Source organism: Actinoplanes utahensis (assembly GCF_016862455.1).
GTDB lineage: Bacteria > Actinomycetota > Actinomycetes > Mycobacteriales > Micromonosporaceae > Actinoplanes > Actinoplanes utahensis.
In genome coordinates, this window is record NZ_BOMZ01000089.1 from 57672 (window position 1) to 114823 (window position 57152).

Here is a 57152-nt window from a genome sequence, read left to right on the forward strand (position 1 = left end):
CGCCACCGCTTCGACGAGGACGCCCGAGGTGACCTGTTCGGTGGAGTCGTACGGCAGCACGACGACGTCGGCGGAGCGGATCAGGTCGCCGAGCGCCGCGTCGTCGAGGTAGGCCGACTCGTAGTGCACGTCATGCGCGACGCCGAGAGCCGCCCCGAGCCGGTGCAGGCCGGCCCGGTACGCCTCGCCGTGCTGTTCGACGACCTTGGGGTGGGTGCGGCCGGCCACGGTGTAGACCGGCGCCGCCTTGAGGTTCTGCAGGCGGGCCAGAGCCCGCAGCGCCCACTCGATGCCTTTTCCCGGGCCCAGCAGACCCCAGGTGAGCAGATGCGGCCGGCCGTCGTGGCGGCGGGCCGGCTCCCCGGTCCAGTCGGAGGCGCCGTGCGGGATGACGCTGACCTTCGCGGCGTCCACGGCATAGCCGGCCAGCCGGTCGCGCGCCGCCTCGGTGAGGGTCACGACCGCGCCGGCGGCGGCGGCGATCTGCTCGAGCAGCGACTTCTGCCTCGGGGTGGGGTGGGTCAGCACGGTGTGCAGGACGACGATGCTCGGTACGGTGAGCCGGCGCAGCACGGACAGCACTTCTCCGCCGTCACGGCCGGGGTAGATGCCGTACTCGTGCTGGACGACGGCGACGTCGAAGGTGTTCAGCACCTCGGCGCTGTCCCGCCAGCCGGACGGCGCGGTGTCCACCCAGGTGTGCGCCACACCCGGCGCGGGCCTGATGTCGTCGCCGTGGCCGGCGACCCGCACGATGCCGCTCGGCCCGGCGATTTCGCCGAGGTGGGTGGCGAGCGCGGCGTTGAAGGTCGCCAGGCCGCATCGGGTGGGCGGATGGGTGCTGAGGAATCCGTACCTCACGGTCATGGTGGGTGCCTTCCTGTAGCCGGCCCGGCAGCGGTCGACGCGCGACGCGTGCGGGGCCGTGGTGCCGGCGAACCGGGGACGGCGGGAACGGGCCGGTCAGCCCGGGCCGTCGCCGATGAGCTGCTCGTAGACGGCCAGATAGTCGTTGACCATGCGGTGCGCGTCGAAGCGTTTGCGGGCCTGTTCCCGGCAGCCGGCCCGGTCGATGGTGCGGACCGCGCCCACGGCGGCGACGGCCTGGTCGGCGCCGCGCACGAGGAAGCCGGTGACGCCCTCGTCGACGATCTCGGGCATGGCGCCCCGCCGGTAGGCGATGACCGGTGTGCCGCACACCATGGACTCCACGACGGCCAGGCCGAACGGCTCGTCGAAGTCGATCGGGTGCAGAAGGGCCTCGGCCCGGCCGAGGACCTCGCCGCGGCGTCGTGGCCCCACCGCGCCGAGGAAGACGACACGGTCGCCGTCGATGTGGGGCGCCACCCGTTCGTTGAAATACCGTTGATCCTGGACGATGCCGCAGATGGTGAGCGTACGTCCGGCCCGGCGGGCGATCTCGATCGCCGTGTGGGTGCCCTTGTCCGGGTGGATCCGGCCGAAGCTCACCAGCCCCGGCGCCCCGGCCGGGGAGAACGGGAGCGCGCCCGCGTCCACACCGTGATGGACCGTCGCGACGTAGTCGAGGTCCGGGTGCCGGTCGGCGTCGGAGATGGACACGAACGAGGAGCGGCTGGCCCGGTAAGCGGGCAGGATCGCCGGGCCGGAGAAGCCGTGCACGGTCGTGACCAGCGGGGCACGGCAGTGATCGGTGAAGGCGAGCGGGAGCCAGTCGAGGTGGTTGTGGATGATGTCGAAATCGGCCGAGCGGGCCAGGGCGTACGACACATGCATCGCCTCGGCCACGCGGCCGTCCGTCGAGGACGCGTCCGCGTACCCGTGCGGGCACACCCCGTCGAGCCGTGCCGCCGTGCTCGAATCCAGCGTCGCGAAGAGCGTCACGTCCACCCCGGCGGCCACCAGACCGTCCGCCAGCAACCCGGTGACCTGCTCCCAGGGCCCGTAGGCGTACGGCGGGGTGCGCCAGGCCACCGGCCCCAGGATGCCGACTCTCACGGGGACGTCTCGTCGGACAGCGTCGCCGGGTCGAGGTGCAGCATGGCCAGCAGCCCGCCGTGTTCGGTGGAGTCGATGCGCTCCGGGAGCTCCCGGTCGACGAAGTCGGCTCGGGCCTGCTGGCCGCGCTCACGAAGGGCAGCGATGACGACCGCTTTGCGAATGATCATTGTCGGCTCTCTCGAGTCACTCGTCGGCGGGGGAGGTGGGCCGCCGGAGTCTGGAGCGACATGCTCACCCTACGCCTGTCATGGCTGCCCCTCGATGGCCGGCGAGCCGGAGCCGTCGTCCGGCGCGGGGCCGGGGCTCCCTCGCCGGCGGCGGCGACACCGGCATGATCCGGCCTCACCGTGCAGGTGGCGTGGGGTCTCGCGTGCGAGAATCGGTGGGTGGAGCAATCAATACGCCCGGCCACCGATTGCGCCGTCGCCTAGTGTGGCGTCTGCGTCGCCGGTCCCGTCGTGAGCGCCGGGCCGCGGACCGGCCGGAGCCGGCGCGGGTGCCCTCCCCGGCCTTGCCGGGGGATGACCTCGACGGCTTCTACGACGAGGCGCCGTGCGGGTTCGTGTCGACTCTGCTGGACGGCACCATCGTCAAGGTCAACGCCACCCTGCTCAGCTGGCTGGGGTGCGGCGGCGCGGAGCTGGTCGGCCGCCGGCGCTTCGCCGATCTGCTCACGCCCGGCAGCCGTCTCTTCCACGAGACGCGCTGTGCGCCGCTGCTGCGGCTGCAGAACGAGGTCAAGGGCATCGCGGCGGATATGCGTGCCGCTGACGGCGCCGTGGTCCCGGTCCTGGTCACCTTCGTCGTCAAGAACGGCCGCGACGGCGTGCCGCCGCTGATCCGCATCACCGTCTTCGACGCCCGCGAGCGCCGTGCGTACGAGAAGGAGTTGCTCGAGGCGCGGCGGACCGCCGACCGGGAACGTGACCGGCTCCGCCTGCTCGTCGGTGGTCTGCAGCGCAGTCTGCTGCCCGCGTCCCTGGCGGTTCCGCCGGGCATGACCACGGCTTCCCTCTACCACATGGCGTCCCCGGACGAGGTCGGCGGAGATTTCTACGACCTCTTCCCGCTCTCCGGAGACCGGTGGGGGTTCTTCCTCGGCGACGTCCGCGGGAAGGGGGTGGCAGCCGCCGCGGTGACCGCCGCCGCCCGGTACACGCTGCGGGCGGCCGCCGTCTACGACAGCGGGCCGATCGCCGTCCTGCGCAACCTCAACGCCGTCGTCCACCAGGATTACGGCTCGCCCGGGCACCGGCACTGCACGGTCATCTTCGGCGTCCTCGAGCGGCGGGGCAGCGGCTGGACCGCCACCGTCGCGTCGGGAGGTCATCCGCCGGTGCTGGTGGTCCGCGCCGACGGCTCCGCGGCGTACCACACCACGGACGGTGGCACGCTCATCGGCATCCTGGCCGCTCCGCGCCTGGTGGCCCGGACGATCTCGCTGGAAGCCGGCGACACCATGATCCTTTACAGCGACGGATTGACCGAGGCCCGGACCTCGGCCGGTGAGCGGTACGGGGATCAGGCGCTGCTGCAGTTCGTCCGCGAGCGGGGCCCGACCGGCGCCGCGGCGGCCGTCGACGCCCTCGCCGGCCTGCTCGCCACGTTCGCCGAGGTCGACGACGACGTCGCGGTGATCGCTCTGACCGTCGGGGAGGAGACGCCGGCGGTGGGTCGGCGGTGACCCCGGGCGCCGCTGTCAGCTCGCGCTGGGCTGTGGCCTCAGCTCCTGCCAGTCCTCGTTCGAGCCGCGCCAGGCATCGGCGACGATCTGCGCGGATCCGCGTCCCGGGCACTGCTGCACGCGATAGCGTCCCGCCTCGCCGCCGATCTGGACGAGGACGTCCCATTGGGAGCCGTCACTGCGGATGTAGACATCGCGCCGGAAACGGGTCGTGCTGCTGCCGTTCCACCAGTGCCGCTGAACCATCATGGGGCGACCCTACCGGTGGCGGCGGCCGAGTACGTCTTCCGTCGTACGGAACACATCGACGTACGGCTGCGTCAAGACCATGCCGATCGGAGTAGCCGTCCGCGGCGAGGGTATCGGTATCGCTGTACCCGCCGGTTGATCGCACTTCGCCGGAGCGCGACGAGAAGCGGGTGGCGGGGCGTGCCTCATCACCTCGTTGCCGAGCACGGGAGAGTGCCGACCATGACGAATCCCGCCTCCCCAGCCGTGCCCCCGGCCCGGGGATGACCACCGCCCGGTTCGTGCACGCGGCCCTCATCGTCGAGACCGATCGCGACCGGGACCTGCTGGCGGCGCATGTGAGCCGGCAGGCGCGGTTCTACGACGAGGTCCTGGTGGTGGCCGGTGAACGCACCCGGGCTGGGATGACCGACCTGGCCGGGGTTCGCTGGGGCACACCGGAGGAGTTCTACCAGCGGCTCGGTTCCGCCTACGAGCGGTTCCGCCGCTATCTGGCCGAGGGGCACCGGGCGGGACGCCGCCTGCACGTGATCGCCGAACCCGAGCTGATCCGCGGTGTGGACCCCTCGCTGCGGGCCGACCGGGTCGCCGCCCATCTCGCGTACGAGGCGATCTGCAACCGCACCTACGCGCTGGGCGCCCCGGCGGTCACCTGTGTCTGGGACAGCCGGCGCCACCCGGGCGCGGTCATCGACCGGGTCCGGGCCACGCATCCCGATCTGGTCACGGCGGCCGGCCTCACCCCGTCACCGGACTATCTCCCCCCGGAGCGTTACCTGGCCGAACGTCACACCGTGCCGGCGCTGGCGCCACCGGCACACGTCGATCAGGACGTCACCGCCGGCGCGGTGGCCGAGCTCAGCGGATTGCGGTCGGCCCTGGGCGGCTGGGCGGCGGACCACGGGTTCGGCGGGACGGCGCGGGAGGACCTCGTGATGGCGGTGGTCGAGGTCGCGAGCAACGGGCTACGGCACGGCGGCCCGCCGGTCCGCATCCGTGCCTGGCATCACGGTGGCACGCTCGTCGTGCAGTGCGACGACGCCGGCGCCCGTCCGATCCCCGCGGTCGCGGGTTACCTCCGGCCCGATCCGGTGGCCGCGGTGGCGGGCGGACGGGGGTTGTGGCTGGCCCGGCAGTTGGCCGACGTGGTCACGATGTCGTCGGCACCGGGCCGGACGTCGGTCCGGTTGCACTTTCCGCGCGAGGTCATGCCGGCCGTGCGGTCATGACGGGCGCGGCCGTGCGCCGTCGGCGGCGCCCAGCTGCTGCCGTAACCGGGAGAGGGCCCGGGTGAGCAACCGGGACACGTGCATCTGCGAGACGCCGATCTGCTCGGCGATCTGCTGCTGGGTGTGGTTGCCGTAGAAACGCAGGATGATGATCTTCTGCTCGCGCTCGTCGAGGCCGGCCAACGCGAGGCCGAGCGTGCTGCGCAGGTCGGCGAGCTCGTATCCGGCGTCCTCGTCACCGAGGGTGTCGCCGAGGTCGCCGCCGCCCTCGCCGACCGGGGTGGACAGGCTCGTCGAGTGGTAGGCGCGGGCGCCCTCCAGGCCCTCGATGACCTCGTCCTCGCTGATGCCCAGATGGCCGGCGATGTCGGCGACCCGGGGGGAGCGGCCCAGGGTGTGCGTCAGCGTGCTGTTGGCACCGGTGATGGCCAGCCGTAGCTCCTGCAGTCGGCGCGGTACGCGTACCGACCAGGTCCGGTCCCGGAAATGCCGTTTGAGCTCGCCGGCGATCGTCGGGATCGCGAACCCGGCGAAGTCGACGCCGCGCCCGGCGTCGAACCGGTCGACCGCCTTGATCAATCCCAGGACGGCGACCTGGTAGAGGTCGTCGCGCGGCTCGCCCCGGTTGGCGTAACGGCTGGACAGGTGCCGGGCCAGCGGCAGCCACGCCTCGATCACCCGATCCCGCAGGCGGAGCCGGGCAGGATCACCGGCGGGCAGGGCCGCCAGCCTGGTGATCAGTTCGCCGGCTCGGGCGGTGCTGGTCGCGGTGTCGGCGATGACGGTCATCCGGAACTCCCTGCAGTCGGCCAGTGGATCGGCAGAACAGCGAACGAGCACTCCGATGACCGTTGCCTCACCTGTCGTGCCTTCAACTTCCCCCTGAAAGCATGAGATCAAAACCAGCTTTTCGTACGGCGATTCTCAAGTGCAAAGGGGTTGTGCGGATCGGGTCGATGTGATTTTTTCTGGTCCCGGATCGTGTCCGCTGTGGGTGTTCCCTGTCGGGTGTTCCTTCATTCGGCGCCTCCGGACCGCCCGGCCCGGCTCCTGCCGGATGCCGACATGCCACGGCGCCCGGCGAACCGCTATCGTTGCCGTGATGCAAGCGTTCACATTCGTGCGGAACCGGCTGAAGGTGAGCGGTTGTGACCATGGCTAGAGCTCTCGACGTTCTGATCGTCGACGACGACGACGCCGATGCCCTGATGATCGAGGAAGCGCTCGAGGGGGCCGGGGTGCCGCCCGTCGTGCACCGGGTGGTGGACGGCAGCCAGGCGCTGGAATATCTGCGCCGCGAAGGCGAGTACACCGACGCCGTACGGCCGGACCTGATCCTGCTCGACCTGAACATGCCCCGGATGGGCGGCCGTGAGGTCCTCGCGGAGATCCGCCGCGACGACACCCTGACGGCGATCCCGGTCGTGGTGCTGACCACCTCCGACGCGGTGCCGGACATCGTCGCCAGCTATGCCGGTCACGCCAGCGCCTTCGTCACCAAGCCGATGGAACTCGACGCCTTCGAAACGGCCGTCCGGAACATCAGCCGTTTCTACGGCGACGTCGCGACTCTGCCGGTCGTCCCGGGCTGAGACCGGACCGGCCCCGGTCGGCTCCGGTCGGCCCCGGTCGGCTCCGGAAACCATGAATTGGTTTCCGGAAGTGCGGTGAACCCCTTTCTCCAGCCCGCGTCGCCGATGCGAAGTGGGTGGCGCGCGAAAATGGATGGCGCCCGCACGTCCCTCAGGTGCCGGATATGGCACACCGGATACCGCGAATTCTGCTCGGACGCGATTCTGTTCGCGCGGGTATGGTGAGGGATGAGCAAGCCGCCAGGCGGGACTGCCCGGTCGGTGTTGCGCCACCTGTTCCAGGTGGCGCCCCGGCGAACCCGGCGGGTCAGCGCAGGCACGAGGCGTGAGGTCTCGGTGCCGCGCGTTCCCTGGGCGACCTGGCGGCTCATCGCCGCTCACCGGCCCGGCGGCAGGCGAGATCCGGACTCCCGTGCCCGTCTCCGTCGGTGGCGAATTCTTCACCGGCGGCATCGCGGCCGGGGATCCGAATACGGAATGGTTCACCGTGGGTGTGGAGAAAAGCGGGACGACATCGTGCCGCGCGGTCCGACGTTTGGCCGGCACCGTCGCGGGAACGTGTTTCGCCCCCGAGGAGAGGCGGACGGCGATGATGCGCCGCGACGTGGTCGTGATCGGCGGGTCCGCTGGCTCCCACAAGGCGCTGACCCAGGTGCTGGCCCGGTTGCCGGCCGACCTGCCGGCCGCGGTGCTGGTGGCGCTGCACATGGCGCCGGGCGCACGGGCGGCGCTGGCCCGCTCGCTGGCCTCCTCGTGCGCCTTACCGGTGCGGGCCGCCGTCGACGGCGGCCGGTTGGAGCCGGGGTGTGTCCAGGTGGCGGTGCCGGACCGGCATCTGATCGTCGACGAGGACGATGTGCTGCGGCTCAGTGACGGCCCGCGGCAGAACCGGGTGCGCCCGGCGGCGGACGCGCTGTTCCGGTCGGCCGCCCGATGGTGCGGCCCGCGGGTCGTCGGGATGGTCCTGTCGGGCAGTCTGGACGACGGGGCGGCCGGGCTGGCGGCGATCGTCTCCGACGGGGGGATCGGCCTGGTGCAGGATCCCGCGGAGGCCCGGTTCCCCGGCATGCCGACGGCGGCGCTGCGCGTGGTGCCGGACGCGATGACGGCGACGGCGTTCGACCTCGGGGACGCTGTCGCCAAGATGGCCGGCAATCCGGTCATCGCGGCGAGCCGTCCGCCGACACCCCTGATCTGGGAGACCGACATGATCGCGTACGGCGCGTCGAACACCGCTGACCGTGGGCAGGCCGTCGGGCTCGGCTGCCCGGACTGCGGAGGCGGCATGTATCTGGTGCGTACCGGCCTGGCCGCCCACTACGTCTGTCACGTCGGCCATTCGTACTCGCCGCAGTCCCTGCTGGCGGTCCGTGACGACGGCATCGAAGGCGCGATCTGGACCGCGGTCAGCGCTCTCCAGGAGAAGGTCATGGTCATCGAGGAGCTGGTGAGCCAGTCGGAGAAGACCGGCGACGCCGTGGCGGCCGCGGCGTTCCGGGCGGAGGCCGAACGCGCCGGCCGCGCGGCGACGGTGCTGCAGGAACACGTCAACCGATCGGCCCCCGCCGGGCGGTGAGTGCCGGGCGCTCGGGGTCAGCCGGGCGGTGAGTGCCGGTGGGCGCTCGGAGCAAGCCGGGCGGTGAGCGCCGGGCGGGCGGTCGGGTCAGCCGGGCGGTGGGCGCTCGGGTCAGCCGGGCCACCCCGGGGCCGTCTCGATGTCGATCTCCCGCTGGTCGGCCTCCCTGTCCCGGCTGTCGGCCAGCCGGTCGCGGGTGTCCGCGGCGGCGTCCCGCGCCTCCGCGGCGGCCGCACGTTCCGCCGCGACGAGGTCGCGGCCCTCGGATCGCCGGTCCCGGCGGTCGGCCGCCTCTTCCCGCGACTTCTGCAGGAACTCACGCCGATCCGCGTACTGCTCGCGGGCCTCCACCCGGGCCAGCCGGCCCTGCAGTTCGATCTCCTGCTGGTCGGCGTGGGCGTCCCGGCTGTCGGCCTCCGTCTCCCGGCCGCGGACCCGGTCCTCGCGCACGTCCAGGGATCGGCGGGGCTGTCGTGCCTCGCTGCCGCTCACCGGATCCTCGCCCATGGCGTCACCGTATACCCGATATCCGGGCACGCACCGTTCAGTAGAGCACGGGTGCTGTCGCTGTTCGTCCGTACTCCTCACCTTTTCCGCCGGATCACGGCATATGCTGGTCGGCTACCAGAAGCGCCGCCGCCGGTATGCCGACATCCCCCCGCCGCGTCGACCGTCGGTGACACCCGGCGTTGCCGGCAGAGGGCGCGCGTCATGACCGAGGCGGAGGAGCCCGATTACCGGCGATTGTTCGGGCGACTGTTCGAGAGCGCGCCGGTCGAACCCGATGAGAGCCCCACGACCTTCACCATCCGCCTGCCTCGCCACCTCGGCACGGAGCGGTGACGCCCTTCATCGGCGGGCCGGCCGGTCCGGCAGCAGCCGCTCCTCGAGATCCAGTTCGCGTTCCAGGACGCGGAGCCCCTCGTCGGACAACCGTCCGGCATCGCGCCAGCGCAGGCACTCCTCCCGCTGGGCGTCGATGGCCACCCGGCGTACGTGCAGGGCGGCCTCGTACTGCGGTGAGATCGGCGGGCCCGCCGCGTCGTTGTCGCGCAACAGGGAGAGCCGGTCCCGGTAGCGGCTCAGCCGGGCCCGCAGTTGCTCGCGCATCGTCTCGATCACCTGGCCGCTGATGTCGTCGTGTTCCTGCTCCTCCAGCTCGTCCAGCGCGGTGAGGGCGGCCTCGACGGACGCCGCCCGCGCCTCGTTGCGCAGAAGCGCCTGATCGTTGTCGTCCGCGCGCAGCCCCAGCACCCGGACCATCGGCGCGAACGTCAGGCCCTGCCCGACCAGGGTGACCAGCACCACCACGACGGTGCAGAACAGGAGCAGGTCACGAGCGGGGAACGGGGTTCCCGCCTCGGTGACCAGCGGCAGAGTGAAGATCGCCGCGAGACTGATCACGCCCCGCGTGCCGGCCCAGCTGAGGACCACGACCTCGCGGCCGGTCCATCGCACCGGCGCCCTCCCGCCCGTCGAGCCCCGGCGCCCACGGCGGTGCAGCGCTCCGGGCGCCAGGAGGGTGAGCACCAGCCACAGCGGCCGCAGCAGCAGGGTGACGCCCACGGTGATCGCGACCGCGACGACGACGGTGGTGGTGTCGTATCCCGCCAGCCCTCGGATCACCTCGGGCAGTTGCTGACCGATCAGCAGGAAGACGAAGCCCTCGAGCATGAAGTCGACCAGCCGCCAGACCGCGTTGGTCTGCAGCCGGCCCGCCCCCGAAGCGGACCGTGGCGTGTGGTGCCCCACGATCAGCCCGGCCACGACCACGGCCAGTACACCGGAGACGTGGATCGCCTCACCGAGGAGGTAGGCGCCGAACGGTGTGGCCAGCGACACGGCGTTCGCCAGCATCGGGTCGCCGCTGAGCGGCCGGGAGAGCACGCGGACCGCGAAGGCGACCAGCGCGCCCACCGCGACGCCACCGACGGCGGCGCCCAGGAACTGGCCGAGCGCGGACGGCGCCGAGAAACCGTCACCGGTGGCCGCGGCGACCGCGACGCTCAGGATGGTGAGCGCGGTGGCGTCGTTGAGCAGGCCCTCACCCTGGATCAGGGTGATGATCCGGGGTGGGAGCCCCACCTTGCGGCCGACGGCGAGCGCGGCGACCGGGTCGGGTGGCGCGACCGCCGCACCGACCGCGATGCCGGCGGCCAGGGTCGCACCGGTGACGAACCACGCGAAACCCAGACCGATCAGCAGAGCGGTGAGCAGGACCAGGACCACCGACAGGCTGACCACGGTGGCCAGATTGCGGCGGATCGCGAGCATCGACGAGTCGAGGGCGGCGCTGTACAGCAACGGTGGCAGCACGAACGCCAGGACGATGTCCGGATCGAGGGGGATGTTGGGTCCCGGCAGGAAGGCGTACCCGATGCCGATTATCGGCAACAGCGCGGCGGCGGGCAGCCCGGTCCGGCCGGCGACCCACCGCACCACCGCGACCACCGCGACGGCGGCGAGAACAAAAAGGAGAACCGGCTCGACATGCACGGTCTCATCCTTACGGATCGCCCGCACCGAGCCGCCGGGTACGGCGCCCGGCGGAGTGGAATATGGCCGAACCGGAGAGCCGGCTGCGAGAATCCGCGCCGCCGGCCGATTTCTGTGCTACGTTTGCCATGTTGCAGTTTTGATTTCCGTAGACGTTTCCAGCGCCTGATGGGTTATCTGAAGCCCGTGCAGGCGCTTTTTCGTTTTCCGTGTCGATGCGACACGGGTGATCAACGCGGCGGCGTGAGAGTCAGCACAGTGCGGACTCCGACAGCTTGCTAAGGAAAAAGACATGGCTACAGGCACCGTGAAGTGGTTCAACGGCGACAAGGGTTTCGGCTTCATCAGCCAGGACGACGGTGGCGCCGACGTGTTCGCCCACTTCTCGGCGATCTCGGCGAGCGGTTTCCGCAGCCTTGAGGAGAATCAGCGGGTGGAGTTCGACGTCACCCAGGGCCAGAAGGGCCCGCAGGCGGAGAACATTCGCGTGATCTGATCCGTGAACCACCAACGGCGGCTCGACTGGTTCAGCGAGCCGCCGTTGGTATGTCCGCGTCTCCGATCTATTCCGTTTCTGTTCATGAGATTTTCAACGGCCCGCGTTTCGATGTGACGTGCCGTTTCAGGAAGGCCCCTATGACGATGATCGACAAAGCGCCGGTCGCCCGCGCGCTGTCCGACTTCTCGCGTTTCCGGAGCACGGCCCCGGTTCCGGCCGTCGCGAGCATGTCACCGTTTCTCGCCCCCGCCCCCGCCGCGGGTGAGCCGGCGCCGGTGCGCCGCGCGTCGGACTGCGGAGAAAGCGCGATGCGCCGGCTCCGTCACCCGTTCGTTTCGGAGTAGAGCCGGCGGCCCCGGGAGCCGGCGTGATCCGTGACGGCGCCTTCACCAGGGGCGGACCATCTCGGTACTGTTGCCGGATGAGGATCCCCGCTCCGGCGTGCGGATGAGCACGGTGGCCGAGGCCGGGCACGCATGCTGGGCCCACGATGATCGTCATCCCTCCGACGCCCGGGCCCGTGAGTTCCTTCGTGCCGGGCTCGCCGCCGGCGAGCAGGTCTGGCTGATTCCCGGGTCCCGGCTGAGCGCGACCGCCGACTGGCTCCGTCACACGGGGACGTCACAGCACGGCGATGCCGCCCGGATCCTGTCGTTCACCGACGCCTACCCGGTCGGCCGGGTGATCGATCCCGCCGCGCAGGTCGCCGCCTACACCGCCGCGACCGAGGACGCCCTGGCCGCCGGGTTCACCGGCTTCCGGGTGGTCGCGGACGCCACCGTCCTGGTCCGCACCGACGCCCAGCGCGACGCGTTCGCCCGCTACGAGTACCAGATCGGACGGTACATGCGCACCGCGCCGATGCGGGCGGTCTGCGTCTACGACCGGGACGAACTCGGTGATCGGGCGATCGCCGAACTGGCCTGCCTGCACGAGGTCAGTCATGCGACCGGGGGTGACGTTCCAGCTGCATCCCGGCCCGGCGCCGGCCGGCATCGTGCTGGACGGCGAGCTCGACATGGCGACCGAGGACCTCTTCGCCGCGGCGCTGCGGCGCACCGGCCCGCCCCCGGCCGGCGGCGAGGTCCTGGTGGACGCCGGCGGGCTGCGCTTCATCGACCACCGATCCCTGACCATCCTGCGGCGGTTCGCCGAGGAGCGTGGGGTCACCGCCGTGGTGCGGACCCGGTTCGGCGCGGCCGCCCGCATCGCCGCCCTGCTGGACGCGCCGAGCCTGCGGGTGGAGGTCACCCCGTGAGGACCGGGGCCGCCGCCGGGCATCACGGCTACTACCACGAGGCGGTCTGCTTCGGCTCCGACGAGGACCTGCTCGCCGTGGCGCTGCCCTTCCTGACCGGCGGCGTCGACGCCGGTGAGCCCACCGTCGTGGCGCTCGGCAGTCGCCACACGGAGCTGGTGCGCGCCGCGCTGCCGCCGGGGCTGCCGGTGACCTACCTGACGGGCGCCTCCGTCTACGCCCGCCCGGCCGGCGCCATCCGGGCGTACCGTGAACTCCTCGCCGGCTATCACGCCGGCGGCGCCGCACAGATCCGGATCATCGGCGCGGTGCCGCCCGAGGTGCTCGGGGTGACCTGGGACTGGTGGGCGCGGTACGAGTCCGCCGTCAACCACGCCTACGACGAGTTCCCGCTGTGGGGCATGTGCGCCTACGACACCCGGACGACCTCGGCCGCGGTGCTCGCCGACGTGCGGCGCACGCATCCCCGCACCGCGCTGCCCGGCGGGCGGCACGTGCCGAACCGCGACTACACCGACCCGATCCCGTACCTGGGCGAGCGCCGGCAGCCGGTGCCGGACCCGGTGCAGCGCACCACCCCGCGGGCCGACCTGCTCGCCCCCACCGCGGCGGAGGCCCGCCGGGCCGTCCGCGACGCCGGCCGCGGACACCTGCCGTACCAGGAGGTGGAGGACCTGATCGTGGCGGTCAGCGAAGCGGTCGCCAACGCCCACCGGCACGGACGAGGACCGATCCGGGTGCGGCTGTGGTGCGGCGCCGACCGCATCGTCGTCGCGGTCACCGACTCCGGCACCGGCCCGAAGGACCCGTTCGCCGGTCTGCTGCCCGCCGGTGACGGCAGCCACGGCGGTCTCGGCCTGTGGATCGCCCACCAGTCCTGCAACCACGTCGCCCTGTACCGCGATCCCGCCGGTTTCACGATCCGGCTCACCGCCGGCAACCCCCACCACGACCTCCGGCCGGAGTCCGCCGGGCCACAGTGAGCGCCGCGACGCCGGGATCCCGGCGTCGCGGCGTCGGCCGGAGCGGAGCGGCAGTGACAACCAGCCGGTCCGGATCTTGTTCGGCTGACTCGAAAGTCGGCCATCACCGCAGCTCACGCCTTGATCGAAAGCGTTATGTCAACCGCGCCCAGCGGCCGACTTTCACCCACGGCACGGGCGTCGCAAGGACACGGAGGGCTGTCTCGAGGTGCTCGAGACAGCCCTCAGAGTCAGCCGGGGTTGACCGGGACGGGCCTGTATCACCTGCATCCGGCGGATGGTCGTGACGGGACGCCCGGTCGGAACGGGGCCGGTCAGTAACCGTGGATCATCTTGTAGGCGACCTCGGGCAGGAACTGTCCGGCTGACGAGCCGCCGCCGACGCCGCAGTTGCCGTCGGATTCGCCGGGGGTCTTGAGCCACAGCAGCATCTCGGCGCCGCCGCCCATCTGGGTCGGGGTTCCGATGCGGCGGCCGGCGGGGTTGCACCACTGGCCGTTCGCGCCGTTGCCGTTGCGGCTGGTGTCGACGACGAAGGGCTTGGTGTAGCCGTATCGTCGCAGTTCGCCGGCGAGCCGGTTGCCGAAGGTGACGTTCTCGCCGGTGGTGAAGTAGTTCGACACGTTCAGGGCGAAACCGCGGGCGCCGGAGACGCCCGCGGCGTTCAGTCGCTGGGCCATCGTGCCGGCGTCGATCCAGCCGGGGTTGCCCGCGTCGAGGTAGACCCAGGTGTGCGGCGTCCGGGACCGGAACTGGCCGATCGCGCGGGAGAGCATGCCGAGGCGCTCGTTGATCTGGTTCTGGTTCATGCAGCTGAAGTCGCCGAGCGAGTCCGGTTCGAGAACGACCACGGCGGGCCGGTTGCCGATCGCGGCGGCGAACGAGGTGATCCACGCGTCGTAGGCGGCGACGCTGCCGGCGCCTCCGCCGGAGTGGCCGCCGCAGGCGTCGCGGCCGGGGATGTTGTACGCCACCAGCAGCGGCAGCTTGTCGGCCGCGTCGGCGGCGCCGACATAGGAGCCGACCGCGCCGGCGATGTCGCCGCTCCAGTTGCCGAACCAGCTGGCCATCGGCTTCTGTGCGATGGCGGTGCGGATGGCGGCGGCCCGCCCGTCACCGGGGTTGGCGGCGGCCCAGGCGGCCGGGCTGGAGTACGGGTTGACGTAGAACCCGCTGGTCTGGCTGATCGGATCGGCGTGCGCGGCCGGGGCGCCGAGCAGCACCGCGGGGATCACGAGGGCGAGGGCGGCGAGCGCCCGGGAACGGAGGGGACGTGGCATCGCGGGTCTCCTGAGCATCGGAGGGGGTTCGGCTACGGGGTGTGCCGTCCGGAGCTGAGACTGGAAGCGCTTCCAGAATGTCGCATCGGCGTATCTCGATTAATGCTCGGCAAGCCTGCGGTACCTGTCAAGCCCTGGCCGGGACCGCTCCCAGTCGTCGACGGCGTCGACCGCTGTCGATACGATGCTGCGGACGAAAGGAACCGGCAGCCAGATGACAGCATCGACGCCCCGGCGGCAGCCCACTCTGGACGAGGTGGCCGAGCGGGCCGGCGTGTCACGCTCCGCGGCGTCGCGGGTCATCAACAAGGCGCCGCATGTCAGCCGGGCCACCCGTGACGCCGTCGAGCGGGCCATCAAGGAGATGGGCTACCTGCCCAACCGCACCGCCCGCGCCCTGGCCACCCGGCAGACCGGGATCGTCGCGCTCGCCGTCTCCCACGACGACCCCCAGCTGTTCGCCGACCCGTTCTTCGCCCAGGTCATCGTGGGGGTGTCCGCGGCGCTCGAGGAGACCGACCTGCACCTGCTGCTGTGCCTGGCCAGCTCCGGCCGGGGCCGGTTCCGGCTGACGAACCTGCTGCGGACCCGCGGCGTGGACGGTCTCATGCTGATGCCGCTGCACGGCGACGATCCGCTGACCCGGCTGGTGGCGCAGGCGGGGGTCCCGGTCGTCTACGGTGGCCGGCCGTGGCACGTCCAGCCGCAGTGGTACGTCGACTCCGACAACGTGGGCGGGGCGCGGCTCGCCACCGAGTACCTGGCCGGTCTGGGCCGTACCCGCATCGCCGCCATCACCGGGCAGATGTCCACCGACGTCGGCGAGGCCCGCTACCGCGGATATCGCGAAGCGATGATCATCGCCGGTCTCACCCCGCACGGCACCGCCGAGGGCGACTTCACCGAGGCCGGCGGCGCCGCGGCGATGCGAAGCCTGCTGGCGTCCCATCCGGACCTCGACGCCGTCTTCGCCGCCAGCGACAAGATGGCCGCCGGCGCCCTGCGCGTGCTGACCAACTCCGGGCGGTCGGTGCCGGCCGACGTGGCGGTGGTGGGCTTCGACGACGTCGGCATCGCCGAGCACACCGCTCCGCCGTTGACCACGATCCACCAGTCGATCCAGGCGCTCGGCAAGGAGATGGCCCGGATGCTGATCGCCGTGATCGGCGGCGAGGAGCCCACCTCGCTGATCCTGCCCACCCGTCTGGTGCGACGGGAGTCGGCCTGATCGCCGCGCGGGACGCCGATGGGCCGGTGACTCGCCACCGGCCCATCGGCGCACTCTCCCCTCGGCGATGGTCAGGCGGTCCGGCAGGCCAGCGCGGGCCAGTTCCAGTTGCCGCCGTGCTGGACGGTGAACCCGAACGCGTTCCCGTTGCCGTTCGGCCGGCCGGTCATCACGTTGCCGCTGGAATCCCAGGTGGCGCTGACGTTCCAGGTGGCGATCATGCGCTGCGGCGGTGACACCGTCACTGTCACGATCCAGTTGTCGCTGCCGGTGACGGTCACCTGGCCGTTGAAGCGGTCATTCCACTTCTGGCCCTCGCTGTAGGTGGCCGTGCAGCTGCCACCGGGCTGGCCGGTGGGGCTGCTCGACGGGCTGCCGGAGGGGCCGGGCCCGGGCTGGCCGCTGTTCAGGGCGGCGAGTACGGCGTCGTACGCGGCCTTCTTCTGTCCGCTGCCGTTGAACAGCAGCGGAGTGCCGGAGGCACGCCACGAGTCGCTGTCGCGCACACCCCACACCGTGATGCCGTTGCACCGCGTCACCGCCAGGCAGGCTTGGACGATGCCCCGGTACTGCTCGGCCTGGCTGGAGCCGGAGCCCTCGATGTCGAGCTCGGTGATCTGCACATCCACGCCCAGGTCGGCGAAGTTCTGCAGGGTGGTGTGGTAGTTGTTCGGCACCGGGTTGCCGGAGTTGAAGTGCGCCTGGAATCCGACGCAGTCGATCGGGACGCCCCGCTGCTTGAAGTCCTGGACCATCCGGTAGACGGCCTGCGTCTTGGCGTGTGACCAGTTGTCGGTGTTGTAGTCGTTGTAGCAGAGTTTCGCCCCCGGGTCGGCGGCCCGGGCCGCCCGGAACGCCGCCTCGATCCAGTCGTTGCCGGTGCGCTGCAGGTTGGAGTCGCGCCGGGCCCCGGACGAGCCGTCGGCGAAGGCCTCGTTCACCACGTCCCAGGAGTGGATCTTGCCGCGGTAGTAGGTCGCGACCCGGGTGACGTGGTTGAGCATGGCGTTGCGCAGCGCGGTCCCGCTCATGTTCTGCATCCAGCCCGGCTGCTGGGAGTGCCAGGCCAGCGTGTGTCCGCGGACCTGCTTGCCGTTGCTGATCGCCCAGTTCACGATCCGGTCGCCGGAGGAGAAGCTGAACTGGTTCTGGTTGGGTTCGGTGGCGTCGAGCTTCATCTCGTTCTCGGCGGTGACCATGTTGAACTCGCGGTTCGCGATGGTCGTGTACTGCGTGTCGCTCAGCCTGCCGCCCGCGATCGCGACACCGAAGTACCTGCCGCGTTCGGCCGCGGACGCGCCGAGCGTCGTCGCCGCGTTCGAGGTGCCCGGCAGGAGGAGCACGGTGCAGGCGGCCAGGGCGGCGGCCGTGCCGGTGACGACGGCCGCGCGCCAGCGGCGCCGTGGGGCGGAGTCCCCGGTGAGATCGTTCATCAGTTCGTCCTGCAGGTGATCGTCGGCCAGGTCCAGTTGCCGTTGGCCATGACCGTCACGCCGAAGTTGTTGCCGTTGCCGTTCGGGCGTGCGGTGACCGCGCCGCTCGTGCCGCTGACCGCGGCGTTCCAGCTGTTCTGGATGCTCTGCCCGCCGTTGAGGTTGAGCCCGACCGTCCAGTTGCTGGTGCCGCTGACCGCGACGTTCAGGTTGAACCGGTCGCCGAAACGCTCGCCGGCCGACAGAGTGGCGGTGCAGTCGCCGGTCCCCGGGGTGGTCGGGTTCGTCGGGCCGGCGCCCTCACGGACGGTGATGTCGGAGCTGCCCTGGCTCTGGTAACCCTCGGTCGCCATGATCTGGTAGCTGTGGTTGGTGCCGAGGTTCAGCCCGGCCCGGGCCCACGCGTCGAAGTGGTTGGCCACCGTGATGGTGCCGGAGCTGCGCTTCTGCTGCCGCACACTCCAGTACTGGTAGAACGTCTGGATGCCGTCGATCGACGGCGCGTTGACCCGCTGGCTGCGCAGGATGTCGTACGTGCCGCCGTCGGTGGTGACCGTGCCGAGCCGCTGGGCGCCGCTGCTCGGGTTGTAGCTGCCGAAGTTCTCGACGATGTAGTACTCGATGAGCGGGCTGCGCGTCCATCCGTACAGGGCGAGGTAGGTGTTGTTGTTGCCCGGGTTGTAGGAGCCCGAGTAGGTGACCGTCCGGCGGGTGCCGGTGGCCCAGCCCTTGCCGCCGACCCAGTTGTTGGTGCTGCGGTCCCAGCTGCTGGTGTACCGCCCGTCGGCGCGCAGCGTCATGCTCGCGTTGCCGCTGTCCTTCCAGAACGAGAAGTAGTAGCCGTTGTGGGTGCCGGTGGTGTTCGACGAGACGGTCCGGTCGGCCTCGGCGCGCGCGACGCCGGCCATCGCGACGCCGGACACGGCGATCGCGACGGCGCAGGCGGCGCTGGTGAGGAGACGGACGCGACTACGCGGTCCGCGCCGGGTGGAATCTGTTGACATGTGGATGACTCCTCCTGAGGGAGGGCTGCCGGGGAACAGCCCAGGGGGGTGCGACGGGCCGCATCGGCTCTCGTGCCGCGAATGGCCTCATCGAGGCCCGTCATTGCGAGATGGTCGCGTGTGCCGCGTCCGCCTGTCAACAACTTCCGGAAACCTTACGGAAATACGGGCGCTCTCGCAGGCTTGCTGCAACGTAGCCCGGAGCTTCTACCTGCGAATATTTGGGGAAAGCGCTGTCCTCCCTTCGTGCTGTGGAGGGCAGGGTGACTCTGTGTCCCCGAGAGTTTCGGGAGGCGGCGCCGAAACATTCGGGAGGTTCGCTGAAAAGGAGGCGCCTCTACGGGAATCCCATACATTCCCATTATCGAAGCTTTATCGATTCACGCCGGAAAATGCGTTCAAACCACATCGCCGGTACGTGATTCTCGTGTGACGGCAATGGCTGCTGTTCGCGATGGCCCGGCGGAATCCTCCCCGCATTCCTTCCGAAGGAGCCACCGTGTCGTCCGACAATGCGGCGCGCCGTTCATCCTCGACCACCGACCTCCTCTTCGCCCTCCTGGACCGGGAACGGGCCGACTACCGGGTGATCGACCATCCGGCCGAAGGCCACACCGATCTGGCCAGTCGCCTGCGCGGGCATCCGCTCGCCCAGGCCGCCAAATGCCTGGTGATACGCATCCGGATGACCAAGAAGCAGTCCCGTTACGTGCTCGCCGTCGTTCCCGGCCACCGGCGGGTCGACTTCGCCAGGATCAAGGCGCTGACCGGCGCCCGCGACGCGATGTGCGCCGACCGGCCGACCGCCGAGCGGCTGTCGGCGGCGGTCAGCGGGGCGATCGTGCCGTTCGCCTTCAACCCGGCGCTCGAACTCTTCGCCGATCCCGAGCTCTGCGACCATGCGGAGCTCTTCTTCAACGCGGCCACCCTGGAACGCTCCATCGCGCTGCGCACCGAGGATTACATCCGGCTGGCCCGGCCCACCTTCTACCGCATCGCCCAGGCCGACAGCTGAAACGGGACGGGACCGGGCCCGGACGCCGGGCTCAGTCCCGTTCCCCGTCGGCTGCCTCCGGCTGATCCCGGAACGGCATGGCCGCGCCGCCGGCGCCGATGACGTGTTCGGCGATCCGCCGGCCGTTGTCGCCGTTGGACAGGATCACGTATCCGTCGCCGGAGGCGATCCGGCACATCGTGCCCGCCCAGTAACCGCTGAACTCGCCGACGATGCCGAAGTCGAGGTCCGGGCCGGCGTCCACGATGGTGGACAGCCCGTACATCGTCTCCGGGGTGGGGGTGAGGCGAACGTCATGCGCAGCCGCGCGGCGCAGTGCCCGGCCGGCTCCGCGGCGGCCGGCGGCCGGCCGGAGACCGGCACGCAGTAGGCCGTCAGTTTGCCGTGGCCGGTGACCACCGCCGCGCCGACGCCCGGATGCTCCCGCAGGACCGCTTCGATCTCGCCCGGCTCGATCCGGTAGCCCCGAACCTTGATCTGGTCGTCGGCGCGCCCCAGGAAGTCGAGCCGGCCGCCGGAATCCATCCGGGCGAGGTCACCGGTGCGGTAGAGACGGGAGCCGGGCGGCCCGTACGGGTCGGGCACGAACCGTTCGGCGGTCAGCGCGGGCCGGTTCAGGTACCCGCGGGCCAGTCCCGCCCCGCCGATGTGGACCTCACCCGGCACCCCGTACGGCGCCGGCGCCCCGCCTCCCCGGCCTGCGCGTGGCCGGCGGCCCGGACGCGGTGGCCCGTCAGCCGGGACCGGCCACCTGGGGCGTGGCCCGGCCGACCGTCGAGTGGTGACCCGGCGTCACCGGTTGAGGTAGGCGAGGACGGCCCGGACCCGGCGGTTGGCGTCGGCGTCCGGCGGCAGGTCGAGCTTGGTGAAGATGCTGCCGATGTGCTTCTCGACCGAGACCGGGGCGAGGAACAGCGCGGCGCAGATCGCCGAGTTGGACAGCCCCTGCGCCATCAGCCCGAGAACCTCCTGCTCGCGGGCGGTGAGCGCGTTGTTGCCCTCCTTGCGGCTGGTCCTGGTGACCAGGTGCCGCACCACCTCGGGATCCATCGCGGTGCCGCCGTCGGCGACCCGTTCCACCGCGTCGAGGAAGTCGTCGAGCGCCGTGACCCGGTCCTTCAGCAGGTAGCCGGTGCCGCCGCGGCCGTCGGCCAGCAGCTCCTGCGCGTACGCCCGCTCCACGTACTGGGAGACGATGAGAACCTTGGCGTCCGGATCCGCGGCGCGGATCTCGAGCGCCGCGCGCAGCCCCTCGTCGCGGAAGTTCGGCGGCATCCGCACGTCCACGATGGACAGGTCCGGGCGGTGCTCGGCCACCGCGGCGACCAGCTCCGGCGCGCTGCCGACCGCCGCGACGACCGTGTGGCCGGTGGCGGTGAGCAGCCGGGACATGCCCTCTCGGAGGAGGAGCAGGTCCTCGGCGATGACGATGCGTCTCACAGGGGGATCTCCGCGTGCAGGGCGGTCGGGCCGCCGGCCGGACTGGTCACGGTCAATTCGCCGTCGAGCGCCTCGATCCGGCGGCGCAGGCCCTCCAGCCCGGAGCCGTGCGGGTCGGCGCCGCCGTGCCCGTCGTCGGCGACGGTGACGGTCATCCGGTCCTCGGCTTTCGTGATGCTGACGACGCACTGCCCGGCGTCGGCGTGCTTCGACGCGTTCACCAGGCCCTCGGCGATGACGAAATAGGCCGCCGACTCCACCGCCGCGGGGAAGCGCACGGCCGGGTCGGCGTCGACCTCGACCGGCAGCGGGCTGTCGCCGGCCAGGGCCGACACCGCGGCGTGCAGGCCCCGGTCGGTGAGGATCGGCGGGTGGATGCCGCGCACCAGCCGGCGCAGCTCGCCCAGCGCGTCGTCGAGCTGCCGGCGGGCCATGTCGACGTCGGCGACCGCGGCGTGCTCGTTGCCCAGCTTGCGGGCGGCCAGCGCGAGGGTCATGCCGGCCGCGACGATCCGCGCCTGCGCGCCGTCGTGCAGGTCCCGCTCGATCCGGCGCAGCTCGGCGGCCTGGGCGTCGACCACCCGGCGCCGCGACTCGCTCAGCCGCGCCGCCTCGTCGACCAGGTGCTGGTGGCGGCCCGGCGCGAGCAGGGCGCTCGCGGTCCGGGCCTGGGCCCGGGCCAGCACGCGGATCAGCCGGATCGTCACCACCAGCAGCAGCAGTCCCGCGCCGGCCAGGGCGAACCGGCCGGAGAGGGTGAGCATCAGCACGTTCATCGGGAAGGGGGCGTTGGGATTGGGCACCGCCCAGGCCCACAGCGGCGCGCTGACCGCCGCCGCACTCACCACGGTGCACACGACGGCCGGCACCCCGAACAGCAGGCCCAGCGGGAACAGCACGCTCAGCCAGACCAGGTCGCGCCAGGTGGCCGGCTGCGCCGCGACGCCGACCACCCGCCGGCCGATGCCGTCGGCCTTGACCGGCACGTAGGGCGAGCCGATCGGGGAGTCCAGCACCAGGGCGGCCCGGTTGCGCTCGAACGCGGCGAGGTGCCGGGTCACCCAGATCGCGCCGAGGAAGACCGGGCCACCGAGCTGGGTCAGCGACAGCAACCCGACCACGATGGTCGACACCAGGCTCCAGAGGAAGGCGACCGGGCCGGCGAGCAGACTGCTGGAGAGGTATCCCAGGGAACGGAGGGTGGCTCGCAGCATCGCGGCAATCGTAGCAGCCCAGGCCGATATGACCGATACCCGGAACACCCTCCGTCCATCAGGGAACCACGGGGAGTGGCGATCCCGGGCCGTCGTCGCCGCGCGGCTCATCAGCGGCAGCTGACGTCGTCGGCCGGGCGCTCGCCGGTCACCAGGAACGCGGTGACCGCACCGTCGCCGCAGGCGTTGCCGTTGGCCAGATAGGACCCGTGCCCGCCGGCGTCCACGGTCACCATCCGGGCCCGGTCGCCGAACGCCGCCCGCATGCGCAGCGCTCCGACGTACGGCGTGGACGGGTCCCGCAGGTTCTGGATCATCAGCACGTTCGCCGGGCCGTCCGGGCTCACCGTCACCGGGTCCTCGGACGGTTCCGGCCAGAACGCGCAGGCGTAGATGTTGACCGGCATGCCGGCGGTCAGCGGGTAGGCGGCCCGGTTCGTGGCGACGTCCTCGGCGTACCCGTCGACGGATCGGGGCCACCGCACGTCGTTGCAGATGGTGGCGGTCAGCACCGCTGCGGTGTTCTGCAGGGCGGCCGCCGGCGGGGCGCTGGCCGCCGGCAGCGGCTCGCCGCGCAGGGCCGCGCTCATCAGCGCGGCGAACCCGGGGAAGCTCTTGTCCGAGTAGAGCGCCTGCAGCATGGCCGCACGCAGGGCGTTGCCGTCCAGGGTGGGCGGCTGGGCGCCGGTCCACGGCAGCGGAGCGCCGTCCAGCCGGGTGGCGAGCGTCAGGAAGGCGTCGCGGACGGCGGCCGCGTGTACACCGAGGTGGTACTCGGCGTCCCGGGCGGCGGCCCAGGCCGCGAAGTCCGGGAACCGGTCCTCGGCGCCGATCGCGTAGTTGGCCGCCCAGCCGCGCGCCAGACGTCCCGGGTCCGGGTCGTCGTTGCTGTCCAGCACGACCCGGTCGGTGCGGTCCGGGTACATGGTCGCGTACACCGCACCCACGTAGGTCCCGTACGAGACACCCCAGTAGGACAGCTTCTCCTCGCCGAGCGCCGCGCGGATCGCGTCGATGTCCCGTGCCTCGTTGCGGGTGCTGATGTGTGCCGTCAACGGGTTCTCCTCCTCACCGCAGGCCGTCGCCATCTCGGCGGCCCACGACACGTTCGGGGCGATGTCGCCGTCCGGGCCCGGCCACGGCATCAGCTGCGCGGACGCCTTGCCGGGCGACGCCGGGCGGCAGTCGACCGGGGAGCTCTTGCCCAGGCCGCGCGGGTCGAAGGAGACGACGTCGTAGCGGGCCAGGACCTCGGCCGGCAGGCGCCCGGCGAGCTCGCCCGGCTTGCCGAGGCCGGTGCTGCCGGGACCGCCGGGGATGAACAGCAGCACCCCGTGCCGGTCGGGGCCGGCGGCGCGGACCCGCGAGACCGCCAGCGAGATCCGTGCCCCGGCCGGGACGGCGTAGTCCATCGGGACCGAGACGCTGCCGCACTCCTGCCGCGGGTCCGCCTTGCCGCCGCACGGCTGCCAGGCGACCGTCGAGGTCACGGCAGCGACCGGTATGCCCGTCGCCTCCACCAGGGGCGCCGCGATGCCGGTGGCGATCACCGCGGCGGTGCTCAGGGCCAGGAACGCCATCAGGGTACGGATCCGGGGCTTCGGTGTACGAACGTGTGGCATGTCCTCAAGCCTGGTGCACCGGAACGCGGCTTTCGACCGTGCTGCCCATACCACCGCACAGCATGGTTAACCCTGCTGTGCGGCGGGGCCGTCACCCGTACCGTTTCATCTCGGCGAAGAAGTCCGGCACCTCCCGCAGGGTCCCGTCGCCGGCGAGCTGGTCGTGGACGTAACGGGCCACCGCCAGGTCCAGGACGCCGAGGCCGAACGGGGAGAACACGACCGGTTCGTCCGCCGGGACGGTCAGGTTCCCCTCGAGCAGGTCGTGGACGGTGCCCGCCAGGAAGTCGCGGTTCCCGGTCGCCTGCTCGGCCAGATGCGGCGAGGTGTTCGCCTTCAGACAGTGATCGACGTCGTCGACGATGTTGTACGACGACAGGATGATCTCCGGCGCCAGATCGCGGAGGGACACGTGGAGCACCACCGGGTTGTGGCCGAACAGGGCCGGGTCGTGCACGTGCGGCTCGCCCGCGACCGTGGCGAAGACCACCAGGTCACTGTCGCGCAGCACGTCGGCGGCGCTGTCGCGCACCTCGACCGTGGCGGCCCCGGCGCCGGTGAGGTGGTCGCGGAACTGGCCGGCGTAGGTGGGCGACAGGTCGTACACCGCGTAGTCCTCGCCGGTGAGGCCGACCGCGTCCAGGTAGGTGTGGATGTACCGGGCGATCAGCCCGGTCCCGATGAAACCGATCCGCCGCGGCCGGACCCCGCGGGCCTCGGTGATCCGCGCCGCGGCCAGCGCGGCCGACGCCGCGGTGCGCGCCGCGCTGATGATGGAGCTCTCCAGGCAGGCGAACGGATAGCCGGTACGGGTGTCGTTGAGGATCAGCACCGCCGAGGCGCGCGGAACACCGGCGGCCACGTTGCCGGGGAAACTGGCGATCCACTTGATCCCGTGCACGTCGACGTCACCGCCGACCGAGGCGGGCAGCGCGATGATCCGATCGCTGGGCCGGTCGGGGAAGCGCAGGAAGTACGAGTCCGGATTGACCGTCCGGCCCTCGCCGTGCAGCCGGTACGCCTGCGCGACCAGGTCGACCACGGCCTTCTCCCGGCCGGCCAGGGTGTCACGCACCTGCGCGCCGGAGATGACACTGAACTGCGGGGTGATGCTCATCGGACCTCCTGGGGTACGGCGGAGGGCACTCCCACCGCCGACGGGACGGGATCGTTCTCACGCTCGCGGAGCCGCTCCTCGGCGGTCGGCTCCAGCCGGGCCACCGCGTACCGCAGGATCGGCGGCCCCATCAGCGAGGTCACCACCGCGATCAGCACGATGCAGGTGTACATGGCGGGGGTCAGCACACCGAGGCGGACGCCGACCATCGCGATCACCACCTCGATGACGCCCCGGGAGTTCATCCCGGCGCCGAGCGCCATCGCCTCCCACCGGTTGAGCCGGCTCAGCCGGGCGCCGATGAAGGCGCCGGTGAACTTGCCCACGATCGCGATGACCAGCAGGGCGGCCGCGGTGGTCAGGACGTCGGGATCGGCCAGCGCCGTCAGGTCCATCCGGAGCCCCGCGGTGGCGAAGAAGATCGGGGCCAGCACGGCGGCGACGATGGCGCGGATCGGCAGGAGCCGGGCCATCACCTCCGGGCCGCCGCTGCGGATCAGCATCCCGGCCAGCAGGGCGCCGAAGATGGCCTCGAGGTGGAGCTGATGCGTGACGATGCTGAAGAGCATGATGACGGCGACCGCGGCGGCGAGCGTCATCTTGGCCTCGCCGTTACGCAGGGTCGCCAGCATCAGCTTGCGCACCAGCGGGCGGAGCAGGAACGCCGCGACGATCACACCGATGAGGTACGCCAGAGCCAGGCCGATCCCCGCGGCGCGCAGACCGGTCGTGGCCATCGCGGTCACGACCGACAGGCCGATCCAGCCGAGCAGGTCGTCCACCGTGCCGGTCATCAGGATCATCTGGCCCACGTTGCGGTGCAGCATGTTGAGGTCGATCAGGGTCTTCGCGATCACCGGGATCGCGCTCACACTCATGGCGACCCCGATGAACACCGCGAAGGTGGCCTGGTCGGAGCCGGGGGCCAGCAGCGTGACGGGGACCAGCAGGCCGGCGCCGACGCCGAGGGTCAGCGGGATGACGAAGCCCGGCAGGCTCACCTTCGCGGCCGTGGACTTGTGCCGGCGGATGAACTTCAGATCCAGCTGGAGGCCGGTGATCGCGACCAGCAGGAGGACCCCGACCTGGCCGAAGGCGTCGAGCATGTGGACCTGTTCCGGATTCTGCGGGAACAGATAGTGGAAGGCCGCGGGCGCGGTGCTGCCGAGCAGCGACGGGCCCAGCAGCACGCCGGTCAGCAGTTCGCCGACGAGCGCCGGCATGGACAGCCGCCGGGCCAGCATCCCCATCAGGGTGGCGACCAGCAGCAGCAGACCCAGCTGCAACAGGAAGATCAGGAGCGGGTGTCCGCCTAGCGGCGGTACGGGAGTGAACGCGAGCAAGGACCGGCCTCCTCCATCGAAGATTCTGAGAGCACGCTCCCCGCGGGGCCTATATTTCGGTGTGCAAGCGCCTCTATGGGCCGGGTATAGGGGTTCTCGCTTTCCTGTACGGCATGACCGCGACTTCCGTAATCGACACGGGATCCGAGACCCGATTCACGCTCTCCGACGGTGAGCGCGACGAACTGGCCGGCGTCGCCCGCGAACTCACGCAGACCACTCCGGCGCTGGTGGACGACAACAAGTGGCTGGCCGTGGCCAGCCGGCTCGCCGCCCGCGTGCCCACCCGGGTCCGCCAGGCGATCCGCCAGTTCCAGCGCGACCCGGGCATCGACGGCGTGCTGTTGCTGTCCAACCTGTGGGTGGACGCCGACAACCTGCCGCCCACCCCGACCCGGCCCGAGTCGGTGGAGCGGGAGGCCACCCTGCCTGCGGCGACGCAGGCGCTCATCGCCCTCTCCCTCGGCGAGATGATCGCCTACCAGAAGGAGAAGGACGGCGCCCTGGTGCAGAACGTGGTGCCGGTCCCGGGCCGGGAGCGCTCGCAGAGCAACGCCGGCTCGGCCGACCTCGAGATGCACGTGGAGAACGCCTTCCACCCGCACCGCCCCGACTACGTGATGCTGATGTGCTTGCGCAACGACCACGAGGACCGGGCCGCGCTGCAGACCAGCTCGATCCGGCGGGCCTTCCCGCGGATCCCCGCCGAGGTGCGGGACGCGCTGCGGGCCGAACGTTTCGAGACCGAGGCGCCGCCGTCCTTCGCCGCCGCGGGCGCCGGGACGCTGCGGCACGCCGTCTTCTCCGGCGCGGCCGAGGACCCCGACCTGCTCGTCGACTTCAACGCCACCTCGGCGCTCGACGAGCGGGGACGGCAGGCGATGAACGTGCTCAAGGAGCACCTGGCGGCGGCGTCCCGCAGCGCCGTCCTGCGCCCCGGTGACCTCGCGGTGCTGGACAACCGGATCGCGGCGCACGGCCGCAGCCAGTTCGTGCCCCGCTACGACGGGCAGGACCGCTGGCTGCACCGCAGTTTCATCCACCTGGACAACCGGCGGTCGCTGGGTTCCCGGGGGCCGAACAACCAGGTCATCTCCTGAGGGCAGTGGGCCGGACCGGTCGCTGCACACCACGGTGGATTCGGGGACAGCAATGTTCAACAAGCCGCTCAACGGCATCCTGGCCGCGATAGGCAACACACCTCTGACCGAACTGAGCTCGCTGATGCCGGACTTCGGCGGCCGGGTCTACGGCAAGCTCGAGTTCTTCAATCCCGGCGGGAGCATCAAGGACCGCTCGGCGGCGGCCATGATCCTGGAGAAGATCGAGTCCGGGGTGCTGGAACCCGGCCGGTCGGTGGTCGTCGAGTCCAGCTCGGGCAACCTGGCCATCGGCCTGGCGCAGATCTGCCGGTACTTCGACCTGAAGCTGATCTGCGTGGTCGACGCCATGACCACCGAGCAGAACCTGGCGATCCTGCGCGCCTACGACGTCGGGCTGGACATCGTCGCCGACCCGGACCCGCTGACCGGCGAGTTCCTGTCGGTGCGCAAGCGGCGGGTCCGGCAGCTCGTCGAGACCACCCCGTACGCCTACTCGCCGGATCAGTACTCCAACCCGCTCAACCCCAAGGCGCACGAGCACACGATGGCCGAGATCGCCGCGGCGCTGGACGGGCAGGTCGACTACCTGTTCGCCGCCACCAGCACCACGGGGACGCTCACCGGCTGCGCCAACTACATCCGCAAGAACGGGCTCAGCACCACGGTGGTGGCCGTCGACGCGATAGGCAGCGTGCTGTACGGCTCCGAGCCGGCCCGGCGCCTGATCCCCGGCCACGGCGCGTCCGTCGCGCCGGTCCTGCTGGACCGGTCGTTGCCGGACCGGGTCGTGCACGTCAGCGACCTGGAATGTGTCGTCGGCTGCCGTCGCCTGGTGCACCGGGAGGCGATCCTGGCCGGCGGATCGTCGGGCGCGACCGTCGCGGCGCTGGGGATCCTGCGCGAGGAGATCGCCGACGGCGCCACCTGCGTCCTGATCTTCCCGGACGGCGGTGACCGGTACGTGGACACCGTCTACTCGGACGCCTGGGTCGGCGACCACTTCGGCGAGGTGGCGCACCTCTGGAAGAACGACATCGAGCCGCAACCGGGCCCGTCCCCGGTGACGCACCACTGAGGAGGGAGATCCCATGTCGCAGGAGCAGGCGTTCATCGTCGTCCTGAACGATGAACTGCAGTACTCGATCTGGTGGGAGGGGCGTGACCTGCCCGCCGGATGGCGTGCCGAGGGTACGTCGGGAAGCCGGGAGGAGTGCCTGGCGCACATCGACGAGGTATGGACCGACATGCGCCCGTTGAGCCTGCGCCGGCGCATGGAGCAGGCCGGCCATGTCTGAGCAGGACATCCGTACTCTGCCCGAGCTGGTCGGGGCGCAGGCGCTGGCGACGCCCGACGCCCCGGCGGTGCTCGCTCCCGATGCGGGGCGGTCCTACACGTACCGGCAGCTGTGGGCCGAGTCCGGCCGGGTCGCCGACCACCTGCGAGGGCGGGGGATCGGTCCCGGATCCCGCGTGGCGGTACGCCTGTCACGCGGTCCGGAGCTGGTCGCGGCGCTGCTCGGGGTGTGGCGGGCGGGAGCGGCCTACGTGCCGATCGACCCGTCCGGCCCGTCCGGGCGCTCCGCCCTGATCCTCGCGGACAGCGGGGCCGAGCTGGAGATCACCGGGGAGACGTACGACCGGATCCCGGAAGCGGGCGAGCCGTCCGGCGGGCCCGCCCCGGCCGGTGCGGATCCCGCCTACGTCATCTACACCTCGGGCTCCACCGGCACGCCCAAGGGCGTGGTCGTCACCCATGCCGGGATCGCGAACCGGGTGCGGTGGACGGTCCGGGAGCACCGGCTCGGCGCCGCCGACCGGGTGCTGCAGAAGACCACCATCGGCTTCGACGCCGCCGGGTGGGAGATCTGGGCGCCGCTGGTCAGCGGTGGCGTCGTGGTGCTCGCCCCGGCCGGCGCGGAACGCGACCCGGCGGCGATGCTGCGCGCGGTCGCCGACCACGGGGTGACGGTCCTGCAGGTGGTGCCGTCCGTGCTCCGTCTGCTGGCGGCCGAGGACTGGACCGGCTGCGACGCGCTGCGCCTGCTCTTCTCGGCCGGGGAGGCGCTGCACGCCGAACTCTGTCACCGGGTGCTCGCGAAGGCCGACGTGGAGATCTGGAACACGTACGGCCCGACCGAGTGCTCGATCGACGTCACCGCGTACCGGTTCGACCCGGCGCAGACCGAGGGGCCGGTCCCGATCGGCCGCCCGTTGCCGGGGATGTCGGTGCTGGTGCTCGACGCCGCCGGGCGGCCGGTCCCGATCGGCGTCCGCGGCGAGTTGTACGCCGGCGGTGTCGGCGTCGCGCTCGGCTATCAGGGCCGGCCGGCGCTCACCGCCGAACGGTTCGTGCCGGCCCCGTACGGCGCGCCCGGCACCCGCCTCTACCGGACCGGTGACCAGGTCAGCTGGCGCCCCGACCGCACCCTGAGCTACCTCGGCCGGCTCGACTCGCAGGTCAAGGTGAACGGGGTCCGGATCGAACCGGGCGAGGTGGAGGCCACACTGCTCGCCCACCCCGCGGTACGGGCGGCGGCCGTGACCGCCCGGGACGGCCAGCTGGTCGCCTACGTCGCCGGGTCCGCCCCGGCCCGGGAGTGGCTGGCCGAGCGGCTGCCCGCCGCGATGGTGCCGGCCGTGTTCGTGGCGCTGGAGACGCTGCCGCTGACCTCGAACGGGAAGGTGGACCGGGCCGCGCTGCCGGATCCGGACCTGGCCCCGGCCGAGTTCGTCGCGCCGCGGACGGTCGCCGAGAAGCAGGTCGCCGACGCCTGGGCGGAACTGCTCGACCTGCCGGAGATCGGCGTGCACGACGACTTCTTCCGTCTCGGCGGCTCCTCGCTGCTGCTGTCCCGCCTCGCCCGGCGCCTGGGCGATCTGCCGCTGGGTGCCCTGTTCACCGCCACCACGGTGGAGGCGCAGGCGCGCCTGCTGGAGAACGAGGTGGATCGTCCCACCATCACTCGGGCCGGCCGGCGCGCGCCGCTGCCGCTGTCGGTGGCCCAGTACCAGTTCTGGCTGATGGACCGGATCAATCCCGGCGGCTCGGAGTGGAACGCGCCGGTGCTGCTGCGACTGCCCGGGACGCGTACCCCCGCCGAGGTCGACGCGGCGCTCACCGCCCTGGTGGCCCGGCACGAGATCCTGCGGACCCGGTACGTGGTCGAGGACGGCGAGCCGTTCCAGGTCATCGAGCCGCCCGCCCCGGTGTCCGCCGCGGTCGTGGACGGCCCGGTGGACCTCGACGACCTGCTGCAGGACGGGTTCGACCTGGCCGAGGGGCCGGTCTGGCGGGCCGTGCTGTTCCGCAACCCCGGGCAGGAGTCCCTGCTCGCGCTCGTCGTCCACCACATCGCCTGCGACGGATGGTCCTCGGTGGTGCTGGCCCGCGACATCGAGCACCTGTGCGAGGGCCGCCGGCCGGCGCCGCTGCCGGTGCAGTACGCCGACTACGCGGTCTGGCATCACCGGCACGGCATCGACGAGAGTCAGCTCGACTTCTGGCGTGCCCGGCTGGACGGCCTGAAAGCCGTGGAGCTGCCCACCGACCGTCCCCGGCCGGCGCGCCGCGACGGTGCGGGCGGCGCGGTGACCTTCGAGGTGCCCGCCGCCGTGACGGCCGGGCTGGAGGCGCTGGCCCGGCGCGAGCAGACGTCGCTGTACACGGTGCTGCTGACCGCCCTCGCGACCCTGCTGGGCCGGTACGGGGCCGGCTGGGACGTGCCGATCGGCACCTCGGTGACCGGGCGGACCCGGCCGGAGATCCTCGACGTCGCCGGCGTCTTCCTCAACACCGTGGTGATGCGGTGCGTGCTGGACCCGGACGCGACGTTCGCCGAGGCGGTGGCCGGTACGCGCGAGGTGACGCAGAGCGCCTTCGCGCATCAGGAGTACCCCTTCGACCGGCTGGTGGACCAGATCCAGCCGGAGCGCGATCCGTCCCGCACACCGATCTACCAGGTGATGTTCAACTTCCACGAGGAGGGGCGCACCGGAGTCGCCAACGACCCGGCCGATCTGGAGACGGCGCGGCGGGCGTGGCGCAACGCCCGTACCGATCTCACCCTGGTGCTGCAGCGCGCGGCGGACGGTTCGCTGTTCGCCTTCGTGGAGTACGCGACCGCGCTGTTCGACGAGGCGACGGTGGCCCGGATGGGACGGCACTTCGGCCGCCTGCTGGCGGCGGTGTCGGCGGCCCCGGCGGTCCCGTTGTCGGATCTCGACCTGCTCACCGAGCAGGAACGGGAACGGCTGGCCCGGCCCGCCGGGCGGCGGCTCGGCACGACCGTACCCGCCGAGATCGCGGGGTGGGCCCGGCGTGACCCGTCCCGGCCCGCGGTGATCGGCGGCGGCCGGCAGCTGACCTACGGCGAGCTGGAGCAGCGGGCGGCGCAGGTGGCGTACCGGCTGCGGGAGCTGGGCGCCGGACCGGAGACGGTGGTGGCCGTGTCGCTGCCGCGGAGCACCGACTTCGTGGTCGCCGTGCTCGGGGTGTGGCGGGCCGGATGCGCCTACGTCCCGGCGGACCCGGCCGACGCGCCCGACCGCCGGTCGCACATGTTCTCGGTGACGGCGGCCAAGGTGGTCATCGACGCCGCGTTCATGGCGGACACCACGGCGCGGGACGCGTCGCCGCTGCCGGAGCCCGACCCCGGCGACGCGGCGTACGTCATGTTCACCTCCGGCTCGACCGGCCGGCCCAAGGGCGTGCAGGTCGAGCACGGGTCGCTGGCGACCATGCTGGCGGCGGCACGGGACAACCTGGACTTCACCGACCGGTCGGCGTGGCTGGCGATGGCCGCCTTCACGTTCGACATCTCGTGCGTGGAGCTGTTCCTGCCGCTCTCCAGCGGCGGCGTCACCGTCATCGCGGACGCCGAGCAGGTCCTCGACCACGCGGCGCAGCTGCGCCTGATGGACCAGCACCGGGTCACCCACCTCCAGGTGTCGCCGTCGCACTGGCAGATGCTGCTGGACGCGGGTTTCGGCCGGCGCGACGTCACCGCGCTGACCGGCGGGGAGGCCACCACCCCGGCGCATCTCAGCGAGATCGCGTCCCGGGTGCCGGTGTTCTTCAACGAGTACGGGCTCACCGAGACGACCGTGGCCGCCACCCGCTGGCGGGTCCCGGAGCAGGTGCGCACGCCGGCCATCGGATTCCCGTACCCGCACGTCAGCGTGTATCTGCTGGACGATCGGATGCGGCCGGTGCCGCCCGGCGCGGTGGGTGAGCTGTACGTCGGCGGCGCCGGGGTCGCCCGCGGTTACCTGGGCCAGCCCGGCCTCACCGCGGCCCGCTTCGTGCCGGACCCGTTCACCGGATCCGGCGGCCGCCTGTACCGCACCGGCGACCTGTGCCGGGAACTGCCGGACGGCGCCCTGGTCTTCGCCGGCCGGGCGGACCGGCAGGTGAAGGTCCGCGGCCGCCGGGTCGAGCTCGGCGAGATCGAGGCCGTGCTCACCGAGTATCCCGGCGTGCGCGCCGCCGTGGTGTCGCTGCGTGACGAGCAGCTGGTCGCCTACTGCGTGGGCGAGGTGCCCGCGCCGGCCGACCTGATCGCGCACGCCGCCCGATTCCTGCCCGAGTACATGCGGCCCGGCCGGGTCGTGCCGATCGACCGGATCCCGCTCACCGCCAATTCCAAGATCGATTATGCCGCTCTGCACGAGCGGGATCAGCCCACACAGGAGAAGCCCGAGATGTCAGGCGCACCCAGGAACAAGCTGGAATACCGGATCGCCGGCCTCTGGGCCGACGTGCTCGACCGCTTCGTCGGCGTCGACGAGGACTTCTTCCGGGCCGGCGGCACGTCCATGCTGGCCACCCAGTTGATCGCCAAGGTACGGCGGGAGTTCGGGGTGAAGGTCTCCATGCGGGGATTCTTCGACCAGCCGACCATCGCCGGCCTGGCCGTGCTGGTGGAGGAAGCCGTCCGTGCCTCGGTCGAGCAGGAGCTGGACGCCGGAGGTGTCCCCGCATGAGCTCCACGCTGCGCGACCAGCTGATCCGTCAGCGGCTGGAGGGAACCTCCGCCGCCCCGGACGGCATCGTCCCGGCCGGCCGCGACCAGGCACTGCCGCTGTCCTATGGACAGCGGCAGTTCTGGGCGCTGCACGCCGCCGACCCGGAGAACCCGGAATACCTCGTGCCGCTGATGTTCCGGCTGCGCGGGCCACTCGACGTGGCGGCGCTGGAGCGGGCCTGGACCGGGCTGGTGGCGCGGCACGAGATCCTGCGCACCACGTACGCCTGGACCGGCGGCCCGCCGCGGCAGGTGATCCACGAGGCGGGCCCGGTGGACCTCGCGGTGCTGGCCGAGGACGGCGCGAGCGACCGCGGGGCCCGGACCCGGGAGATCTTCGAGCGGGAGACCGCGACCCCGATCGACCTGGCGAACCACGCGCCGCTGCGGGTCCGGCTGATCCGCTACGCCGCCGACGACCACGTGCTGCTCGCGGTCTTCCACCACATCGCGTGCGACGCCGCGACACCCGGCATCGTCACCCGGGAGCTGACCGAGCTGTACGCCGCCGCCGTCGAGCGGCGGCCGCATCGGCTGGCCCCGGTCCCGCTGCAGTACGCCGACTACGCGGTCTGGGAGCAGGAACAGGACTTCGACCTGGAGTTCTGGCACCGGGAGCTGACCGGGGCCGCGCCCCTGGAACTGCCCACCGACCGCCCCCGGCCGGCGGCGCGGGACTGGGCCGGCGCGACCGTGCCGGTCACCGTCCCGGACGACGTCGCCGGCCGGATCCGCGACCTCGCGAGCAGGTACGCGGCCACCCCGTACGTCGTCCTGCTCACCGCCTTCCAGGTCCTGCTGGCGCGGTACACCGGGGTCAGCGACGTGTCGGTCGGCACCGCCGTGTCCGGCCGCAACCGCCCGGAGCTCGCCGGCATGGCCGGATACGCCTTCAACACCCTGGTGCTGCGTGCCACCTGGAGCGGCGGCGACTTCGGCGAGCTCCTCGCCGCCAACCGGGACCGGGTGCTGGACGCCTTCGACCACGCCGACGCGCCGTTCTTCGCCGTCGCCGACCGGGTCCGGTCCGCCGGCGACCAGCCGCTCATCCAGGCGATGCTGGACCTGCGCGCCGGCCCCGAGCCCACCCTGGCGCTGACCGGGCTCACCACCGAGCTGCTGCCGACCGGCGACGGCGTCGCCCGTTTCGACCTGACGTTGCACGCGCGCGACTCCGGCGCCTCGTTCTCCGCCGACCTGGAGTACGCCACCGCCCTCTTCGACGAGGCCACGGCGACCCGGATGGCGGGGCACTACGTCCGGCTCCTCGACCTGGTCACCGCGGACCCCGGCGTCCCGGTCGCCCTGCTCGACCCGCTGTCCGCCGGGGAGCGCGACTTCCTGCTGGGCACCCCGGAACCCGCCGGGGAGCGGCCCTTCCGGCTCGGCGGGAAGCCGGACGCGGTGGCCCTGGTGGCCGGGACCACCCGGATCAGCTTCGCCGAGCTGGACGCCCGGGCCGACCGGTACGCGCATCACCTGCGCGGCCTGGGCGCCGGGCCGGGGTCGATGATCGGCGTGCGGATGCGCCGGGTCCCGGACATGGTCGCCTGCCTGCTCGGGGTGTGGCGGACCGGGGCGGCGTACGTGCCGATCGACGTGTCCTATCCCGCGGACCGGGTCGACTACATGCTGGCGAACTCCGGCGTCACCGTCGTCGTCGACGAGGACACCGACGTGGACGCGCAGCCGGGCACACCGGTCGCGTACGACCCGGATCCCGACGACCTGGCGTACGTCATCTACACCTCCGGATCCACCGGCCGCCCCAAGGGCGTCGCGGTGACCCATCGCGGCCTGGCCAACTACCTGTCCTGGGCGGTCGACCGCTACATGGGCCACGGCGGCGGAGCGCCGTTCTTCTCGTCGATCGCCTTCGACCTGGGCGTGCCGAACCTGTTCGCCCCGCTGATGGTGGGCGAGACCGTGCATCTCGTCCCGGACGGCTTCGTCCCCGACGAGCTGGGCGAGCTGCTGTCCGCCGGCGCGCCGCACAGCTTCGTCAAGCTGACCCCCGGCCACCTGGACCTGCTCACCCGGCAGCTGAGCCCGGAACAGGCGCGGTCGCTGGCCGGCCTGGTCATCGCGGCCGGCGACGAGTTCCCGCGCCGGCTGGTGCAGCGCTGGTCCGAGCTGGGCGGCGCCCCGCTGGCGGCGGAGTACGGCCCCACCGAGATCACCGTCGGCAACTCGGCGGAGTTCGACGTGCGCGACCGGACGACCGACCTGGTGCCGATCGGCTCCCCGATCCCCGGCACCACCATGTACGTGCTCGACGAGGCGATGCTCCTCGCGCCGGTCGGCGTGACCGGCGAGGTCTACATCGGCGGGGCCGGCCTGGCCCGGGGCTACGTGAACCGGCCCGGCCTGACCGCCGAGAGGTTCCTGCCCGACCCGTACGGCGGGCCCGGCTCCCGGCTGTACCGGACCGGTGACCTGGCCCGGGTGCTGCCGGACGGCGCGGTCGACTTCCTCGGCCGGGTGGACAACCAGGTGAAGCTGCGCGGGCACCGGATCGAACTCGGCGAGATCGAGGCGGTGCTGTCGGCCGCCGAGGACGTCCGCGACGCCGTCGTGGTGCTGCGCGAGGACCGTCTCGTCGCGTACGTCACCGGCGACGCCGACCCGGCCGGCCTCGAGCGGCGGACCCGGGACGCGCTCCCGGCGTACATGGTGCCGTCGGCGTTCGTACGGCTCGACGCGATCCCGCTGACCGCCAACGGCAAGGTCGACCGCCGGGCGCTGCCCGCGCCGGACCGGCAGGCCCTGACCGGCAACGAGTACGCCGCGCCGAGCGGAGAGATCCAGGAGCTGATCGCCCGGATCTGGTCGAGCCTGCTGAAGGTGGAGGCGCCCGGCGCCCACGACAGCTTCTTCGACCTCGGCGGTGACTCGATCAGCGCGGTCGGGCTGGCCGGCGCGCTGCGTGCCGAGGGCTTCGACCTCAGCGTGCGCGACGTGTTCGCGGCCCGGACCATCGCCGCGCTCGCCGACCTGGCCGCGGGGGCCGGGGCCGTCACCGCCGGCACGGTCGCGCCGTTCGCGCTCCTCGACGCCGCCGACCGCGCCGCCCTGCCCGCGGACGTGGTGGACGCCTACCCGGTCTCGCTGACCCAGCGCGGGATGCTGCTGGAACAGCTGGCCGGCGGGCCGGAGAACTACTACCACAACATCACCGCGTTCCGGATCCTCGACCGGGCGCCGTTCGACCTGGACGCCTTCCGCCGAGCGGCCGCCCTGATCGTGGAACGCCACGCGGTGATGCGTACGGCGTACGACCTCACCGGCTACTCGCAGCCGCTGCAACTGGTGCTGCCCACCGCCGAGATGCCGCTCGGCCTCACCGACCTGCGGCACCTGGACGCCGGCGAGCGGCAGGAACGGCTGCTGGCGCACTGTGCCGCGGAACGGGCCGAGCTGTTCGACCTGAGCCGGCCCCCGCTGATGCGGATGCACATCCACCTCTGCGACGACGAGAGCTGGTGGCTGTCGATCACCGAGTGCCACCCGATCCTGGAGGGCTGGAGCTACCACTCGCAGCTGATGGAGCTGCTCCGCGCGTACCAGCGGATCCGCGACGGCCTGGCGCCCGGGGAGCCGGAGCCGGTCACCGCCCGGTACGCCGACTTCGTCGCCACCGAGCTGACCGCCCTCGACTCCGCCGACGACCAGGCGTACTGGCGTGGCGTGCTCACCCGGAACGCGAAGTTCACCGTGCCGACGGCGTGGGCCGACCCGGCCGGCGGCGACGAGCGGTACCAGGTCAGCATCCCCCTGCACGACCTGGAGGGCCCGTTGCGGGCCCTCGCCACGGCCGCGGACACGCCGTACAAGAGCGTCCTGCACGCCGCGCACCTGCACGTGCTGAGCCGGCTCACCACCGACGACGCGTTCCACAGCGGCATCGTCTGCGACGCCCGCCCGGAGCTGCCCGGCTTCGAACGGGTCTCCGGCATGTACCTGAACTCGGTGCCGTTCCCGCACCGCCGGGGCGCGGCGAGCTGGCGGGAACTGGTCGGCGCGACCTTCGCCACCGAGATCGCGATGTGGCCGCACCGGCACTTCCCGTCACCCGCCATGCCGCGGCTGGCCGGCGGTGGCCCGCGGCCGGTCGACGTGCTCTTCCACTACCTGGACTTCCACCAGGTGGACACCACCCTGGTGCAGGTCGACGCGTGCATCGACGACAGCCCGAACGAGTTCAAGCTGGTGGTGGGCACCCCGGTGAAGGGGTTCCTGACCATCGCCGGCACCCCGGCCGTCCTCGGGCGGGACCGGGCGGAGCAGCTCGCCGGGATGTACCGGGCCGTGCTCGAGGCGATGGCGGCCGGCCCCGACGGCGACCCGCGGGCGCTGCGGTTGCCGGGCGGGGAGTTCCGGCTCGACGGCGTCCCGGCGGACGGCGGGGACCTCGCCGATCCGCTGGCGAACGGGGCCCCGGACGCGGTCGCGGTGATCGCCGGCGGCCGGGCGCACACCTTCCGGGAGGTGTCCGAGCTCGCCGACCGGGTGGCGTACGACCTGCGCCGCCGCGGAACCGGCCCGGGCGACACGGTGGCCGTGCTGCTGGACCGCGGCGTCGACCTGGTCGCGGCCGTGGTCGGCGTCCTGCGGGCGGGCGCCGCCTACCTGCCGCTGGATCCCGCGCACCCGACCGCCCGGCTCCGGGACCTGCTCGGCGGCACCGGGATCGCGCTGACCTCGGCCGCGCACGCCGACCGGCTTCCCGGCTCCGCCCGGGTGCTCGTCGCGGACCTGCCGCCCGCGCCGCACCCGGTGGCGGTGGACACCCACCCGGACGCCCTGGCGTACGTGATCGCCACCTCCGGCTCCACCGGGCGGCCCAACGCGGTCGCCGTGACCCGCCGCGGCCTGGCGAACTATCTGCGCTGGGCGGCCGGGGAGTACGCCACCGGCAGCGGCGGCGCACCGGTCTTCTCGTCGATCGCCTTCGACATCACCGTGCCGAACCTGTTCGCGCCCCTGCTGGCCGGGCAGCCGGTGCACCTGCTGCCGCAGGACCTGGACCCGGCCGATCTCGGGGCCGAGCTGCTGCGGCACGCGCCGTACAGCTTCATGATGCTCACCCCCAGCCATCTGGCCCTGCTCGTGGACCAGCTGGGCGCGGCGCGGGTGACCGGGCTCGCGGGCGTCCTCGTCGCGGCCGGGGAGGCCCTCGGCGCCGGACTGGCCCGGCGGCTGCCCGGCATCCGGGTCGAGTACGGGCCCACCGAGGCGACCGTCGGCGTGTGCGGGACGCCCGTCGACGGGACCGCCCCGGTGCCGCTGGGCACACCGCTGCCGGGCACGGCCGTCCAGATCCTCGGTCCCGGCCTGCTGCCGGGGCCCGCCGGGGTGGCCGGTGAGCTCTACGTCAGCGGACCCGGGCTGGCCCGCGGCTATGCCGGCGCTCCCGCGCTGACCGCGCAGCGGTTCGTGCCCGACCCGTACGGTCCGCCCGGCTCCCGGATGTACCGGACCGGTGACCTGGCCCGGCGGACCGCGGACGGCCGGCTGGAGTTCCTCGGTCGGGCCGACGACCAGGTGAAGATCCGCGGGCACCGGGTGGAACCGGCCGAGATCGAGGCCGCCCTCACGGCCGATCCGCGGGTCGATCGCGCCGCCGTCGTGCCGGCCGGATCCGGGCTGGTGGCGTACGTCGTCACCGATGCGGAACCGGCCGATCTGCGCGCCGCGCTGCGCGACACGCTGCCGGCCCACCTGTGTCCGAACCGGTTCGTCGTGGTGCCGGACCTGCCGCTGACCGGCAACGGCAAGGTCGACCGCCGGGCGCTGCCGGATCTCGCCCGACCGGCGGCGGCGCCCCGGCGACAGCCGGCGACCGGTCACGAGCGGGTGCTCGCCGCCATCTGGGCGCGGCTGCTCGACGTGCCGGAGGTCGGCGCCGACGACAGCCTGGCCGAACTCGGCGGCGATTCGCTGATGATCCTGCAGGTGCTGGCCCTGGCCCGGGAAGCCGGTCTGGAACCCCCCGGTGACCTGCTCCGCAACGGCGCGACGCTCGAGCAGATCGCCGCGCGAACCCGAGAGGTCTCCTGATGCGCACCCTGACCAGCACCATGCCACCGCCGGTCGACCTGGACGCCGTCGACCTGGCCGATCCGGCGACGTTCCGGGACACCGACCTCACCGGGATGTGGCGCCGGTTCCGCGACGAGCGGCCGGTGCACCGCCATCCGGCGCGGGGCGGCCGCCCCGAGTTCTGGGCGGTGTCCCGGTACGCCGACGCCATCGCCGTCTACCGCGACCACGAGAACTTCACCACCGAGCAGGGCAACATGCTGGCGACGCTGCTCACCGGCGGCGACTCGGCCTCCGGGAAGATGCTCGCGGTCACCGACGGCGCCCGGCACCGGGAGGTGCGCAAGCTGATGCTGAAGGCGTTCTCGCCCCGGGTGCTGGGCCACGTCGCCGAGCAGATCAAGTCCCGGATCCGGCGGCTCATCACCGAGGCCCGGGATCGCGGCGACCTCGACTACGCCGTCGACGTGGCCGAGGAGATCCCGATCGGCACCATCTGCGACCTGCTCGGCATCCCCGAGGGCGACCGGCGCGAGCTGCTGGAGCTGAGCAAGGCGGTGCTGAGCTCCGATCAGGACACCCCGGACCAGACCGAGATGGTGCTGGCCCGCAACGAGATGCTGCTGTACTTCACCGACCTGGCCGAGGAACGCCGCGGGAATCCGGGCGACGACGTCGTCAGCACCCTGGCGACCAGCTTCCTCACCCACGACGAGGTCGTCTACAACTGCTACAGCCTGATCATCGGCGGCGACGAGTCCAGCCGGCTCAGCTCGATCGGGGCGATCCACGCCTTCGCCGGGCATCCGCGGCAGTGGGCGGCGCTGAAGAACGGCGACGTCACGGCGGAGAGCGCCGTGGAGGAGATCCTGCGGTGGACGACGCCGGCCATGCACTTCGGCCGGCGGGCCCGCGCCGACGTCGCGATCGGCGGGGTGGTGGTGCCGGCCGGCGCCGCGGTGACCATCTGGAACACCGCGGCCAACTACGACGAGCGGGTCTTCGCCGAGCCGGAGCGGTTCGACCTGGCCCGTACCCCGAACCGGCATCTGACCTTCGGCCAGGGCGCGCACTTCTGCCTCGGCGCGTTCCTGGGGCGGGCCCAGCTCCAGGCGATGGTCGAGTCGGTGCGCGAGACGGTGACCTCGATCGAGCTGCGCGGCGAGCCCGAGCAGCTGCACTCGAACTTCATGTACGGCTACTGCCGGCTCCCGGTCACCTTCCGGTAGGAGACCCCCGAACGGCTCTGGCCGCTGTCTCAGCTGAGACAGCGGCCAGTTTCGGTTGCGGTGCGAAGAGCTTCAGGAGAGGTACGCCGGGTCGGGCCACTTCGCGAAGGTCCGCATCCCGTAGAGCAGCGGCCGGGCGTCAGCGGGCTGGGTGAGCGTGGTGACCTCGCCGAACACCACGGTGTGCGAGCCGACGACGGTGTGCCGTACCAGGCGGCAGTCGGCGATGGTGTGCGCGGCGTCCAGCAGGTGCGGGCCGCGGGCCTCCGGGCCGACGCTCCAGCGCACCCGCTGGAACCGGTCCGGGTCACCGGAGGCGAACAGTTCCGCGGTCTCGCGGGCGTCGTCCTGCAACAGGTTCAGGGCGAAGGCCCGGCTCTGCAGGATGGCGGTCAGGGTCGGGCTGCCGCCGCGCAGGCACAGCAGCAGACTGGGTGGATCGAGGGTGACGCTGGCGAGCGAGGTACAGGTCATGCCCCACGGGCTGCCGTCGCCGGCGACCGTGGTCACCACGCCCACCCCGGTGGGGAATGTCGCCATCATCAAGCGCAGGTCGACCATCACGGTCCCTTCTCACAGAAGGCGGGGGCCATGGCCCCCGCCTCGTCTGTCACTCGTGAATCCGGCTCAGCTCATCGCCGGTGCAGTTGCTTGAGGTACTCGTAGTTGCTCGGCAGCGTCGCCGCGAGCTCGGCCTGGAGCCGCTTGATCTCCTCGAAGTGCGGCCGGGCGCCCTCCACCGCGGTCGGGCGGTGCGCCAGCGCCGGCATCGTCTGGTCGGGCAGCAGGCCCAGCCCGGCGAAGATGCAGTAGTAGCTGCCGTTGGTCCAGAAGTTCTTGAACTCGGCCTCGAAACTGCCGTAGTAGCCGTCCTCGCTGGTGGAGGGCGGGCAGACCGGCAGGCCGGCCTTGTACATGGCGACCTTCTCCTTGATCTGGTCGGCCAGGTGGAGCTCCTTGTTGGCCCGCCAGAACGGCGTGTCGGTGCGCGGCGCGTAGTAGAAGTGCGCCTGCAGGAAGTCCCGGGTGTCGTCGAACATCTCGTTGATCTCGGTGTTGAACCGGTCGATCAGGATCTGGTCGAAGTTGCGGTTCGGGAAGTGCTTGGCCAGCTGGTGGATCGCGGCCGTGATGAAGTAGATGCCGGTGGACTCCAGCGGCTCCACGAAGCACGACGACAGGCCGATGCTGACCACGTTCTTCACCCAGGTCCGGCGGTTGCGCCCGGTCCGGAACTTGACGTGGTTGAAGGTGTGCTTCTCCGGGTCCAGCCCCCACATGTTCGCGAATTCCTGGGTGGCCTCGTCCTGGGAGGCGAAGCGGCTGGAGTACACGTATCCGCTGCCGTGCCGGCCCAGCATCGGGATCTTCCAGGCCCAGCCGGAGCTCATCGCGATCGACGACGTGTACGGCTCGACACCGTTCGCCTCGTCGTCGTTGGGCAGCGCGGTCGCCACCGCCCGGTCGTTGAGCAGGTGGTCGCTCATGTCCAGGAACGGCTCCCGCATCACCTGGTGGATCAGCAGGCTCCGGAAGCCGGAGCAGTCGACGAACAGGTCGGCTTCCAGGACCTTGCCGGACTTGGTGTGCAGGGCGGTGATGTGGCCGCGCGAGTCCTGGACCGCGTGCGTCATCTCGTCCTGGACGTGGATCACGCCCTGCTTCTCGGTGGCGAACCGGCGCAGGAAGTCGGCCACCAGGTGCGCGTCGAAGTGCCAGGCGTACCGGGTGGCGCGGCGGCCGTCCAGGTACCGCGGCGCCCGGCCGGCGTCCATGATCGCCGTCTCGCGGAAGCAGGCGTCGTCGAACTGCTCGGTGGTGCGCCCGGCCTTCAGGTCGTTGAACCAGTAGTGCGACAGCGGCACGCCACCGCTCTCCGGCAACAGCCCGAACGGGTGGTAGAAGTGGTCGGGCCGGTCGCCCAGCTGCCGGGTCTGCGTGCTGCCCGCCCCGGGGGTACGCCAGTTGATGAACTTCACCGCGGTCTTGAAGGCCGCGTTGCACTCGGGCATCCACTCCTCCTCGGAAAGTCCGAGGAAGTCGAAGAAGGCCCGCTGGAGGTTGGGGACGGTGGCCTCGCCGACGCCGATCCGCGGGATCGACGGCGCCTCCAGGACGGTGATGTCGACCCCGCTCTCCAGCGCTTTGCCGAGGTAGGCGGCCGTCATCCAGCCAGCGGTACCGCCACCGAGGATGACCACGTTCCGAATCCGATCGCTCATCAGCGCCGGCCTCTCTGTGTGTGGAGCAGTTGAGGCCGTAATCGTGTTTCGGTGAGCTATCGCGAACCTATAGGTAGCCATTATCGACGCCGTATAGGCGGGCGGGAGAGACTGAGATCCGCGCTACGAAGGGGCCTGACCATGGAAAACGTGACGTCTGTTCTGGACGCTACTCTTCGCGCCAAGATCAAGTCTCTGGTCTGTGAGGCGCTGCGGGCCGAGCCCGGCACGGTCACGCTGACGAGCCACTTCGTCGACGACCACGCCGCCGACTCGCTCCAGTTCATCGATGTGCTCACCTCGATCGAACGCGAGTGCGACGTGCTGATCGATCCGCAGGAGATGAGCCGCATGACCACCCTCGGCGGCATCTACGCGGTCGTCGCAGAGGCGCGCTGACGTGATGACGGACCTGGCGGTCAAGCCGCTCTCGGTGATCCAGCAGACGATGTGGCTGGAACACCGGCTCGCGCCGCGGAGCGCGGCGTACAACCTGGTGCTGCCGCTGCGCATCCGGGCCCGCCTGGACGTGGCGGCGCTGAGCCGGGCGGTGGAGCTGGTGGCCGAGCGGCACGAGCTGCTGCGGACCCGGTTCCTGGAGGTGGAGGGCCGTCCGTGCCGGGTGCCGGACGACCGGCCGCTGGCCCGGCTGGAGCTGCTGCCGCAGCCCGCCGGCGGCGTCGCCGAGGCCGCCCGGGAGTACGTGCGCCGGCCGTTCGACCTGTCCACCGGCGCCTTCCGGGTCGGCCTGCTGCCGGTCTCCGGCACCGAAGCCGTGATCCTGCCGGTCGCGCACCACATCGCCGGCGACTTCATGTCGCACTGGCTGATCGTGCGCGACCTGCTGAACGCCTACCGGGACGGCGCCCTGCCGGAGCCGTCCGGCCACTATGACGTGTTCGTCGCGGAGGAGGCGCGGATCGTCGCCTCGCCGATCGGCGAGCGGTCGCGGGCGTACTGGTCGGCGCGGGCCGACGGGGCCGCCGCGGCCGAGCTGCCGGCCGACCGTCCCCGCCCGGCGCTGTCCCGCCGGGTCGGCGCCAGCCGCCGGGCGCGGCTGGACCCGGACGTGGCCGCCGGCCTGCCGCAGGCCGCCCGGGACGCCGGCGTCACCCCGTTCGCGCTCCTGCTCGGCGCCTTCACCGCGCTGGTCCGCCGGTACACCGCGCAGGACGAGTTCCTGGTCGGCGTGCCGGCCACCAACCGCCTCGGCGTGCAGATGCGCGAGGTGGCCGGGGCCTTCGTCAACCCCCTGCCGATCCGGGCGCGATTCCGGGCCGGCGCCACCTTCCGCGACGCCGCCGCCGACGCCGGCGAGCAACTGCGCACCGGCATGTTCCACGTGCGCTACCCGTGCGGCCTGCTCGGCGGGGGAGCGCCGATGTTCCGCCTGGCGATGCTCATGGTCGCGGCGGATCAGCGCGAGCCCTCGGTGCCGTACCCGGCGCCGGGGGAGGAGACCGGACCGGAGATCGAGTACGCCGGTCTGCCGGTGGCGCTGATGGACGTCCCGTCGCAGGAGGGCCAGATGGACCTCGTGATCCGGGTGGAGCAGAACAGCGCGGGGATCGACATGGTCTTCGCCTACGACAGCGATCTGTACGACGAGAGCACCATCGACCGTTTCATCGGCCAGTTCCAGCGGTTCGCCCGCGCGGCGGTCACCGATGTGGACACCGAGGTCGACCAGACGCCGCTGACCGGCGACGACGAGCTCGCCGCGCTGCTCGCGCTCGGCGGAGTATGGGGCGAATAGATGCGACGCCGGTACGAATCAACCATGAAGAATCTGCTTTCCGTGTCCGACCTTCCGGACTCGGATCTGCCCGGCGTCGTGGCCCGGGCCCTGGAGTTCGCCACCGGCAAACGCGAGCCGAGCCTGGACGGCCGGATCGTCGGAACCTACTTCCGCAAGACCTCCACCCGGACCCGGACCGCGTTCACCGCCGGGGCGCTGCGGCTGTCCGCACAGGTGATCGCCTACGGGCCGGAGGATCTGCAGCTGGCCACCGGGGAGACCGCCGAGGACACCGCCCTGGTGCTGTCCGGCATGGTCGACGTGCTGGTGGCCCGGACCGCCGGCAGCACCGAGGAGCTGCACGCCTTCGCCGCTCAGGGCCGGATGCCGGTGATCAACGCGATGAGCGCGGCCGAGCACCCGACGCAGGCGCTGACCGATCTGTCCACGATGCACGAGCACTTCGGGCGGATCGAGGACCTGCGGGTGCTCTATGTCGGCGAGGGCAACAACACCGCCACCGCGCTGGCCCTCGCGCTCAGCCGGTACCCGGGCGTGCGCCTGGAGCTGCGTACACCGCCCGGATACGGACTCCCCGCGGACTATCTGGCCCGGGCCTCCGCCAACGCCCGGCGCAGCGGCGCCGAGGTGTCCGAGCGGCACGACATGGACGACCTGCCGCCCGGTTTCGACGTCGTCTACACCACCCGCTGGCAGACCACCGGCACGAGCAAGCCCGACCCGGACTGGCGGACCGTCTTCGCGCCGTTCCAGGTGTCGGCGAAGCTGTGGGAGACCAGTCCGGCGGCCACGTTCATGCACGACCTGCCGGCTCACCGCGGCGAGGAGGTCACCGCCGACGTCCTCGACGGCCCGGTGAGCATCGCCTTCCGTCAGGCCGAACACAAGATGTTCAGTGCCATGGCGGCTCTCGAATGGTGCCTGGCATGACAAACACCGCCGATAGAGTCAGCGTCCCGCTGCGCAGCAACCGGGACTTCGGGCTGCTGTGGGTGTCCGCGGCCTTCTCCTTCCTCGGCACCCGGGCCACCGCCCTGGTGTACCCGATGCTGGTCCTGTGGAACGGGGGTTCCACGACCCTGGCCGGCCTGGCCGGTTTCGCCGCGCTCCTGCCGCAACTGGTGATCCAGCTCCCGGCCGGGGCCTATGTGGACCGCTGGGACCGGCGCCGGCTCATGCTCGTCTGCGAATGGGGCAGCCTGCTCGCGCTGGGCAGCCTCGCCGCGGCGGTCCTGACGGACCGGCTCTGGCTGCCGCACCTGTTCGCGGTGGCCTTCATCGAGGGCAGCCTGATGGTCTTCTACCAGCTCGCCGAGCGTGCCGCCGTCCCGCAGCTGGTGGCGCCGGACCAGCTCGGCGCCGCCTACAGCCAGAACGAGGCACGCACGCGCGGCGCGGCGCTGCTCGGCCAGCCGATCGGCACCAGCCTGTTCGCGCTCGGCAACGCGCTGCCGCTGGTCTTCGGGGCGGCCGTCCGGCTCGTGTCGATCGGCACGCTCTGGGGCATCCGCACCCGCTTCCAGGAGAAGCGCCGGGACGCGCCGGCCCCGGACGTGCGCGCGGAGATCAGCGCGGGGCTGTCCTGGGTGTGGCGGCAGCGCTTCCTGCGCGCCGTGATGCTGGTGATGGCCCTCACCAACATGCTCTTCCAGATGCTGACCTTCGCGATGCTGCCGCTCTTCCACGACGAGGGCCGCTCCGAGGCGCTCGTCGGCGTGGTGCTGGCCTGCTCGTCGCTGGGCGGGCTGATCGGCGCGCTGACCGCCGCCGCCTGGATGCGCCGCTGGAGCCTGCGGCGGATCCTGCTGGCCGGCACCGGGGTGTGGGCGGTCGTGACGACCGCCATCGCCTTCGCGCCCGACGTGGTGTCGATGGGTGTGCTCTTCGCCGCCAGCGGTTACGTCGGCGGTGTCTTCAACGTGCCGGCCATCGTTTACGTCATGCGGATCACCCCGCCGGACATGCAGGGGCGGGTCGGCAGCGTGGCCTCGATGGTGGCGTTCGGTGGCATGGCCTTCGGTTGGGCGGCGGCGGGTCCGCTCCTGACCGTCGTGGCGCCCCGGACCGGAATCGCGGTCATCGGAGCAACGCTGGCGCTCGTCGCCCTCGCGGCGGCGATCAGCCCGGCGATCAGGCGGGCGCACGGGACCGCGGAAACAAAGCCGCTCGGCTGACAGTGGGAAAGGAATCATGACCATGGCGCGCAGTGCATCGGCCACCACCTTGAAGGCGGCCGTCCAGATGGATTCGGTGACGAAGGTCTACGGCAGGGACGGCGCGGCGGTCACCGCACTCGACCGCGTCTCCATCTCCATACCACCGGAGACGTTCACCGCGGTGATGGGCCCGTCCGGGTCCGGCAAGAGCACCTTCCTGCACTGTGCCGCCGGTCTGGACCGGCCCACGTCGGGCTCGGTGTTCCTCGGATCGATCGGATCCGACCTCTCGAAGTTGTCCGAGAACGACCTGACCAAGCTGCGGCGCGAGCGCATCGGCTTCGTCTTCCAGTCGTTCAACCTGCTGGCCGCCCTCGACGTGCGGCAGAACATCACCCTGCCGCTGCGGCTGGCCGGCCGCCGGGCCGACCGCAAGTACCTGGACGAGATCCTGAGCCGGGTCGGGCTGGCCCAGCGGGACCGGCACCGCCCGTCCCAGCTCTCCGGCGGCCAGCAGCAGCGGGTCGCCATCGCCCGGGCCCTGATCACCCGGCCCGAGGTGGTCTTCGCCGACGAGCCGACCGGCGCCCTGGACACCGTCACCGCCCGGGAGATCCTCACCCTGCTCCGGCAGACCGTGGACACCCTGGGCCAGACCGTGGTGATGGTGACCCACGACCCGGTCGCCGCGTCCTACGCCGACAACGTCGTCTTCCTCGCCGACGGCCGGATCCACGAGATCGCCAAGCAGCTGTCCGCCGACGAGGTCGCCGACCGCATGACGCACCTCGGAGGGCGGTCCTGATGTTCCGGCTCGTACTGGCGACGCTGCGGGTCCGTAAAGGCTCCGCGATCGCCGGTTTCCTCGCCCTGTTCTGCGCCGCGCTGATCGTCGGCGCGTGTGGCGTGCTGCTGGAGACGGGCATCCGCGGGGCCATCCCCGCGGAGCGGTACTCCGGCACGCCGGTGGTGGTCGCCGCGGATCAGCAGATCCGCTGGACCGAGACGAAGGTCAAGGACAAGGGCGACGGGGAGGTGAAGACCAAGTCCAAGGAGAAGGCCAAGGCGCTCAGCGAGCGTGCCTGGCTGCCCACGTCCGTCGGCGACAAGCTCGCCGCGGTGCCGGGTGCCCAGGTGATCGAGGACCTGATCTTCCCGGCCGACGTCCTGGCCGACGGCGGGTTCCTGCCCGGCGTCGACGGCAACCCCACCTGGGGGCACGGCTGGTCGTCGGCCGCGCTGACCCCGTACGTCCTGGCGTCCGGCGCGGAACCGCGGGGCGACGGCGACGTGGTGATCGACGCGGAGCTGGCCGACCGGGCCGGCCTCGAGGTCGGCGACGAGACGGTCGTGCAGTCCACGTCCACGCCGAAGACCTACCGGGTCACCGGCATCGCCCGGCCCGAGGCGACGGTGGACCAGCAGTCGGCGCTGTTCTTCACCGCCGGTGAGGCCCGCCGGCTGGCCGGCCACGACGGCACGGTGTCGGCGTACGGCGTCTTCGGCGCCGGCCGCGACCAGGTCGAGGCCGCGGTCGCCGGCACCGAGGCGGTGGTCTCCTCCGGCGACGAGCGCGGCGCGGTGGAGTTCGTCGACGCCGCCTCGGCGCGGGTGAAGCTGACCAGCATGGGCGGCGCCCTCGCCGGCACGTCGCTGATCGTGGCGATGCTGGTGGTGGTCGGAACCTTCGCCCTCGCGGTGCAACAGCGTTACCGCGAGCTGGCGATGCTGCGCGCGATCGGCGCCACGCCCCGCCAGGTGCGCAAGATGATCAGCCGGGAGGCCCTGCTGCTGGGTGTGCTCGCGGCGATCCCGGGCGCCCTGCTGGGCATCCCGCTGGCCAGTGTGATCCGGGCGAAGTTCGTCTCGCTGGGGACGATCCCGGACAGCCTGCAACTGGCCCGCAGTCCCTTCCCGATCATCGCCGCGATGGCCGCGACCGTGGGCGCCGCGTTCATCGCGGCCCGGGTGACCGCCCGGCGCACCGCCCGGATCAGGCCCGCCGAGGCGCTGGCCGAGGCGGCGATCGAGCGGCGGACGCTGGGCCTGGGCCGGGTGCTCGCCGGTCTGATCTTCACCGTTCTGGCGGCGTGCATCACCCTGCTCCTGACCGTCCTGCACACCGAGCCCGCCGCGATGCCGGTCACCTACCTCAGCGTGCTGATGTGGATGGTCGCGCTGTCGCTGCTCGGCCCGTACCTCACCCGCGGCGCCATCGGGCTGCTGGGCGTGCCGTTGCGGGCCTTCCCGGTCGGCGGTTTCCTGGCGGCGCTCAACTCGAAGGCGAACAGCCGCCGGGTCGCGTCGGTCATCACGCCGCTGGCCCTGCTGATCGGCATGACCTCCACCATCCTGTTCGTGCCGGTGACGCTGAGCGACGCCGCGGCGGACGAGATGAAGGCGGGGATGAAGGCCGACTACGTGGTGGCCTCGCTCGGCTCGGGCGTGCCCGCGCCGGCCGCCGAGGCGCTGCGCGGCACACCGGGCGTCACCTCGGTCACCGAGGTGCTGAACACCACGATCTGGGCGGGCCAGGACAAGCGGTCGGCACAGGGCCTGAGCTCGGCGGGGGTGGCCACGGTCGTCGACCCCGAGGTGACGACCGGGTCGCTGGAGAAGCTCGCTCCCGGCTCCATCGCGATGAGCGACCTGGCGGTGCAGGGCCGCAAGATCGGCGACACCGTGCCGGTCACCATGGGCGACGGCGTCGAGACGAAGTTCCAGCTGGTGGCCGTCTACGGCCGGGCCCTCGGGTTCGGTGACGTGCTGCTCGCCCACGAGGACGTCGTCGGCCACGTCGACGCGCCGCTGGCCCGGACCGTCCTGATCAAGGGCGACGTGTCGCCGGACCAGCTGCGGGACCGGGTGAAGGACTTCCCGGGGCTGATGGTGACCGACCGGTCCGGCTTCCAGGAGGCCCAGGCCGAGCGGCAGCAGACGAACGCCGAGGTGAACCTGGTGTTCATGGGCCTGATCATCGCGTTCACCGCGATCGCGGTGGTCAACACGCTGGCGATGGCCATCGTCGACCGGATCCGGGAGTTCGCCCTGATGCGCCTCGTCGGCACCACCCGGCGCCAGGTGTTCGACGTGCTGCACTGGGAGCTCGGTGTGATCGTGCTGATCGCCGCGGCGCTCGGCACCGGCGCGGCCCTGCTGACGCTCACCGGCTTCAGCACCGGGATGGTCGGGTCCAGCACGCCGAGCATCTCGCTGGGGACGTACGCCGTGGTCCTGCTCGGCGCTCTGGGCCTGGGCCTGGTGGCGACGATCCTCCCGGCCAGGATGGTCCTGCGCCGCAACCCGGCCGAGGACATCAACGGAAGGCAGTAGGACCCGGTGGACTACCTGCGTATCTACCATCCGCGTCCGGCGGCGGAACTCCGGCTGGTCTGCCTGCCGCACGCGGGCGGGACGGCGACGGCGTACCGCGGGTGGGGATCCGCGCTGCCGCCCTGGATCGAACTGGTGAGCATCCAGTATCCGGGGCGGCAGGACCGGCTCGCCGACCCCTTCGTCGCCGACCTCACCACCCTGATCACCGAGGTGATCGCCGCGTTGCCCCGGGACCGGCCGATGGCCGTCTTCGGGCACAGCATGGGTGCCACGGTCGGCTACGAACTGGCCCGGCGGCTGCCACCGGTGCACCTGTTCCTGTCGGCCCCGGCGTCGGCCGTGGGCCGGCGGCTGGACACCTCCGACGACGACCGTCTGGTCGCCGACGTGCAACGGCTCGGCGGCAGCGGGGTCGCCCTCCTGGACCATCCGGAGATCCGGCGCCTGGCGCTGCCGGCGATCCGCCACGACGCGTGCATGCTCGCGGCCCACGAGATCGCCGACGGCCCGCCGCCGGACTGCCCGGTCACCGTGCTGGCCGGCGACGCCGACGTCGCCTGTTCGCCCGACGCCGCCCGGCGCTGGGCGCGACGAACCACCGCCGGGTTCGACCTGCGGGTCTTCCCCGGCGGCCATCACTATCTAGAGGACGCCGGTGACCAGGTCGTCCGGCTGCTGGCCGAGAAGCTGGAGGCGTCCCGGACAGGAGCGAGATGATCTGGAACGACATCTATGTCGCCGCCACCGGTTCCTGGCTGGCGCCGCCGGTCGACGTCGGGACGGCGCTGGCCGACGGGCGTTACGACCCGGACGACGCCGCCCGGGCGGACTACCTCTCGGTCGCGGTGGCCGAGCCCGGCGAGAACGTCGCGGACATGTGGTCCCGGGCGGCTCTCACCGCGCTCGGCAAGTCCGGGTTCGCGGCCGGCGACGTCGGTCTGCTGCTGTGCGCCGCCACGTTCGGCGCCGGGGTGGACGGCTGGAACTCCGCCGCGTACGTCCAGCGCGAGCTGGGCATGCCCGGCGGTCTCGCCGTGGAGGTGCGCGGCGGCTCCAACGGGGGCCTGGTGGCCCTGGAGCTCGCCGCGTCGTTCCTGCGGCGCCCGGACGCCGGCGCGGCCGTGATCACGGCCGGGGACCTGTTCCCGATGCCGTACTTCGACAGGTGGCGGTCCGAGCGGTTCCTCTTCGGCGACGGCTGTGCCGCCGCGGTGCTCTCCCGGGACGGCGGGTTCGCGCGCCTGGTGGCGACCGCCACCACCGGCGATCCGGAGCTGGAGGGCCTGCACCGCGGCGACACACCGATCGGCCCCTTCGATCCGGACAAGAGGTTCCCGATCGACCTGCGGGAGCGTGCGAAGGCCTTCCAGGCGGGCGGGATGCCCAAGGACGAGATGATCCAGCGGCTCTCGGCCGGCCCGCGGAGAGTGGCCCGGCAGGTCCTCGGCGAGGCCGGCATCTCCGTGGACGACGTGACGCATGTGATCGTCCCGCATTTCGGCCGCACTCTGACGACACTGCAATGTCTCTATCCGCTGGGCCTTCGCGACATCAATCGAACGGCATGGGATTTCGCCCGCCGGACCGGCCACATGGGACCGGCCGATCAGTGGGCCGCACTCCACGACCTGTACGAGAACGGCCAGCTCAAGGCCGGTGAGCGGGTCCTCATGCTGGGTGTCGGGGCGGGTTTCTGCTGGAGTGCCGCGCTGCTCGAGATAGTTGATTCATAGAGATAGTCGAACTATAGGGCGACCGCCGATTCTGCGGGTATGAAACAGCAATGGATGAGTCCCGCGACGGCGGTCCGCCGGTGGGCGGGGATATCCGGATCGGCGCCCGCCGTCATCTACGACGATGAGACGATCACTTTCGCGGAACTGGACGACCGTGTGCGCCGGTCGGCCGCTGTTCTCGCCGCCGGCGGAGTACGCGCCGGCGACCGGGTCGCGTACCTCGGCCTGAACAGTCCGCTGTTCCTGGAGACGCTGCTCGCCGCGGCGCATCTGGGAGCCACCTTCGTCCCGGTCAACTTCCGGCTCGCGCCGGACGAGGTCGCGTACGTGCTCGGCCACTCCGGCTGTCACAGCGTCGTCGCCGAGGACGGCTACCGGGAGCTGATCGACGGTATCGCCGGTGCGGTGCCGGTCCGCCGCTTCCATGTGGAGGGCGACGACGCCGGGCCGGTTCCGGAACCGCCGGAGCCGGCCGTGGTGGACGCCGGCGACGTGGCCGTGCTGATGTACACCTCCGGCACCACCGGGCGCCCGAAGGGCGTCGTGCTGACCTACGGCAACCTGTGGTGGAACCAGGCCAACGTGCACGCCACCATCGACATCCGGCCGCGGGCCGCGACCCTCGCGGTCGCCCCGCTCTTCCACATCGGCGGTCTCAACGCCTTCACCCTCGGGGTGCTCTGCCGGGGCGGCGCCGTCGTCCTGCGGCGCTCCTTCGATCCCGACGCCTGCCTGCGCGACATCGAGCGGTACGGGGTGGCCAGCACGTTCATGGTGCCGACGATGTTCGCGGCGCTGCTGAGGTCGGAGCGGTTCGCCGGCACCGATCTCTCCTCGCTGACCGCGGCCGTGGTGGCGGGGGCGCCGGTCCCGGCGTCGCTGGTCACCGACTACGCCGATCGTGGTGTGGCGCTGCAACAGGCGTGGGGCCTGACCGAGACCGCGCCGTTCGCCACCTATCTGCCGCCGCACCTGGTGCGGGAGCATCCGGCCTCGGCCGGCTTCGCGATGCCCTTCTCGGAGGTACGGGTGATCTCGCCGGAGACCGGCCGGCCGGTCGGCGCGGGTGTCGCCGGGGAACTGTGCGTCCGCGGCCCGAACGTCACCCGCGAGTACTGGGACGATCCGCGGGCCACCGCGGCGGTCATCGACGCCGACGGCTGGTTCCGGACCGGTGACCTCGGCTATGTCGACGAGCAGGGCCTCTGCTACATCGTCGACCGGTTGAGTGACCTGATCATCAGCGGCGGGGAGAACATCTCGCCCGCCGAGATCGAGCGGGTCCTGATCAGATTCCCGGGCGTACGGGACGTCGCCGTGGTGGGCGTGGCGGACCCGACGTGGGGCGAGGTGCCGGTGGCGGCGCTCTGCCACGCCGATGCCGAGCCGCCCACCCTCGACGCCGTCCGCTCGTTCGTCGCCGACCACCTGGGCCGGTTCAAGCGACCGGCGGCCCTGGTCTCCCTGCCGGCTCTGCCCCGCAACGGCAGCGGAAAGATCGACCGATCCGCTGTCCGGGCGCGGGTCGCCGCAACCCTTCCGACAGAAAGCAGGATCCCGTGAGCATTCTCGTTATCGACGGCCACCACCTGACCCTCGCCGACATCGTCACGGTGGCCCGGCAGCCCGGAACGCTGAGCCTCACGCTGGACGACGAGGCGCGCCGCCGGATGACGCTGTCCACCGAGCTGAAGACCAAGCTCATCGAGACCGGGATCCCGATCTACGGCGTCACCTCCGGGTTCGGCGACAGCAACACCCGCCAGATCGGCGCGGGGAAGGTCGAGGCCCTTCAGCGCAACCTGATCCGTTTCCTGGGGTGCGGGGTGGGGACGCCGGCGGCGCCCGACGTCGTGCGGGCCACCATGCTGGTCCGGGCCAACTGCCTGGCGAGGGGCCATTCGGGGGTACGCCCGGAGATCGTCACGAACCTCCTGACGTGCCTCGAGGAGGACATCCTCCCGGTGATCCCGGAACAGGGGTCGGTGGGCGCCAGCGGTGACCTGGTGCCGCTCAGCTACATCGCGGCGCTGCTGGTGGGCGAGGGGACGGTGTCGCATCGGGGTGTCGAGCGTCCCGCCGCCGAGGCCCTGGCCGCGGTCGGCCTCGAGCCGCTGGTGCTCGAGGCCAAGGAGGGTCTGGGCCTGGTCAACGGCACGTCGTTCATGTCCGGGTTCGCCGCGCTGGCGGTGCACGACGCGACCGAGCTCGCCTACGCCGCCGACCTGTGCACGGCGCTGGCGTCCTCGGTGCTGCGGGGCAACCCGACCCACTTCACGGCGTTCCTGTTCGAGCAGAAGCCGCACGACGGCGTGGTGGACAGCGCCCGGACGATCCGCCAGTTCCTCGCCGAGGGCGACAGGCGTGGCGCGGTGCCGGGGATCCTGGCCGGCGCCGGGTTCCGGGAGCTGGAGGAGCCGATCCAGGACCGGTACTCGATCCGGTGCGCGCCGCACGTGACGGGAGTGCTGCGGGACACCGTCGAGTGGGCCCGGCGCTGGGTCACCGTCGAGGTCAACTCCTCCAACGACAATCCGTTGTTCGACGTCGCCGAGAGCGTGGCGCACAACGGCGGCAACTTCTACGGCGGGCACGTCGGGCAGGCGATGGACGCGCTGAAGACGGCCGTGGCGAGCGTGGCGGACCTGCTGGACCGTCAGCTGGAGCTGGTCGTGGACGAGAAGTTCAACAACGGTCTGCCGCCGAACCTGATCCCGCCGGTCTCGCCGGACAGTGACGCCGCCGGGCTGCACCACGGCTTCAAGGGCATGCAGATCGCGGCGTCGTCCCTGGTGGCCGAGGCGTTGAAGAACACCATGCCGGCGACGTCGTTCTCCCGGTCGACCGAGGCACACAACCAGGACAAGGTCAGCATGGGCACCATCGCGGCCCGGGACGCCCGGACCGTCATCGCGCTGGCCCAGCAGGTCACCGCGATCCACCTGCTGGCGCTCGCCCAGGCCGCCGATCTGCGGGGCGCGGACTGCCTGAACCCGGCCGCCCGGACGGCACACGACCTGGTGCGGGAGGTGTCGCCGTACGTCGACGGGGACCGGCCCCTGCAGGGGGACATCCGCGAGGTGACGGGCCTGGTGGCGTCCGGCGCCCTGCGCGCGGCGCTGCCCGAGCCGGTCTGAGTTGCCCGAACCGGGCCCGCAACCGCCGAACGCCTGGCCATCGTGGTGATGGCCAGGCGTTCGGCGGTTGCGGGACCCTTTTCTCCGGGTGGGTGGCTCGAGCGCGAGCGACGGCCGAACCACACCCACTCCGGTCCGGGGGTGTCACCGCGGCGCCGGGACGGCCGCCGCCTCCTCCAGGTTGTGCGCCCAGAGGTACGTCAGCTCGTGCATCGTGTACTGCGGGCCCGCGTTGACCACGTTGCGCTCGGCGAGGTCGTCGATGATCCGGGCGACGTTCAGCGCGATGTACTCGTCCCGCTGGACCGCCGCCTCGCTCTGGCTGAGCCACCGGACGACCGACTGGTGGGTGGTGTTCAGCCGCGCGTAACCGCGCTGCAGCCGCTGCCGCACACTCAGGTTCCCGGCCGTCAGCTCGTCCACCCGGCGGTGGGCCGGCGCCAGGCGCTGGGCCAGGTCGGCCACCCGCCAGTGCGGGTTGCTGAGCAGCCGGGTGCCGGCGATGCGCAGCGCCAGCGGCAGGTTCCCGCAGTAGTGCAGGATCGCGGCGGTGGCCTCCGGCTCGGCGTGCAGTCGGCGTTCCCCGGCGATGGCGGCGAGCAGCACCCGCGCCTCGTGCGGGGTCAGCGGCCCGAGGCTGATCATCCGGGCGCCGGCCGGCGCCACCCCGGGGGTCTGCGCGGTGATGATCGCGGCACTCTGCCCGCTGGCCGGCAGGAACGGGGTGACCTGTTCCGGTGTCTCGGCGTCGTCGAGCACGATCAGCATCCGCTTGGTGGCCAGCAGGCTGCGGTACAGCTGGATCCGTTCGTCCAGCCCGGCCGGCAGGTCCTGCTGCGGGATGCCGAGCGCGACCAGGAACCCGCCGAGCACGTCACCGGCCCGGCGCGGCTGGTCGGCCACCGAGTGCAGCTCGGCGAAGAGCTGACCGTCCGGGAAGTCGGCGGCGTGCGCGTGACTGGCCTGGAGCGCCAGCGCGGTCTTGCCCACGCCGGGCATGCCGGTGATCACGATCGGCTCGGGCGCCTTGGTGCGCAGCCGGGCGGCCATCGCCGCCAGCTGCGTCTCGCGCCCGACGAAGTCGCCCACCTTGCGGGGCAGCATCGCCGGGATGACCCCGGACCAGACACCGGCCCGCGGTGAGCCCAGCGCGCCGGTCAACAGCTGCTGATAGGCCTCGGCCAGCTCCGCGCCGGGGTCGACGCCCAGCTCTTCGGCGAGCAGGGTGCGGGCCTCGTGGTAGGTGGCGATCGCCTCGGCCTGGCGGTCGGAACGGTAGAGGGCGGCCATCAGCTGGATCCGCAGCCGCTCCCGGAGCGGGTGCGCGGCGACCAGCCCGGCCAGCTCGGCGGTGAGCTGACGGTGCCGGCCGAGCGCCAGGTCGGCTTCGATGCGGGCCTCCAGCGCGGTCATCCGCGCCTCCTCGAGCCGGGGCCGCTCCAGCGCGATCAGCCGGGTGGTGGCGTCGTCGAGCGCCCGGCCGCGCCACAGCCCGAGCGACCGCCGGAGGACGGCGGCCGCCTCGGCGAACCGCTCCTCGTGCAGGGCCTTGACGCCCTCCCGGGAGAGGCGTCCGAACTGGACGTGGTCGCAGAGGACGAGCTCGCCGAGCTCCATCTGGTATCCGGCCGTCATGCGGGTGATGGTCAGGTGGTCGCTCAGCTGTTTGCGCAGACGGGAGACGTACGTGTAGATCTGCGCGCTGGCGGTGGTGGGCGGGTGTCCCTCCCAGAGCCGGTCGGCGAGCTGCTCGTCCGAGACGACCCGGCCGCCGGAGAGCAGGAGGGCGGCCAGCACGGTCCGCTGCTTCGCGCCGCGGAGGGCGTCCTCGGCGCCTCCGTCGACGGCTCTTACCGGTCCCAGAATCTGAAATTCCATGATCTCCCCCGATTTCGTAGACAGTGCGATGGGGCCGGATGAACGCGGCCGGCAGCGAAGCCCTCTCAGCGATGGCGCCGGGGCGTCGGTGCGCGTTTCGATGTCGGCTGAATATTCGGAACGAAGGATCCAGCCCGCCGGTACGAAAGGAACTCCGACGGTCGGTTGTGATCCTATCTAAATCCGGGGTTGAGGGGAAGAAGTATGGGTATCCGTCTTGAATTTATTAGACGTTTGGCGTAAGTGCGAAGATAAAGTTCAGAATAGGGGTGTACAGTGATTGATATCT

Annotated in this window: 45 protein-coding genes and 2 pseudogenes (1 of these 47 only partly in view); 28 read left to right on the forward strand and 19 right to left on the reverse strand. The window is 71.9% G+C overall.

Annotation, left to right across the window (positions count from 1 at the left end):
- The 3 genes from Aut01nite_RS31545 to Aut01nite_RS31555 all read right to left on the reverse strand — a co-directional run.
- Positions 1-867 carry the 5' portion of a glycosyltransferase gene (locus Aut01nite_RS31545; RefSeq protein WP_043525047.1) on the reverse strand. It extends 273 nt beyond the left edge of the window, so only the first 867 of its 1140 coding nucleotides appear in the window; the start codon lies at positions 865-867; the stop codon falls past the left edge of the window.
- Positions 868-963: 96 nt separating this feature from the next.
- The gene (locus tag Aut01nite_RS31550) at positions 964-1977 is read right to left on the reverse strand and encodes a glycosyltransferase family 4 protein (protein ID WP_043525048.1); all 1014 of its coding nucleotides are present in this window, start codon (positions 1975-1977) and stop codon (positions 964-966) included.
- The gene (locus Aut01nite_RS31555; RefSeq protein WP_173476676.1) at positions 1974-2147 is read right to left on the reverse strand and encodes a hypothetical protein; all 174 of its coding nucleotides are present in this window, start codon (positions 2145-2147) and stop codon (positions 1974-1976) included. The genes Aut01nite_RS31550 and Aut01nite_RS31555 overlap by 4 nt, the downstream gene beginning before the upstream one ends.
- Positions 2148-2491: 344 nt before the next feature.
- On the opposite strand from Aut01nite_RS31555, the gene Aut01nite_RS31560 reads away from it, so the two are divergent.
- Entirely contained in the window at positions 2492-3664 is a 1173-nt protein-coding gene (locus Aut01nite_RS31560) for a SpoIIE family protein phosphatase (protein WP_043525127.1), read from the forward strand.
- 15 nt (positions 3665-3679) lie between these two features.
- Here Aut01nite_RS31560 and Aut01nite_RS31565 read toward each other — a convergent pair whose 3' ends face one another.
- Positions 3680-3913 (reverse strand): hypothetical protein, encoded by a 234-nt coding sequence (locus tag Aut01nite_RS31565; protein WP_043525049.1) that lies wholly within the window; start codon positions 3911-3913, stop codon positions 3680-3682.
- A gap of 263 nt (positions 3914-4176) precedes the next feature.
- On the opposite strand from Aut01nite_RS31565, the gene Aut01nite_RS31570 reads away from it, so the two are divergent.
- Positions 4177-5142: an ATP-binding protein gene (locus tag Aut01nite_RS31570; protein ID WP_043525051.1), complete on the forward strand. Its 966-nt coding sequence runs from the start codon at positions 4177-4179 to the stop codon at positions 5140-5142.
- On the opposite strand, the gene Aut01nite_RS31575 is transcribed toward Aut01nite_RS31570, so the two are convergent.
- The gene (locus tag Aut01nite_RS31575; protein WP_043525052.1) at positions 5137-5931 is read right to left on the reverse strand and encodes a SigB/SigF/SigG family RNA polymerase sigma factor; all 795 of its coding nucleotides are present in this window, start codon (positions 5929-5931) and stop codon (positions 5137-5139) included. The genes Aut01nite_RS31570 and Aut01nite_RS31575 overlap by 6 nt on opposite strands.
- 365 nt (positions 5932-6296) lie before the next feature.
- On the opposite strand from Aut01nite_RS31575, the gene Aut01nite_RS31580 reads away from it, so the two are divergent.
- Both Aut01nite_RS31580 and Aut01nite_RS31585 read left to right on the forward strand, forming a co-directional pair.
- Positions 6297-6734, forward strand: a complete 438-nt coding sequence (locus Aut01nite_RS31580; protein ID WP_043525128.1) for a response regulator — start codon at positions 6297-6299, stop codon at positions 6732-6734.
- A gap of 589 nt (positions 6735-7323) precedes the next feature.
- Entirely contained in the window at positions 7324-8310 is a 987-nt protein-coding gene (locus Aut01nite_RS31585; protein ID WP_043525054.1) for a chemotaxis protein CheB, read from the forward strand.
- Positions 8311-8421: 111 nt separating this feature from the next.
- Here Aut01nite_RS31585 and Aut01nite_RS31590 read toward each other — a convergent pair whose 3' ends face one another.
- On the reverse strand, positions 8422-8817 hold the full coding sequence (locus Aut01nite_RS31590; RefSeq protein ID WP_043525056.1) for a hypothetical protein: 396 nt from the start codon (positions 8815-8817) through the stop codon (positions 8422-8424).
- Positions 8818-9021: 204 nt separating this feature from the next.
- Between Aut01nite_RS31590 and Aut01nite_RS44450 the strand changes: the two genes are divergently transcribed.
- Positions 9022-9153, forward strand: coding sequence for a hypothetical protein (locus Aut01nite_RS44450; protein WP_268871707.1), 132 nt, complete (start codon positions 9022-9024; stop codon positions 9151-9153).
- 6 nt (positions 9154-9159) lie between these two features.
- Here the strand turns inward: Aut01nite_RS44450 and Aut01nite_RS31595 are convergent, their stop codons facing one another.
- Complete coding sequence (locus tag Aut01nite_RS31595; RefSeq protein ID WP_043525057.1) at positions 9160-10806, reverse strand: Na+/H+ antiporter; 1647 nt, start codon at positions 10804-10806, stop codon at positions 9160-9162.
- Positions 10807-11098: 292 nt separating this feature from the next.
- Between Aut01nite_RS31595 and Aut01nite_RS31600 the strand changes: the two genes are divergently transcribed.
- From Aut01nite_RS31600 to Aut01nite_RS43840, 5 genes and pseudogenes are all read left to right on the forward strand, one after another.
- Positions 11099-11302, forward strand: coding sequence for a cold-shock protein (locus tag Aut01nite_RS31600; protein WP_043525058.1), 204 nt, complete (start codon positions 11099-11101; stop codon positions 11300-11302).
- Between the two features lie 140 nt (positions 11303-11442).
- Positions 11443-11649, forward strand: coding sequence for a hypothetical protein (locus Aut01nite_RS31605; protein WP_043525060.1), 207 nt, complete (start codon positions 11443-11445; stop codon positions 11647-11649).
- 103 nt (positions 11650-11752) lie between these two features.
- Positions 11753-12178: pseudogene (locus Aut01nite_RS44935) on the forward strand (MEDS domain-containing protein); the annotation flags it as partial.
- A 70-nt stretch (positions 12179-12248) separates the two neighbouring features.
- Positions 12249-12563, forward strand: a complete 315-nt coding sequence (locus Aut01nite_RS43835) for an STAS domain-containing protein (RefSeq protein ID WP_236642696.1) — start codon at positions 12249-12251, stop codon at positions 12561-12563.
- Positions 12564-12604: 41 nt separating this feature from the next.
- Positions 12605-13546 (forward strand): annotated as a pseudogene (locus tag Aut01nite_RS43840) (anti-sigma factor RsbA family regulatory protein); the annotation flags it as partial.
- 314 nt (positions 13547-13860) lie between these two features.
- On the opposite strand, the gene Aut01nite_RS31615 reads toward Aut01nite_RS43840, so the two are convergent.
- Positions 13861-14826: a glycoside hydrolase family 6 protein gene (locus Aut01nite_RS31615; RefSeq protein WP_043525061.1), complete on the reverse strand. Its 966-nt coding sequence runs from the start codon at positions 14824-14826 to the stop codon at positions 13861-13863.
- 214 nt (positions 14827-15040) lie between these two features.
- On the opposite strand from Aut01nite_RS31615, the gene Aut01nite_RS31620 reads away from it, so the two are divergent.
- Positions 15041-16054, forward strand: coding sequence for a LacI family DNA-binding transcriptional regulator (locus Aut01nite_RS31620; protein ID WP_173476677.1), 1014 nt, complete (start codon positions 15041-15043; stop codon positions 16052-16054).
- A 71-nt stretch (positions 16055-16125) separates the two neighbouring features.
- On the opposite strand, the gene Aut01nite_RS31625 is transcribed toward Aut01nite_RS31620, so the two are convergent.
- A complete protein-coding gene (locus Aut01nite_RS31625; RefSeq protein ID WP_043525062.1) occupies positions 16126-17487 on the reverse strand; it encodes a glycoside hydrolase family 10 protein in 1362 nt (453 codons plus the stop codon).
- Entirely contained in the window at positions 17487-18491 is a 1005-nt protein-coding gene (locus tag Aut01nite_RS31630; RefSeq protein ID WP_043525063.1) for a glycoside hydrolase family 11 protein, read from the reverse strand. The genes Aut01nite_RS31625 and Aut01nite_RS31630 overlap by 1 nt, the downstream gene beginning before the upstream one ends.
- 499 nt (positions 18492-18990) lie before the next feature.
- Between Aut01nite_RS31630 and Aut01nite_RS31635 the strand changes: the two genes are divergently transcribed.
- Positions 18991-19506 carry a YbaK/EbsC family protein gene (locus tag Aut01nite_RS31635; protein WP_236642697.1) on the forward strand — a complete coding sequence of 172 codons (516 nt, stop codon included), beginning with the start codon at positions 18991-18993 and terminating at the stop codon, positions 19504-19506.
- Positions 19507-19537: 31 nt separating this feature from the next.
- On the opposite strand, the gene Aut01nite_RS43845 is transcribed toward Aut01nite_RS31635, so the two are convergent.
- The 6 genes from Aut01nite_RS43845 to Aut01nite_RS31665 form a co-directional block, all read right to left on the reverse strand.
- Complete coding sequence (locus Aut01nite_RS43845; RefSeq protein ID WP_043525064.1) at positions 19538-19771, reverse strand: hypothetical protein; 234 nt, start codon at positions 19769-19771, stop codon at positions 19538-19540.
- Between the two features lie 527 nt (positions 19772-20298).
- Entirely contained in the window at positions 20299-20946 is a 648-nt protein-coding gene (locus tag Aut01nite_RS31645; protein WP_043525065.1) for a response regulator transcription factor, read from the reverse strand.
- Positions 20943-22160, reverse strand: coding sequence for a sensor histidine kinase (locus Aut01nite_RS31650; protein WP_043525066.1), 1218 nt, complete (start codon positions 22158-22160; stop codon positions 20943-20945). Before Aut01nite_RS31650 ends, Aut01nite_RS31645 begins: the two co-directional genes overlap by 4 nt.
- A gap of 110 nt (positions 22161-22270) precedes the next feature.
- A complete protein-coding gene (locus Aut01nite_RS31655; protein WP_043525067.1) occupies positions 22271-23782 on the reverse strand; it encodes an alpha/beta hydrolase in 1512 nt (503 codons plus the stop codon).
- Positions 23783-23873: 91 nt separating this feature from the next.
- The gene (sbnB, locus tag Aut01nite_RS31660; RefSeq protein WP_043525068.1) at positions 23874-24899 is read right to left on the reverse strand and encodes a 2,3-diaminopropionate biosynthesis protein SbnB; all 1026 of its coding nucleotides are present in this window, start codon (positions 24897-24899) and stop codon (positions 23874-23876) included.
- A complete protein-coding gene (locus Aut01nite_RS31665; protein WP_043525069.1) occupies positions 24896-26242 on the reverse strand; it encodes a cation:proton antiporter in 1347 nt (448 codons plus the stop codon). The genes sbnB and Aut01nite_RS31665 overlap by 4 nt, the downstream gene beginning before the upstream one ends.
- A 113-nt stretch (positions 26243-26355) precedes the next feature.
- On the opposite strand from Aut01nite_RS31665, the gene Aut01nite_RS31670 reads away from it, so the two are divergent.
- The 6 genes from Aut01nite_RS31670 to Aut01nite_RS31695 are packed head-to-tail and all read left to right on the forward strand — an operon-like array spanning position 26356 to position 40639.
- The gene (locus tag Aut01nite_RS31670; RefSeq protein ID WP_043525071.1) at positions 26356-27342 is read left to right on the forward strand and encodes a TauD/TfdA family dioxygenase; all 987 of its coding nucleotides are present in this window, start codon (positions 26356-26358) and stop codon (positions 27340-27342) included.
- A 52-nt stretch (positions 27343-27394) separates the two neighbouring features.
- Positions 27395-28420: a 2,3-diaminopropionate biosynthesis protein SbnA gene (gene sbnA / locus Aut01nite_RS31675; RefSeq protein ID WP_043525072.1), complete on the forward strand. Its 1026-nt coding sequence runs from the start codon at positions 27395-27397 to the stop codon at positions 28418-28420.
- Positions 28421-28433: 13 nt separating this feature from the next.
- A complete protein-coding gene (locus Aut01nite_RS31680; protein ID WP_043525073.1) occupies positions 28434-28640 on the forward strand; it encodes an MbtH family protein in 207 nt (68 codons plus the stop codon).
- On the forward strand, positions 28633-33327 hold the full coding sequence (locus Aut01nite_RS31685; protein WP_204037748.1) for a non-ribosomal peptide synthetase: 4695 nt from the start codon (positions 28633-28635) through the stop codon (positions 33325-33327). The genes Aut01nite_RS31680 and Aut01nite_RS31685 overlap by 8 nt, the downstream gene beginning before the upstream one ends.
- Entirely contained in the window at positions 33324-39428 is a 6105-nt protein-coding gene (locus Aut01nite_RS31690) for a non-ribosomal peptide synthetase (RefSeq protein WP_052163712.1), read from the forward strand. The genes Aut01nite_RS31685 and Aut01nite_RS31690 overlap by 4 nt, the downstream gene beginning before the upstream one ends.
- Positions 39428-40639, forward strand: coding sequence for a cytochrome P450 (locus Aut01nite_RS31695; RefSeq protein WP_043525074.1), 1212 nt, complete (start codon positions 39428-39430; stop codon positions 40637-40639). The genes Aut01nite_RS31690 and Aut01nite_RS31695 overlap by 1 nt, the downstream gene beginning before the upstream one ends.
- Before the next feature lie 72 nt (positions 40640-40711).
- Here Aut01nite_RS31695 and Aut01nite_RS31700 read toward each other — a convergent pair whose 3' ends face one another.
- On the reverse strand, positions 40712-41200 hold the full coding sequence (locus Aut01nite_RS31700) for a flavin reductase family protein (protein ID WP_043525076.1): 489 nt from the start codon (positions 41198-41200) through the stop codon (positions 40712-40714).
- 71 nt (positions 41201-41271) lie between these two features.
- Positions 41272-42942, reverse strand: coding sequence for a tryptophan halogenase family protein (locus Aut01nite_RS31705; protein WP_307837531.1), 1671 nt, complete (start codon positions 42940-42942; stop codon positions 41272-41274).
- Positions 42943-43011: 69 nt separating this feature from the next.
- On the opposite strand from Aut01nite_RS31705, the gene Aut01nite_RS31710 reads away from it, so the two are divergent.
- Genes Aut01nite_RS31710 through Aut01nite_RS31755 form a run of 10 tightly spaced genes read left to right on the forward strand, consistent with a single transcriptional unit; the run spans position 43012 to position 54985 of the window.
- The gene (locus Aut01nite_RS31710) at positions 43012-43260 is read left to right on the forward strand and encodes an acyl carrier protein (RefSeq protein ID WP_201775513.1); all 249 of its coding nucleotides are present in this window, start codon (positions 43012-43014) and stop codon (positions 43258-43260) included.
- Positions 43261-43264: 4 nt separating this feature from the next.
- On the forward strand, positions 43265-44617 hold the full coding sequence (locus Aut01nite_RS31715; RefSeq protein WP_152628694.1) for a condensation domain-containing protein: 1353 nt from the start codon (positions 43265-43267) through the stop codon (positions 44615-44617).
- Positions 44618-44641: 24 nt separating this feature from the next.
- The gene (locus Aut01nite_RS31720) at positions 44642-45550 is read left to right on the forward strand and encodes an ornithine carbamoyltransferase (protein WP_152628695.1); all 909 of its coding nucleotides are present in this window, start codon (positions 44642-44644) and stop codon (positions 45548-45550) included.
- Positions 45547-46794 (forward strand): MFS transporter, encoded by a 1248-nt coding sequence (locus Aut01nite_RS31725; RefSeq protein WP_043525080.1) that lies wholly within the window; start codon positions 45547-45549, stop codon positions 46792-46794. The genes Aut01nite_RS31720 and Aut01nite_RS31725 overlap by 4 nt, the downstream gene beginning before the upstream one ends.
- 22 nt (positions 46795-46816) lie before the next feature.
- On the forward strand, positions 46817-47581 hold the full coding sequence (locus Aut01nite_RS31730) for an ABC transporter ATP-binding protein (protein WP_236642698.1): 765 nt from the start codon (positions 46817-46819) through the stop codon (positions 47579-47581).
- Entirely contained in the window at positions 47581-50109 is a 2529-nt protein-coding gene (locus Aut01nite_RS31735; protein ID WP_043525081.1) for an ABC transporter permease, read from the forward strand. Before Aut01nite_RS31730 ends, Aut01nite_RS31735 begins: the two co-directional genes overlap by 1 nt.
- 6 nt (positions 50110-50115) lie before the next feature.
- Positions 50116-50829 carry a thioesterase II family protein gene (locus tag Aut01nite_RS31740; protein WP_043525082.1) on the forward strand — a complete coding sequence of 238 codons (714 nt, stop codon included), beginning with the start codon at positions 50116-50118 and terminating at the stop codon, positions 50827-50829.
- The gene (locus tag Aut01nite_RS31745) at positions 50826-51845 is read left to right on the forward strand and encodes a ketoacyl-ACP synthase III family protein (RefSeq protein WP_043525083.1); all 1020 of its coding nucleotides are present in this window, start codon (positions 50826-50828) and stop codon (positions 51843-51845) included. Before Aut01nite_RS31740 ends, Aut01nite_RS31745 begins: the two co-directional genes overlap by 4 nt.
- A 39-nt stretch (positions 51846-51884) precedes the next feature.
- On the forward strand, positions 51885-53411 hold the full coding sequence (locus Aut01nite_RS31750; RefSeq protein ID WP_043525084.1) for an acyl-CoA synthetase: 1527 nt from the start codon (positions 51885-51887) through the stop codon (positions 53409-53411).
- On the forward strand, positions 53408-54985 hold the full coding sequence (locus Aut01nite_RS31755) for an HAL/PAL/TAL family ammonia-lyase (RefSeq protein ID WP_052163715.1): 1578 nt from the start codon (positions 53408-53410) through the stop codon (positions 54983-54985). The genes Aut01nite_RS31750 and Aut01nite_RS31755 overlap by 4 nt, the downstream gene beginning before the upstream one ends.
- Before the next feature lie 144 nt (positions 54986-55129).
- Here Aut01nite_RS31755 and Aut01nite_RS31760 read toward each other — a convergent pair whose 3' ends face one another.
- On the reverse strand, positions 55130-56863 hold the full coding sequence (locus tag Aut01nite_RS31760) for an AfsR/SARP family transcriptional regulator (RefSeq protein WP_052163716.1): 1734 nt from the start codon (positions 56861-56863) through the stop codon (positions 55130-55132).
- Positions 56864-57152: the final 289 nt, after the last annotated feature.

Excerpts from the sequence above, each read along its gene's own strand:
- Aut01nite_RS31735 (WP_043525081.1), top strand. The coding sequence starts at position 47,581 with ATGTTCCGGCTCGTACTGGCGACGCTGCGGGTCCGTAAAGGCTCCGCG.
- Aut01nite_RS31685 (WP_204037748.1), top strand. The coding sequence starts at position 28,633 with ATGTCTGAGCAGGACATCCGTACTCTGCCCGAGCTGGTCGGGGCGCAG.
- Aut01nite_RS31700 (WP_043525076.1), bottom strand. The coding sequence starts at position 41,200 with ATGGTCGACCTGCGCTTGATGATGGCGACATTCCCCACCGGGGTGGGC.
- Aut01nite_RS31715 (WP_152628694.1), top strand. The coding sequence starts at position 43,265 with ATGACGGACCTGGCGGTCAAGCCGCTCTCGGTGATCCAGCAGACGATG.
- Aut01nite_RS31750 (WP_043525084.1), top strand. The coding sequence starts at position 51,885 with ATGAAACAGCAATGGATGAGTCCCGCGACGGCGGTCCGCCGGTGGGCG.
- Aut01nite_RS31690 (WP_052163712.1), top strand. The coding sequence starts at position 33,324 with ATGAGCTCCACGCTGCGCGACCAGCTGATCCGTCAGCGGCTGGAGGGA.
- Aut01nite_RS31680 (WP_043525073.1), top strand. The coding sequence starts at position 28,434 with ATGTCGCAGGAGCAGGCGTTCATCGTCGTCCTGAACGATGAACTGCAG.
- Aut01nite_RS31580 (WP_043525128.1), top strand. The coding sequence starts at position 6,297 with ATGGCTAGAGCTCTCGACGTTCTGATCGTCGACGACGACGACGCCGAT.
- Aut01nite_RS31575 (WP_043525052.1), bottom strand. The coding sequence starts at position 5,931 with ATGACCGTCATCGCCGACACCGCGACCAGCACCGCCCGAGCCGGCGAA.
- Aut01nite_RS31760 (WP_052163716.1), bottom strand. The coding sequence starts at position 56,863 with ATGGAATTTCAGATTCTGGGACCGGTAAGAGCCGTCGACGGAGGCGCC.
- Aut01nite_RS31730 (WP_236642698.1), top strand. The coding sequence starts at position 46,817 with ATGGCGCGCAGTGCATCGGCCACCACCTTGAAGGCGGCCGTCCAGATG.
- Aut01nite_RS31620 (WP_173476677.1), top strand. The coding sequence starts at position 15,041 with ATGACAGCATCGACGCCCCGGCGGCAGCCCACTCTGGACGAGGTGGCC.
- Aut01nite_RS31745 (WP_043525083.1), top strand. The coding sequence starts at position 50,826 with ATGATCTGGAACGACATCTATGTCGCCGCCACCGGTTCCTGGCTGGCG.
- Aut01nite_RS44450 (WP_268871707.1), top strand. The coding sequence starts at position 9,022 with ATGACCGAGGCGGAGGAGCCCGATTACCGGCGATTGTTCGGGCGACTG.
- Aut01nite_RS31725 (WP_043525080.1), top strand. The coding sequence starts at position 45,547 with ATGACAAACACCGCCGATAGAGTCAGCGTCCCGCTGCGCAGCAACCGG.
- Aut01nite_RS31570 (WP_043525051.1), top strand. The coding sequence starts at position 4,177 with ATGACCACCGCCCGGTTCGTGCACGCGGCCCTCATCGTCGAGACCGAT.
- Aut01nite_RS31565 (WP_043525049.1), bottom strand. The coding sequence starts at position 3,913 with ATGATGGTTCAGCGGCACTGGTGGAACGGCAGCAGCACGACCCGTTTC.
- sbnB (WP_043525068.1), bottom strand. The coding sequence starts at position 24,899 with ATGAGCATCACCCCGCAGTTCAGTGTCATCTCCGGCGCGCAGGTGCGT.
- Aut01nite_RS31590 (WP_043525056.1), bottom strand. The coding sequence starts at position 8,817 with ATGGGCGAGGATCCGGTGAGCGGCAGCGAGGCACGACAGCCCCGCCGA.
- Aut01nite_RS31625 (WP_043525062.1), bottom strand. The coding sequence starts at position 17,487 with ATGAACGATCTCACCGGGGACTCCGCCCCACGGCGCCGCTGGCGCGCG.
- Aut01nite_RS31555 (WP_173476676.1), bottom strand. The coding sequence starts at position 2,147 with ATGATCATTCGCAAAGCGGTCGTCATCGCTGCCCTTCGTGAGCGCGGC.
- sbnA (WP_043525072.1), top strand. The coding sequence starts at position 27,395 with ATGTTCAACAAGCCGCTCAACGGCATCCTGGCCGCGATAGGCAACACA.
- Aut01nite_RS31615 (WP_043525061.1), bottom strand. The coding sequence starts at position 14,826 with ATGCCACGTCCCCTCCGTTCCCGGGCGCTCGCCGCCCTCGCCCTCGTG.
- Aut01nite_RS31705 (WP_307837531.1), bottom strand. The coding sequence starts at position 42,942 with ATGGCTACCTATAGGTTCGCGATAGCTCACCGAAACACGATTACGGCC.
- Aut01nite_RS31695 (WP_043525074.1), top strand. The coding sequence starts at position 39,428 with ATGCGCACCCTGACCAGCACCATGCCACCGCCGGTCGACCTGGACGCC.
- Aut01nite_RS43845 (WP_043525064.1), bottom strand. The coding sequence starts at position 19,771 with ATGTACGGGCTGTCCACCATCGTGGACGCCGGCCCGGACCTCGACTTC.
- Aut01nite_RS31630 (WP_043525063.1), bottom strand. The coding sequence starts at position 18,491 with ATGTCAACAGATTCCACCCGGCGCGGACCGCGTAGTCGCGTCCGTCTC.
- Aut01nite_RS31600 (WP_043525058.1), top strand. The coding sequence starts at position 11,099 with ATGGCTACAGGCACCGTGAAGTGGTTCAACGGCGACAAGGGTTTCGGC.
- Aut01nite_RS31650 (WP_043525066.1), bottom strand. The coding sequence starts at position 22,160 with ATGCTGCGAGCCACCCTCCGTTCCCTGGGATACCTCTCCAGCAGTCTG.
- Aut01nite_RS43835 (WP_236642696.1), top strand. The coding sequence starts at position 12,249 with ATGCGACCGGGGGTGACGTTCCAGCTGCATCCCGGCCCGGCGCCGGCC.
- Aut01nite_RS31605 (WP_043525060.1), top strand. The coding sequence starts at position 11,443 with ATGACGATGATCGACAAAGCGCCGGTCGCCCGCGCGCTGTCCGACTTC.
- Aut01nite_RS31585 (WP_043525054.1), top strand. The coding sequence starts at position 7,324 with ATGATGCGCCGCGACGTGGTCGTGATCGGCGGGTCCGCTGGCTCCCAC.
- Aut01nite_RS31655 (WP_043525067.1), bottom strand. The coding sequence starts at position 23,782 with ATGCCACACGTTCGTACACCGAAGCCCCGGATCCGTACCCTGATGGCG.
- Aut01nite_RS31670 (WP_043525071.1), top strand. The coding sequence starts at position 26,356 with ATGACCGCGACTTCCGTAATCGACACGGGATCCGAGACCCGATTCACG.
- Aut01nite_RS31720 (WP_152628695.1), top strand. The coding sequence starts at position 44,642 with ATGAAGAATCTGCTTTCCGTGTCCGACCTTCCGGACTCGGATCTGCCC.